The organism is Amycolatopsis sp. NPDC003861 (assembly GCF_053605405.1).
Window position 1 is genome coordinate 1 of the sequence record NZ_JBSGJD010000023.1, and the last position, 51,916, is coordinate 51,916.

Annotated in this window: 71 protein-coding genes and 1 pseudogene; 50 read left to right on the forward strand and 22 right to left on the reverse strand. The window is 69.4% G+C overall.

The features are described 5' to 3' along the window. Window positions 1–84: 84 nt before the first annotated feature. A complete protein-coding gene (locus ACWEVN_RS08870; RefSeq protein ID WP_452050798.1) occupies window positions 85–1,494 on the reverse strand; it encodes a bis-aminopropyl spermidine synthase family protein in 1,410 nt (469 codons plus the stop codon). A 92-nt stretch (window positions 1,495–1,586) separates the two neighbouring features. On the opposite strand from ACWEVN_RS08870, the gene ACWEVN_RS08875 reads away from it, so the two are divergent. From ACWEVN_RS08875 to ACWEVN_RS08890, 4 genes are read left to right on the forward strand one after another with little or no spacing between them, the layout of a single operon-like run. Further along, the gene (locus ACWEVN_RS08875; RefSeq protein ID WP_449686548.1) at window positions 1,587–2,672 is read left to right on the forward strand and encodes an ABC transporter ATP-binding protein; all 1,086 of its coding nucleotides are present in this window, start codon (window positions 1,587–1,589) and stop codon (window positions 2,670–2,672) included. Then, a complete protein-coding gene (locus ACWEVN_RS08880) occupies window positions 2,669–3,337 on the forward strand; it encodes an ABC transporter permease (protein WP_449686547.1) in 669 nt (222 codons plus the stop codon). Before ACWEVN_RS08875 ends, ACWEVN_RS08880 begins: the two co-directional genes overlap by 4 nt. Then, entirely contained in the window at window positions 3,334–4,017 is a 684-nt protein-coding gene (locus tag ACWEVN_RS08885; protein ID WP_452050799.1) for an ABC transporter permease, read from the forward strand. Before ACWEVN_RS08880 ends, ACWEVN_RS08885 begins: the two co-directional genes overlap by 4 nt. Beyond that, a complete protein-coding gene (locus ACWEVN_RS08890; RefSeq protein WP_449686545.1) occupies window positions 4,014–4,889 on the forward strand; it encodes an ABC transporter substrate-binding protein in 876 nt (291 codons plus the stop codon). Before ACWEVN_RS08885 ends, ACWEVN_RS08890 begins: the two co-directional genes overlap by 4 nt. Here ACWEVN_RS08890 and ACWEVN_RS08895 read toward each other — a convergent pair. Beyond that, window positions 4,886–5,503 carry a hypothetical protein gene (locus ACWEVN_RS08895; RefSeq protein ID WP_452050800.1) on the reverse strand — a complete coding sequence of 206 codons (618 nt, stop codon included), beginning with the start codon at window positions 5,501–5,503 and terminating at the stop codon, window positions 4,886–4,888. The two genes, ACWEVN_RS08890 and ACWEVN_RS08895, sit on opposite strands and share 4 nt — an antisense overlap. Before the next feature lie 3 nt (window positions 5,504–5,506). Further along, window positions 5,507–6,136, reverse strand: coding sequence for an SDR family oxidoreductase (locus ACWEVN_RS08900; protein ID WP_452050801.1), 630 nt, complete (start codon window positions 6,134–6,136; stop codon window positions 5,507–5,509). Between the two features lie 73 nt (window positions 6,137–6,209). Here ACWEVN_RS08900 and ACWEVN_RS08905 point away from each other — a divergent pair, with 73 nt between their 5' ends. Then, window positions 6,210–6,755: a TetR/AcrR family transcriptional regulator gene (locus ACWEVN_RS08905; protein WP_452050802.1), complete on the forward strand. Its 546-nt coding sequence runs from the start codon at window positions 6,210–6,212 to the stop codon at window positions 6,753–6,755. Here ACWEVN_RS08905 and ACWEVN_RS08910 read toward each other — a convergent pair. Further along, a complete protein-coding gene (locus tag ACWEVN_RS08910; RefSeq protein WP_449686541.1) occupies window positions 6,752–7,357 on the reverse strand; it encodes a LysE family translocator in 606 nt (201 codons plus the stop codon). The genes ACWEVN_RS08905 and ACWEVN_RS08910 overlap by 4 nt on opposite strands. Window positions 7,358–7,463: 106 nt before the next feature. On the opposite strand from ACWEVN_RS08910, the gene ACWEVN_RS08915 reads away from it, so the two are divergent. The 3 genes from ACWEVN_RS08915 to ACWEVN_RS08925 all read left to right on the forward strand — a co-directional run bounded on the left by ACWEVN_RS08915 (window position 7,464) and on the right by ACWEVN_RS08925 (window position 9,732). Next, window positions 7,464–7,982 (forward strand): GNAT family N-acetyltransferase, encoded by a 519-nt coding sequence (locus ACWEVN_RS08915; protein WP_449686540.1) that lies wholly within the window; start codon window positions 7,464–7,466, stop codon window positions 7,980–7,982. 13 nt (window positions 7,983–7,995) lie between these two features. Next, a complete protein-coding gene (locus tag ACWEVN_RS08920) occupies window positions 7,996–8,955 on the forward strand; it encodes an LLM class flavin-dependent oxidoreductase (protein ID WP_452050803.1) in 960 nt (319 codons plus the stop codon). A gap of 72 nt (window positions 8,956–9,027) precedes the next feature. Beyond that, the gene (locus ACWEVN_RS08925; RefSeq protein ID WP_452050804.1) at window positions 9,028–9,732 is read left to right on the forward strand and encodes a hypothetical protein; all 705 of its coding nucleotides are present in this window, start codon (window positions 9,028–9,030) and stop codon (window positions 9,730–9,732) included. Between the two features lie 51 nt (window positions 9,733–9,783). Here ACWEVN_RS08925 and ACWEVN_RS08930 read toward each other — a convergent pair whose 3' ends face one another. Next, window positions 9,784–13,479, reverse strand: a complete 3,696-nt coding sequence (locus tag ACWEVN_RS08930) for a multifunctional oxoglutarate decarboxylase/oxoglutarate dehydrogenase thiamine pyrophosphate-binding subunit/dihydrolipoyllysine-residue succinyltransferase subunit (protein WP_452050805.1) — start codon at window positions 13,477–13,479, stop codon at window positions 9,784–9,786. A gap of 364 nt (window positions 13,480–13,843) precedes the next feature. Here ACWEVN_RS08930 and ACWEVN_RS08935 point away from each other — a divergent pair, with 364 nt between their 5' ends. Next, a complete protein-coding gene (locus tag ACWEVN_RS08935) occupies window positions 13,844–15,064 on the forward strand; it encodes a tyrosine-type recombinase/integrase (RefSeq protein ID WP_452050806.1) in 1,221 nt (406 codons plus the stop codon). On the opposite strand, the gene ACWEVN_RS08940 is transcribed toward ACWEVN_RS08935, so the two are convergent. After that, window positions 15,061–15,417 carry a hypothetical protein gene (locus ACWEVN_RS08940; RefSeq protein WP_452050807.1) on the reverse strand — a complete coding sequence of 119 codons (357 nt, stop codon included), beginning with the start codon at window positions 15,415–15,417 and terminating at the stop codon, window positions 15,061–15,063. The two genes, ACWEVN_RS08935 and ACWEVN_RS08940, sit on opposite strands and share 4 nt — an antisense overlap. Before the next feature lie 132 nt (window positions 15,418–15,549). Further along, window positions 15,550–15,894 (reverse strand): hypothetical protein, encoded by a 345-nt coding sequence (locus tag ACWEVN_RS08945; protein WP_452050808.1) that lies wholly within the window; start codon window positions 15,892–15,894, stop codon window positions 15,550–15,552. Window positions 15,895–16,246: 352 nt separating this feature from the next. On the opposite strand from ACWEVN_RS08945, the gene ACWEVN_RS08950 reads away from it, so the two are divergent. From ACWEVN_RS08950 to ACWEVN_RS09005, 12 genes and pseudogenes are all read left to right on the forward strand, one after another. Continuing rightward, window positions 16,247–16,486 carry a helix-turn-helix domain-containing protein gene (locus ACWEVN_RS08950; RefSeq protein ID WP_452050809.1) on the forward strand — a complete coding sequence of 80 codons (240 nt, stop codon included), beginning with the start codon at window positions 16,247–16,249 and terminating at the stop codon, window positions 16,484–16,486. An 83-nt stretch (window positions 16,487–16,569) separates the two neighbouring features. Then, the gene (locus ACWEVN_RS08955; protein WP_452050810.1) at window positions 16,570–16,764 is read left to right on the forward strand and encodes a hypothetical protein; all 195 of its coding nucleotides are present in this window, start codon (window positions 16,570–16,572) and stop codon (window positions 16,762–16,764) included. Next, on the forward strand, window positions 16,761–16,961 hold the full coding sequence (locus tag ACWEVN_RS08960; protein WP_452050811.1) for a hypothetical protein: 201 nt from the start codon (window positions 16,761–16,763) through the stop codon (window positions 16,959–16,961). Before ACWEVN_RS08955 ends, ACWEVN_RS08960 begins: the two co-directional genes overlap by 4 nt. A 224-nt stretch (window positions 16,962–17,185) precedes the next feature. Continuing rightward, window positions 17,186–17,575, forward strand: coding sequence for a hypothetical protein (locus ACWEVN_RS08965; RefSeq protein WP_452050812.1), 390 nt, complete (start codon window positions 17,186–17,188; stop codon window positions 17,573–17,575). Further along, window positions 17,572–18,567 (forward strand): YqaJ viral recombinase family nuclease, encoded by a 996-nt coding sequence (locus tag ACWEVN_RS08970; RefSeq protein WP_452050813.1) that lies wholly within the window; start codon window positions 17,572–17,574, stop codon window positions 18,565–18,567. The genes ACWEVN_RS08965 and ACWEVN_RS08970 overlap by 4 nt, the downstream gene beginning before the upstream one ends. A 26-nt stretch (window positions 18,568–18,593) precedes the next feature. Beyond that, window positions 18,594–19,406 (forward strand): annotated as a pseudogene (locus tag ACWEVN_RS08975) (recombinase RecT); the annotation flags it as partial. Next, a complete protein-coding gene (locus ACWEVN_RS08980; protein WP_452050814.1) occupies window positions 19,403–19,543 on the forward strand; it encodes a hypothetical protein in 141 nt (46 codons plus the stop codon). The pseudogene ACWEVN_RS08975 and the gene ACWEVN_RS08980, both read left to right, overlap by 4 nt. Next, on the forward strand, window positions 19,540–19,872 hold the full coding sequence (locus ACWEVN_RS08985) for a hypothetical protein (RefSeq protein ID WP_452050815.1): 333 nt from the start codon (window positions 19,540–19,542) through the stop codon (window positions 19,870–19,872). Before ACWEVN_RS08980 ends, ACWEVN_RS08985 begins: the two co-directional genes overlap by 4 nt. An 8-nt stretch (window positions 19,873–19,880) precedes the next feature. Next, window positions 19,881–20,738, forward strand: coding sequence for a YfdQ family protein (locus ACWEVN_RS08990; protein ID WP_452050816.1), 858 nt, complete (start codon window positions 19,881–19,883; stop codon window positions 20,736–20,738). A 27-nt stretch (window positions 20,739–20,765) separates the two neighbouring features. After that, window positions 20,766–21,623 (forward strand): hypothetical protein, encoded by an 858-nt coding sequence (locus ACWEVN_RS08995; protein WP_452050817.1) that lies wholly within the window; start codon window positions 20,766–20,768, stop codon window positions 21,621–21,623. 275 nt (window positions 21,624–21,898) lie between these two features. Then, window positions 21,899–22,129 carry a hypothetical protein gene (locus ACWEVN_RS09000; RefSeq protein ID WP_452050818.1) on the forward strand — a complete coding sequence of 77 codons (231 nt, stop codon included), beginning with the start codon at window positions 21,899–21,901 and terminating at the stop codon, window positions 22,127–22,129. A 97-nt stretch (window positions 22,130–22,226) separates the two neighbouring features. After that, entirely contained in the window at window positions 22,227–23,048 is an 822-nt protein-coding gene (locus ACWEVN_RS09005) for a hypothetical protein (RefSeq protein ID WP_452050819.1), read from the forward strand. 39 nt (window positions 23,049–23,087) lie between these two features. Here the strand turns inward: ACWEVN_RS09005 and ACWEVN_RS09010 are convergent, their stop codons facing one another. The 10 genes from ACWEVN_RS09010 to ACWEVN_RS09055 form a co-directional block, all read right to left on the reverse strand. Continuing rightward, window positions 23,088–23,504, reverse strand: coding sequence for a hypothetical protein (locus ACWEVN_RS09010; protein WP_452050820.1), 417 nt, complete (start codon window positions 23,502–23,504; stop codon window positions 23,088–23,090). After that, complete coding sequence (locus ACWEVN_RS09015) at window positions 23,504–23,908, reverse strand: helix-turn-helix domain-containing protein (protein WP_452050821.1); 405 nt, start codon at window positions 23,906–23,908, stop codon at window positions 23,504–23,506. The genes ACWEVN_RS09010 and ACWEVN_RS09015 overlap by 1 nt, the downstream gene beginning before the upstream one ends. A 100-nt stretch (window positions 23,909–24,008) precedes the next feature. Beyond that, window positions 24,009–24,383 carry a hypothetical protein gene (locus ACWEVN_RS09020; protein WP_452050822.1) on the reverse strand — a complete coding sequence of 125 codons (375 nt, stop codon included), beginning with the start codon at window positions 24,381–24,383 and terminating at the stop codon, window positions 24,009–24,011. A gap of 9 nt (window positions 24,384–24,392) precedes the next feature. Continuing rightward, a complete protein-coding gene (locus ACWEVN_RS09025) occupies window positions 24,393–24,800 on the reverse strand; it encodes a hypothetical protein (protein WP_452050823.1) in 408 nt (135 codons plus the stop codon). Then, complete coding sequence (locus ACWEVN_RS09030) at window positions 24,797–25,165, reverse strand: DUF3846 domain-containing protein (protein ID WP_452050824.1); 369 nt, start codon at window positions 25,163–25,165, stop codon at window positions 24,797–24,799. Before ACWEVN_RS09030 ends, ACWEVN_RS09025 begins: the two co-directional genes overlap by 4 nt. Continuing rightward, the gene (locus ACWEVN_RS09035) at window positions 25,162–25,335 is read right to left on the reverse strand and encodes a hypothetical protein (protein ID WP_452050825.1); all 174 of its coding nucleotides are present in this window, start codon (window positions 25,333–25,335) and stop codon (window positions 25,162–25,164) included. Before ACWEVN_RS09035 ends, ACWEVN_RS09030 begins: the two co-directional genes overlap by 4 nt. Then, on the reverse strand, window positions 25,328–25,822 hold the full coding sequence (locus tag ACWEVN_RS09040; RefSeq protein WP_452050826.1) for a type IV toxin-antitoxin system YeeU family antitoxin: 495 nt from the start codon (window positions 25,820–25,822) through the stop codon (window positions 25,328–25,330). The genes ACWEVN_RS09035 and ACWEVN_RS09040 overlap by 8 nt, the downstream gene beginning before the upstream one ends. Further along, a complete protein-coding gene (locus tag ACWEVN_RS09045; RefSeq protein ID WP_452050871.1) occupies window positions 25,741–25,947 on the reverse strand; it encodes a hypothetical protein in 207 nt (68 codons plus the stop codon). Before ACWEVN_RS09045 ends, ACWEVN_RS09040 begins: the two co-directional genes overlap by 82 nt. After that, the gene (locus ACWEVN_RS09050) at window positions 25,944–26,099 is read right to left on the reverse strand and encodes a hypothetical protein (protein ID WP_452050827.1); all 156 of its coding nucleotides are present in this window, start codon (window positions 26,097–26,099) and stop codon (window positions 25,944–25,946) included. Before ACWEVN_RS09050 ends, ACWEVN_RS09045 begins: the two co-directional genes overlap by 4 nt. Next, a complete protein-coding gene (locus ACWEVN_RS09055; protein ID WP_452050828.1) occupies window positions 26,096–26,305 on the reverse strand; it encodes a hypothetical protein in 210 nt (69 codons plus the stop codon). The genes ACWEVN_RS09050 and ACWEVN_RS09055 overlap by 4 nt, the downstream gene beginning before the upstream one ends. Before the next feature lie 155 nt (window positions 26,306–26,460). Here ACWEVN_RS09055 and ACWEVN_RS09060 point away from each other — a divergent pair, with 155 nt between their 5' ends. From ACWEVN_RS09060 to ACWEVN_RS09080, 5 genes are all read left to right on the forward strand, one after another. After that, window positions 26,461–27,681, forward strand: coding sequence for a DUF932 domain-containing protein (locus tag ACWEVN_RS09060; RefSeq protein ID WP_452050829.1), 1,221 nt, complete (start codon window positions 26,461–26,463; stop codon window positions 27,679–27,681). A gap of 711 nt (window positions 27,682–28,392) precedes the next feature. Continuing rightward, a complete protein-coding gene (locus tag ACWEVN_RS09065; RefSeq protein ID WP_452050830.1) occupies window positions 28,393–29,130 on the forward strand; it encodes a hypothetical protein in 738 nt (245 codons plus the stop codon). Further along, window positions 29,117–29,506 (forward strand): hypothetical protein, encoded by a 390-nt coding sequence (locus ACWEVN_RS09070; RefSeq protein WP_452050831.1) that lies wholly within the window; start codon window positions 29,117–29,119, stop codon window positions 29,504–29,506. Before ACWEVN_RS09065 ends, ACWEVN_RS09070 begins: the two co-directional genes overlap by 14 nt. 450 nt (window positions 29,507–29,956) lie before the next feature. Beyond that, complete coding sequence (locus ACWEVN_RS09075) at window positions 29,957–30,415, forward strand: phage terminase small subunit P27 family (RefSeq protein WP_452050832.1); 459 nt, start codon at window positions 29,957–29,959, stop codon at window positions 30,413–30,415. After that, window positions 30,375–32,066 carry a terminase large subunit gene (locus tag ACWEVN_RS09080; protein WP_452050833.1) on the forward strand — a complete coding sequence of 564 codons (1,692 nt, stop codon included), beginning with the start codon at window positions 30,375–30,377 and terminating at the stop codon, window positions 32,064–32,066. The genes ACWEVN_RS09075 and ACWEVN_RS09080 overlap by 41 nt, the downstream gene beginning before the upstream one ends. On the opposite strand, the gene ACWEVN_RS09085 is transcribed toward ACWEVN_RS09080, so the two are convergent. Further along, window positions 32,059–32,286 carry a hypothetical protein gene (locus ACWEVN_RS09085; RefSeq protein WP_452050834.1) on the reverse strand — a complete coding sequence of 76 codons (228 nt, stop codon included), beginning with the start codon at window positions 32,284–32,286 and terminating at the stop codon, window positions 32,059–32,061. The two genes, ACWEVN_RS09080 and ACWEVN_RS09085, sit on opposite strands and share 8 nt — an antisense overlap. A gap of 94 nt (window positions 32,287–32,380) precedes the next feature. On the opposite strand from ACWEVN_RS09085, the gene ACWEVN_RS09090 reads away from it, so the two are divergent. The 9 genes from ACWEVN_RS09090 (at window position 32,381) to ACWEVN_RS09130 (ending at window position 38,269) form a co-directional block, all read left to right on the forward strand. After that, a complete protein-coding gene (locus ACWEVN_RS09090) occupies window positions 32,381–33,829 on the forward strand; it encodes a phage portal protein (RefSeq protein ID WP_452050835.1) in 1,449 nt (482 codons plus the stop codon). Further along, window positions 33,826–34,806, forward strand: a complete 981-nt coding sequence (locus tag ACWEVN_RS09095) for a VG15 protein (protein ID WP_452050836.1) — start codon at window positions 33,826–33,828, stop codon at window positions 34,804–34,806. Before ACWEVN_RS09090 ends, ACWEVN_RS09095 begins: the two co-directional genes overlap by 4 nt. 86 nt (window positions 34,807–34,892) lie before the next feature. Next, window positions 34,893–35,537 carry a hypothetical protein gene (locus tag ACWEVN_RS09100; RefSeq protein ID WP_452050837.1) on the forward strand — a complete coding sequence of 215 codons (645 nt, stop codon included), beginning with the start codon at window positions 34,893–34,895 and terminating at the stop codon, window positions 35,535–35,537. Between the two features lie 46 nt (window positions 35,538–35,583). Beyond that, complete coding sequence (locus tag ACWEVN_RS09105; protein ID WP_452050838.1) at window positions 35,584–36,573, forward strand: SU10 major capsid protein; 990 nt, start codon at window positions 35,584–35,586, stop codon at window positions 36,571–36,573. Window positions 36,574–36,688: 115 nt separating this feature from the next. Continuing rightward, window positions 36,689–36,865, forward strand: coding sequence for a hypothetical protein (locus ACWEVN_RS09110; protein ID WP_452050839.1), 177 nt, complete (start codon window positions 36,689–36,691; stop codon window positions 36,863–36,865). A 4-nt stretch (window positions 36,866–36,869) separates the two neighbouring features. Next, a complete protein-coding gene (locus tag ACWEVN_RS09115) occupies window positions 36,870–37,232 on the forward strand; it encodes a hypothetical protein (protein WP_452050840.1) in 363 nt (120 codons plus the stop codon). After that, window positions 37,229–37,561: a hypothetical protein gene (locus tag ACWEVN_RS09120; RefSeq protein WP_452050841.1), complete on the forward strand. Its 333-nt coding sequence runs from the start codon at window positions 37,229–37,231 to the stop codon at window positions 37,559–37,561. The genes ACWEVN_RS09115 and ACWEVN_RS09120 overlap by 4 nt, the downstream gene beginning before the upstream one ends. Then, entirely contained in the window at window positions 37,561–37,878 is a 318-nt protein-coding gene (locus ACWEVN_RS09125; RefSeq protein WP_452050842.1) for a hypothetical protein, read from the forward strand. The genes ACWEVN_RS09120 and ACWEVN_RS09125 overlap by 1 nt, the downstream gene beginning before the upstream one ends. A gap of 1 nt (window position 37,879) precedes the next feature. Continuing rightward, complete coding sequence (locus tag ACWEVN_RS09130) at window positions 37,880–38,269, forward strand: phage tail termination protein (RefSeq protein ID WP_452050843.1); 390 nt, start codon at window positions 37,880–37,882, stop codon at window positions 38,267–38,269. Here ACWEVN_RS09130 and ACWEVN_RS09135 read toward each other — a convergent pair. Further along, window positions 38,266–38,772, reverse strand: coding sequence for a hypothetical protein (locus tag ACWEVN_RS09135; protein ID WP_452050844.1), 507 nt, complete (start codon window positions 38,770–38,772; stop codon window positions 38,266–38,268). The two genes, ACWEVN_RS09130 and ACWEVN_RS09135, sit on opposite strands and share 4 nt — an antisense overlap. 127 nt (window positions 38,773–38,899) lie before the next feature. Between ACWEVN_RS09135 and ACWEVN_RS09140 the strand changes: the two genes are divergently transcribed. From ACWEVN_RS09140 to ACWEVN_RS09210, 15 genes are all read left to right on the forward strand, one after another. Further along, window positions 38,900–39,532 carry a phage tail tube protein gene (locus ACWEVN_RS09140; RefSeq protein WP_452050870.1) on the forward strand — a complete coding sequence of 211 codons (633 nt, stop codon included), beginning with the start codon at window positions 38,900–38,902 and terminating at the stop codon, window positions 39,530–39,532. Between the two features lie 105 nt (window positions 39,533–39,637). After that, on the forward strand, window positions 39,638–39,853 hold the full coding sequence (locus ACWEVN_RS09145) for a hypothetical protein (RefSeq protein ID WP_452050845.1): 216 nt from the start codon (window positions 39,638–39,640) through the stop codon (window positions 39,851–39,853). A 110-nt stretch (window positions 39,854–39,963) separates the two neighbouring features. Next, window positions 39,964–40,155, forward strand: coding sequence for a hypothetical protein (locus ACWEVN_RS09150; RefSeq protein ID WP_452050846.1), 192 nt, complete (start codon window positions 39,964–39,966; stop codon window positions 40,153–40,155). Window positions 40,156–40,331: 176 nt separating this feature from the next. Then, window positions 40,332–40,598 (forward strand): hypothetical protein, encoded by a 267-nt coding sequence (locus ACWEVN_RS09155; protein ID WP_452050847.1) that lies wholly within the window; start codon window positions 40,332–40,334, stop codon window positions 40,596–40,598. Window positions 40,599–40,751: 153 nt separating this feature from the next. Further along, a complete protein-coding gene (locus ACWEVN_RS09160) occupies window positions 40,752–44,315 on the forward strand; it encodes a tape measure protein (protein ID WP_452050848.1) in 3,564 nt (1,187 codons plus the stop codon). Window positions 44,316–44,324: 9 nt separating this feature from the next. Next, window positions 44,325–45,272: a hypothetical protein gene (locus tag ACWEVN_RS09165; protein WP_452050849.1), complete on the forward strand. Its 948-nt coding sequence runs from the start codon at window positions 44,325–44,327 to the stop codon at window positions 45,270–45,272. A gap of 32 nt (window positions 45,273–45,304) precedes the next feature. Then, a complete protein-coding gene (locus tag ACWEVN_RS09170) occupies window positions 45,305–45,637 on the forward strand; it encodes a hypothetical protein (protein ID WP_452050850.1) in 333 nt (110 codons plus the stop codon). 3 nt (window positions 45,638–45,640) lie between these two features. Then, a complete protein-coding gene (locus ACWEVN_RS09175) occupies window positions 45,641–46,840 on the forward strand; it encodes a hypothetical protein (RefSeq protein ID WP_452050851.1) in 1,200 nt (399 codons plus the stop codon). Further along, window positions 46,840–47,979 carry a hypothetical protein gene (locus ACWEVN_RS09180; protein WP_452050852.1) on the forward strand — a complete coding sequence of 380 codons (1,140 nt, stop codon included), beginning with the start codon at window positions 46,840–46,842 and terminating at the stop codon, window positions 47,977–47,979. The genes ACWEVN_RS09175 and ACWEVN_RS09180 overlap by 1 nt, the downstream gene beginning before the upstream one ends. Further along, entirely contained in the window at window positions 47,979–48,518 is a 540-nt protein-coding gene (locus ACWEVN_RS09185) for a hypothetical protein (RefSeq protein ID WP_452050853.1), read from the forward strand. The genes ACWEVN_RS09180 and ACWEVN_RS09185 overlap by 1 nt, the downstream gene beginning before the upstream one ends. 18 nt (window positions 48,519–48,536) lie before the next feature. Continuing rightward, window positions 48,537–48,797, forward strand: coding sequence for a hypothetical protein (locus ACWEVN_RS09190; RefSeq protein ID WP_452050854.1), 261 nt, complete (start codon window positions 48,537–48,539; stop codon window positions 48,795–48,797). After that, on the forward strand, window positions 48,790–49,305 hold the full coding sequence (locus tag ACWEVN_RS09195) for a hypothetical protein (protein WP_452050855.1): 516 nt from the start codon (window positions 48,790–48,792) through the stop codon (window positions 49,303–49,305). Before ACWEVN_RS09190 ends, ACWEVN_RS09195 begins: the two co-directional genes overlap by 8 nt. 13 nt (window positions 49,306–49,318) lie before the next feature. Next, window positions 49,319–49,465 carry a hypothetical protein gene (locus ACWEVN_RS09200; RefSeq protein WP_452050856.1) on the forward strand — a complete coding sequence of 49 codons (147 nt, stop codon included), beginning with the start codon at window positions 49,319–49,321 and terminating at the stop codon, window positions 49,463–49,465. 27 nt (window positions 49,466–49,492) lie between these two features. After that, window positions 49,493–50,128 carry a peptidoglycan-binding domain-containing protein gene (locus tag ACWEVN_RS09205; RefSeq protein WP_452050857.1) on the forward strand — a complete coding sequence of 212 codons (636 nt, stop codon included), beginning with the start codon at window positions 49,493–49,495 and terminating at the stop codon, window positions 50,126–50,128. Then, the gene (locus ACWEVN_RS09210; protein WP_452050858.1) at window positions 50,128–50,433 is read left to right on the forward strand and encodes a hypothetical protein; all 306 of its coding nucleotides are present in this window, start codon (window positions 50,128–50,130) and stop codon (window positions 50,431–50,433) included. The genes ACWEVN_RS09205 and ACWEVN_RS09210 overlap by 1 nt, the downstream gene beginning before the upstream one ends. Window positions 50,434–50,531: 98 nt before the next feature. Here the strand turns inward: ACWEVN_RS09210 and ACWEVN_RS09215 are convergent, their stop codons facing one another. The 3 genes from ACWEVN_RS09215 to ACWEVN_RS09225 are packed head-to-tail and all read right to left on the reverse strand — an operon-like array spanning window position 50,532 to window position 51,837. Then, the gene (locus ACWEVN_RS09215; protein WP_452050859.1) at window positions 50,532–50,819 is read right to left on the reverse strand and encodes a hypothetical protein; all 288 of its coding nucleotides are present in this window, start codon (window positions 50,817–50,819) and stop codon (window positions 50,532–50,534) included. Further along, window positions 50,816–51,298, reverse strand: coding sequence for an Lsr2 dimerization domain-containing protein (locus tag ACWEVN_RS09220; RefSeq protein ID WP_452050860.1), 483 nt, complete (start codon window positions 51,296–51,298; stop codon window positions 50,816–50,818). The genes ACWEVN_RS09215 and ACWEVN_RS09220 overlap by 4 nt, the downstream gene beginning before the upstream one ends. Window positions 51,299–51,309: 11 nt before the next feature. Continuing rightward, complete coding sequence (locus ACWEVN_RS09225; RefSeq protein ID WP_452050861.1) at window positions 51,310–51,837, reverse strand: hypothetical protein; 528 nt, start codon at window positions 51,835–51,837, stop codon at window positions 51,310–51,312. Window positions 51,838–51,916 lie beyond the last annotated feature (79 nt).

A 51,916-nucleotide genomic window follows, 5' to 3' on the forward strand; every position in this document is an offset into this window, starting at 1 on the left:
CCCCAATGTGGCGTTGGTTGCGTCCAACGCACCGAACGCCACATTGGGTGCGTTGGACGCACCGAACGCCACATTGGGGCGCTTTCAGCCGAGGAGTTCGGCCAGGCGGTGGCGGGGGACGTCGACCAGGCGCAGGTCGGTGAGGTCGGCCGGGACGTCGAGGGAGACGTTCGCCAGCCGGGCGTGGGCGCGGGTGAGGACCTCGTCCTGGTGCGCCACCGCCTCCGCGACCACCACCGCGTGGCGGTTGTCCGGCGTGCTCCGCAGGTACCGCAGCGCGTACTTCCCCCGCACGAGCGACGCCAGGGCTTCCTGGGACGCCTGGTCCGCCAGGTCCGGGTGGGCGTTCGGCAGCAGCAGGGCCAGGCGCCGGGCGTTGGTGCCCAGCAGTGTCCGCAGCAGCCACGGGCCCGGGTCGGCCGAGAGGTCCATCGCGACCTCGTCGCCCTCGGGGCCGGAGATCGACCAGTCCACCGGCCGCGACTCCAGCGCGAGGCCGCCCGCGCCGGCGATCTCCCTCAGCTTCTCCAGCAGCGCCGGTTTCGTCCCGGCCGCCTCCACCGACTGCGGCCCGTGCGTGTAGATCGCCTTGCTGCTGCGCATCTTCTTGGCCTTCGCCGTCGGCTGGCAGACGTACAGGTCCGCCGCGCTGCCGATCGCCTGAGCGCCGAAGTAGCGGTTGAAGCCCGGCAGGATCGCCTCGAACGTCAGCCCGAGCGTCGCCAGCGAGCGCTGCACCTGCGCACCCAGCGCCGGGTGCCGCGGGCTGTAGCCGTACGCCAGGAGCAGCCGTCCCTCGCTCGGCTCGCGCAGCGCCTGCACCCCGCGCGCCGCGAACAGCCCCATGCCTTCGGGCGTGTACGGCGGGTCGCTGAACACGAGGTCGAAGCCGCTGCTCAACGCGGGTGGCAGCCCGACGCGCAGGTCCGCGTGCACGGTCCGGATCTCGCGGCCGCCGCGGTCGTCGAGGTAGGCGAGCACGCGCTCGTCGAGGTCGGCGACGGTCAGGGCCGCCGACGGGCAGATCGCCCGCACGGCCAGCGACGTCAGGTCGTGGTCGCCGAGGAACAGCAGGCGGGTGGCGGTGAGGTCGTACTGCGCGTCCAGCCAGAGCGCGCGGCGCAGCACGGTCTCCGGTGTGGCCTGCACGTGGTCGAGCGCGGCCAGCGGCGCCGGCACCTCGGCCACCCACTCGGCGACCTTCGGCAGCAGCTCGTGCGCCGCGACGGCCTCGTCGAGCGGGTCGGCGTAGCGCGGCGCGCGGTACTGCAGGTACGACGCCGCGACGCCGGGGGCGATCCGCAGGCGGTCGCCGCTGCGGTCCAGGTCGTCGCCGAGCGCGGCGAGGACGGCTTCCACGCTGCGCCGCGGGGCGGTGCTCAGCCGGACCAGCTCGCCGAGGTCGTGGTCGCCGGTGCGCAGCAGGTCGAGGACGCGGTACAGCGGGCGGACGCCGACGCCGTGCGCGGCGAGGACGTCGTCGAGGGCCTTCACGGACTCTGAGCCTAGTAGCCACCCTGCGGAACAGCGTGCCAACCACCGCGGACTCGGCTACGGTCGAATCCACCGGGACATGGGGAGTGGCAGTGACCATCGAATTCCGCGACGTGACCAAGCAGTATCCGGATGGGACGGTCGCCGTCGACAAGCTGAACCTCACGGTCGAAGACGGCACGATCACCGTGTTCGTCGGCCCGTCCGGCTGCGGCAAGACGACGTCGCTGCGGATGATCAACCGGATGGTCGAGCCGACCGGCGGCCAGGTGCTGCTGGACGGCAAGGACGTCGCCGAGGGCGACCCGGCCCTGCTGCGCCGCGGCATCGGCTACGTCATCCAGCACGCCGGCCTCTTTCCACATCGGACGGTCCTGGACAACATCGCCACCGTGCCGCTGCTTTCGGGCTGGGACAAGGCGAAGGCGCGCAAGCGGGCCGCCGAGCTGCTGGAGATCATCGGCCTGCCGGTCGAGCTCGGCAAGCGGTACCCGGCCCAGCTCTCCGGCGGCCAGCAGCAGCGCGTCGGCGTCGCCCGCGCGCTCGCCGCGGACTCGCCGGTGCTGCTGATGGACGAGCCGTTCTCCGCGGTCGACCCCATCGTGCGCGAGGACCTCCAGAACGAGCTGCTGCGGCTGCAGTCGCAGCTGGGCAAGACGATCGTGTTCGTCACGCACGACATCGACGAGGCCGTCCGGCTCGGCGACAAGGTCGCGGTGATGCGGGTCGGCGGCAAGCTGGCCCAGTACGGCACGCCCGCCGACGTCCTCCGGCACCCGGTGGACGACTTCGTCGCGTCCTTCGTCGGCCGCGACCGCGGCTACCGCGGCCTGTCGTTCCTCTCCGCCGAAGGAGTCGAGGTCAAGGAGCTGGAGCTGATCGAGGTCGGCGCCACCGTCGCGGCGAGCGACGGCTGGCGGCTGGCAGTCAACACCGAGAAGCAGCCCCGCGGCTGGCTGCCGCCGAACTCCACTGTGGACGGCGCACTGTCCGAAGACGACCTCGTGGCCGGCGGATCGCTGTGGGTGCGGGGCACCCCGATCCGCGGTGCGCTCGACGCGGCGCTGTCGTCGCCGGCCAGCCTCGGTGTGGTCGTCGACGAAGAACACCGCGTGCTCGGCGCCGTGGTCGCGCGGCAGGTCCTGGACGTCATCGAGGGCACGCCCCAGGCGTCATGAGCTTCTTCGACGAGCTCGGGCGGTACCTGAGCAGCGCGAACAACCGCGGCCAGATCCTCGGCGACCTGGGCGACCACGTCTACCTGGCGCTGCTCCCGCTGGTGCTCGGCATCGTGCTGGCGATCGCGGCGGGCTGGCTCGGCCACCGCTGGCGGCCCGCGCGGCAGGTGCTGATGGTCGTGGCGAACCTGCTCTACACGATCCCCTCGCTCGCGCTGTTCGTCGTCATCCCCGGCCTGATCGGGTCGAAGATCCTGGACAGCGTCAACGTCGTCGTCGCGCTGACCATCTACACCACGGCGCTGCTGGTCCGGCCGGTGCTCGACGCCCTCGACGCGGTGCCGCCGCCGGTGGTCGCCGCCGCGACCGCGGTCGGCTACAAGCCGGTGCGGTGCTTCTTCGCCGTCGAACTGCCGCTGTCGGTGCCGGTGCTGGCTGCCGGCGTGCGGGTCGCGTCGGTCAGCAACATCAGCCTGGTCAGCGTCGGCGCGCTGATCGGCACCGGCGGCCTCGGCGTGCTGTTCACCGACGGCTTCCAGCGCGAGTACTTCTCGCCGATCGTGGTCGGCATCGTGCTGACGCTGCTGCTGGCACTGGTCGTCGACCTCGTGCTGGTGGGCGCGCGAAACCTGCTGACGCCGTGGACCCGGGTGGGAGCCGCATGATCACCGACCTCTTCCGCTGGTTCGGCGACCCGGCGCACTGGTCCGGGCCCGACGGCGTCCCGCAGCGGCTGCTGGAACACCTCGGCTACACCGGGCTGTCGCTGGTGATCGCGCTGGTCATCGCGGTGCCGCTGGGGTTGTTCGTCGGCCACACCGGCCGCGGCGGCGTCGCGCTGGTGAGCGTCGGCAACGCCATCCGCGCCCTGCCGACGCTGGGCCTGGTGACGTTCCTGTTCCTGCTCTTCACCGAGAGCGTCACCTCGACGATCATCGGGCTCGTCGTGCTGGCCGTGCCGCCGATCCTGGCCGGCACGTACGCGGGGCTGCAGGCGACCGACCACGGCGTGGTCGACGCCGCCGAAGGCGTCGGGATGACCGGCTGGCAGCGGCTGTGGAAGGTCGAGGTGCCGATCTCGCTGCCGCTCGTGCTCGGCGGCATCCGCAACGCCGTGCTCCAGCTCGTGGCGACCGCCGCGGTGGCCGCGTACGTCGGACTCGGTGGCCTGGGCCGGTTCCTGCTCGACGGACTGGCCATTTTGGACTACTCCGAGGTCATCGCGGGCGCCCTGCTGACGACGCTGCTGGCCATCGTCCTCGACCTGCTCTTTTCCTTGCTGAACCGCGCTTTGGTGCCGCGGGGCGTCCGGCTCGCGGCGGCCGCGAAGAAGGTGACGGCGTGAAGCGGCTGGTTTCCCTCGTGGCGGTCTTGGTCCTGGCCGCCGGTTGCGGCAACCCGCTGGCCGGTGGCGGCGAGGGCGGCACGTCCGGCGACATCATCATCGGGGCGTCCGACGTCGGGGAAAGCCTGTTGCTGGCCCAGATCTACGCCGGGGCGCTGCGGCAGGCGGGTGCTTCGAACGTGACCGTGCGGCCGCCGGTGGGCAGCCGCGAGGTCGTCGTCAAGGCACTGCAGGACAAGTCGCTGTCGGTGGTCCCGGACTACAGCGGGAACCTGTTGCGGTACTTCGACAAGGACACCACGGCGACGACGTCCCAGGACGTCTACGCCCAGCTGAAGCAGAAGATCCCGGCCGGCTTCGAGGTCCTGGACCAGGCTCCGGCCGAAGACAAGGACCTACTCGTCGTCGGGCCGCAGCTGGCGGCGTCGGGCGTCAAAACGTTCTCCGACCTGGGGAAGCGCTGCGGCGAGCTGGTGTTCGGCGGGCCGGGCCAGTGGAGCAGCCGCTGGAAGGACAAGATCAAGTCGCTGTACGGCTGCGAGTTCAAAGAAATCCGCACGACGGACACGGGCGGCCCGGTGACGGTGGCGGCGCTGAAGTCGGGCGACGTCCAGGTGGCGGACCTGTTCAGCACGTCGTCGACGATCGCGGCGAACGGGTTCGTGCCGCTGGTCGACGACAAGAACATGTTCCCGGCGCAGAACATCGTGCCCCTGGTGGCGAAGGGAACGCTGTCGCCCGCCGAAGTGGCGGCGCTGAACCGCGTCTCGGCGGCGCTGACCACCGAACAGCTGACGCGGCTGAACGTCGAGTTCACCGAGGAGAAGCGGAATCCCCTGGACATCGCGGAGGACTTCCTCGCGCGGGCCTAGCCTGCGCCTCCGCGGGGAGCGTCCAGCAAGGCGCACAGCCGGTCCAGCGCGGTGGCCCACGGTCGCGCGGTGAGGACCGGGATCCCGAGTTCGCCGGCCCGCGCGGCCAGCCAGTCGCCGTAGCGGGCGCTGACCTGTGCCCGGCTGCGCTGCTCGCCCTCGTCCGGTTCCCGCTCCAAGTAGTTGGCCACCAGCCGGCCGGGGTCGGGTTCGTGCAGGAATACCGCGCGGACCCGGCCGCCGGCCGCCTGGCCGGCGAACGAGTCCTGCGCGGCCAGCGCGGGCAGCAGGTAGTCGCCCTCGATGACGACCGGGGTGCCGGTCTCCAGGTGGTTGCCGATCACCGCCTCCAGCGCCGGCTGCAGCGCCTCGGCCACCGCGATCTGCAGCTCCAGGACCCGCGGCACCGGCAGGCTGCCGGCGTCCGGATGGGTGTCCCAGTAGTGCACCAGCGGCTGCTGCGCCGGGGTGGTCATCCGCTGCACGGCGAGAACGAGGTCGTCCACCTCGACGATCGGCACCTCGTACCGCCGGGCCAGCGGGTAGCTGAGCCGGCTCTTGCCGGTGCCGGACGCGCCGCCCAGCAGCAGCACCCGCCAGTCGCGCTCGCCCACCGCTCAGCCTTGCCGGGTGGGGCGGATGGTGAGGTCGCCGATCTCGACGTGGTCGACCAGCTCGGTGCGCACGTACCCGGGCGAGATCGACGTCGTGCGCAGGACGCCGTCGGTCGACTCCTGGCGCAGCGCCTCCAGCAGCGTGCGCACGGCGTTCTTGGTGCCCGCGTAGACGGCCTGGGTCGGGACGATCTTCAGCCCCGACGTCGAGACGGTCGTCACGAAGTGCCCGCGGCCCTGCGCGCGGAACACCGGCAGCGCGGCGGCGATGCCGTGCAGCACACCACGGAGGTTGACGTCGATCATCGCGTCCCAGTCTTCGACGTCGAGGGCGCTCATCGGTGCGATCCGGGCGACGCCGGCGTTGGCCACCAGGACGTCGAGGCGGCCGAAGCGCTCGACGGCGAGGGCGACGAGCCGCTCGAGATCGGCCCGGCGGGTCACGTCGACGTCCAGCAGTTCCGCGCGGCCGCCGTCGGCGCGGATCTTCTGCACGAGCACTTCCAGCCTTTCGGTGCGCCGGGCGCCCAGCACGACAGCCGCGCCACGGCTCGCCAGCCCGACGGCCGTCGCCTCACCGATTCCGCTGCTCGCGCCCGTGATGGCGACGACCTTGTCCAGTCCGTTCGACATGGCACCTCCCGCTAAACTGACAACTGTCCGCTTAAGCTTACCGGACAGTTGTCCGCTTATCCGAGGAGCCGTCTTGCCGCGTTCGGACGCCGTCGCCAACCGCGACCGGATCGTCGAGGCCGCCCGGGCCGAGCTGAGCGAGTCCAACGGCGCGGCCGAGGAGCTGAAGCTGCACCGGGTCGCCAAGGCCGCGGGCGTCGGGCAGGGCACGCTCTACCGGCACTTCCCGACGCGCGAGCACCTGCTGGCGGAGGTCTACCGGGCCGAGCTGACGCAGCTCGTCGGCACGGTGGCCCCGCTGTTGGCCGAGCACTCCCCGCTGGACGCGCTGGCCCGCTGGCTGGACCGGCTGGTCGAGTACGCGCGCGTCAAACGCGGCGTCATGGCGGCGATCGAGGTGCCGGCGTGGCAGGACCTCTACGACGGTCAGCACCACCGGCTCGACCAGGCGCTCGAAACGCTGCTGGACCGGGGGCAGGCTGCGGGGGAGATCCGCGCCGGTGTCGACGCCGCCGACGTCATCCTGCTGCTCGGGGCGTTGTCCCGGATCCCGGAAGCGGAGTGGGATGCGCGCGCGCCCCGGATCGTCGCGGTGATCGTCGACGGCCTGCGCGCTTAGGCGTCGGCGGCCAGTTTGAGGCCGAGGCCGATGAAGATCCCGCCGGTGGCGACCTCGATCCGCCGCTGGTTCTTCTTCTTGCGGACCCACCCGCCGAGCCGGCCGGCGAGCACGCCGACGGTGCCGTCGACGAGGAACTCGAACGCGATCATGATCGCCCCGAGGACGGCGAACTGCAGCCAGAGGTGGCCGCGGGCGGGGTCGATGAACTGCGGCAGGAAGGCGATGGTGAAGGTGACCATCTTGGGGTTGAGCAGGTTGGTGAGCAGGCCGGAAAGGTAGGCGCGGTCGCTCTTCCGCTCCACGAGCGGCTTGCGGTTCCGGATGGCCTGGACGCCCAGGTAGATGAGGTACGCGGCCCCGGCGATCCGGACGACGGTGAAGGCCACGGGAACGGCGGCGAAGAGCGCGGCCAGCCCGGCCGCGGCGACGGCGACGTGGATGGCCTCGCTGGTGGCGACCCCCGCGGTGGCGAGCAGCCCGGCTTTCGGGCCGCCGCGCATGCCGCAGCCGAGGATGAAGAGCATGTCCGGGCCGGGCGTCACCATGGCGATCGCGGTGGTGACGAGAAAGGCCAGCAGGAGGTGCGGGTCGACCGGCATGCCTCGATCCTGACACGCCGGCCGTGGTGCGCGAACTGCTTTCCGCGCCCGGCCGGGAGCCGAAACCCGATTGCCGTCCGCGGCCGGCGCGGGCAAGGTGGCGACCATGCTGATCCGCCGCGAGACGCTCGCCGATCAGGCGGCGATCCACGCCGTCCACAGCGAAGCGTTCCGGCGCGAACCCGGCGTCACCCCGATCGAGGCGCCCCTCGTCGACGAACTCCGCGCCGACGGCGACCTGATCGACGCCCTCTCGCTGGTGGCCGTCCGCGGCAACACCGTCGTCGGGCACGTCTGCTGCAGCCGGGCTCGCCTCGGCGAAGACGCCGAAGCCGCCGTCGGGCTCGGGCCGCTCGGCGTGCTGCCCGCGCACCAAGCCGCCGGTGTCGGCTCCGCGCTGATGCACGCCGTCGTCGGCGCGGCGGACGCCCTCGGCCACGGCCTGGTCGTCCTGCTCGGCAACCCGGCCTACTACTCGCGGTTCGGCTTCGTCACGGCGTCGGACCTGTCGATCACCGCCCCGGATCCGCAGTGGGGCGAGCACTTCCAGGCGCGGACGCTGGCCGCGTACGAACCCACCCAGGCGGGCGCCTTCGAGTACGCGCCCGCGTTCTCCCGGATCTGAACAGGAGCCACGCGTGTACGCACCCACGAGGTCGGTCGGCGTCCGGATCAACCGCGAGCAGCCACCGGCCAAGCTGCGCGACCTCGCGCGTCAGGCCGAGGACGCCGGTCTCGACGAGCTTTGGCTGGTCGAGGACTGCTTCTGGGCGGCCGGCGTCGCTACGGTCGCGACGGCGCTGGCGGTGACGTCGACGATCAAGGTGGGCATCGGCGTGCTGCCGGCGGTGGCGCGCAACCCGGCGATCGCGGCGATGGAGATCGCGGCGCTGGCCGAGCTGCACCCGGACCGCCTGATCGCCGGGTTCGGCCACGGCGTCGCGTCGTGGATGCGGCAGATCGGCGCGTACCCGGAGTCGCCCCTGGCGGCGCTGGAGGAGACGCTGGTGGCGGTCCGGCGGCTGCTGGCGGGCGAGCGCGTCTCGATGGACGGCCGGCACGTCCACCTCGACGAAGTCGAGCTGGTGTTCCCGCCGGCCTCGCCGCCCCCGCTGGTGGCGGGCGTGCGCCGCCCGAAGTCCCTGGCGATCGCGGGCACGGCGGCGGACGGCACGATCCTGGCCGAGCCGGCCCCGCCGGAGTACGTCCGGACGGCGCTGGCGGGCATCGCGGCGACGGGCCCGCACGCCCTGGTGACGTACAACTGGCTGGCCCTGGGCGACCGCGAGCGGGCCCGTAAGACGGTCGCGGAGTCCCTGACGCCGGGCTCGCGGGTGCAGGTCGAGGGCTTGCCGTTCGCGGCCGAGCTGCTGGCGCTGCTGGACTCGACGTCCACAGTGGACGAACTGGCCGCGGGCCTGCGCCCGGAGTGGATCGACCGCTTGGCGATCTGCGGCGACCTGGACACCTGCGCGGCCTCGGTCCGGGCCCTGCACGACGCGGGCAGCGGCTCGGTGGTGCTGCTGCCGCTGCCCGAGGAGTCCCCGGAGCAGGCCATCGAGGACGCGGCCCGGGTGGCGGCGGCCGTGCGCGGCTGAGGACCGGCCGGGCACTGACGATTTCGGGTGAACGGCCTGCTCGCCCCGCGCGGATGGCCTAGTGTCCGATTCGTGCAGCAAGGACCTCAATACCCGTATCCGCAGTACCAGCCCTACCAGTCACAGCCGCCCGGCTACCCGCCGCCCAAGTCCGGGGGGAAGACCGCGCTGATCGTCGCGCTGGTGGTCGTCGGCGTGCTCGTGCTGGCCGGGGCGGGGATCGGGGCCTTCTTCCTGCTCACCGCCGACCAGAAGCCGTCCGCGGCCGCGCCGTCCTCGACCGCTTCGGCCGGCGAACCCGACAAGTACCGCTCGCTGCCCCGGTGCAGCGAGGTCGGGAGCCGGATGGACAACCTGCCGCCGTTGAGCAGTGACAGCCCGGCCGAGCCCGCCAGTACCTCGGACGACAAGATCCAGCTCTCGCAGCTCAGCTGCTCGTGGACGAAGTCCGGGTCGTCGTCCGGCACACTCTCGATGTTCCTGGCCAAGTCGACCCAGCCCGGCTCCGGGGAAGGCCCCGGGTACGCGAAGGCGGGCTACGAGATCGAAGTGGACCGCGGCGCCAAGCCGATCACCGAGAAGATCGGGAAGGCGACCAAAGCGGCCGACGTCGACTACGACCAAAGCGGGCCCCTGCAGTGCGGCGTGCGGTTCTACCAGGGCAACGTCGACGTGACCGTGGTCGTCACCGCCGCCGACACCAGCGACCGGAACGTCGAACGGTGCCGCCGCAACGCGCACAACCTGGCCAAGGCCGCTTCCGAGTCCCTCGAATAGAAAAACGGGCCTCCTCACGGCGAACCGTGAGGAGGCCCGTTCTCGGAAACCTCAGTCGAACGCCTTCGCGATCAGCGCCTTCTGCTCGACCTCGTGCACCTTCGACGAACCCGCCGACGGCGCCGCCATCGGACGGCGCGACACGACCTGCAGGCCCGAGAGGACCTCCGGGAACTTCCGGGGCAGGTTCAGGCCGAAGAACGGCCACGCACCCTGGTTCTCCGGCTCCTCCTGGACCCACGCGACCTGCGTCGCGTTCGTGTACCGCTCCAGCGCCGCCAGCAGCTTCTTCTTCGGCAGCGGGTAGTACTGCTCGATCCGCACGATCGCGACGTCGTCGGCCTCGCGCTTCGCCCGCTCCGCCACCAGCTCCCAGTACAGCTTCCCGGAGGTCAGCAGCACCTTGCGGATCTTCGACGGGTCCGGCGTGACGTCGTCGATGACGGACATGAAGCGGCTTTCGCCGGTGAAGTCCCCGACCGCCGACGTCGCGGCCTTGTTGCGCAGCATCGACTTCGGCGTGAAGACGACCAGCGGGCGCTGGATGCCGTCGAGGGCGTGGCGGCGCAGCAGGTGGAAGTAGTTCGCCGGGGTGGACGGGACCGCCACCGTCATCGAGCCCTCCGCGCACAGCGAGAGGAAGCGCTCGATGCGGCCGGACGTGTGGTCCGGGCCCTGGCCCTCGTGGCCGTGCGGCAGCAGCAGCACGACGTCCGAGCGCTGGCCCCACTTGGCCTCGCCCGAGGAGATGTACTCGTCGATGACGGTCTGCGCGCCGTTGACGAAGTCACCGAACTGCGCTTCCCACATCACCAGCGCCTCGGAGTTCGCCACCGAGTAGCCGTACTCGAAGCCGACGGCCGCGTACTCCGACAGCGCCGAGTCGTAGATCATCACGCGGCCCTGGCCGTCGGCCAGGTTCTGCAGCGGTGCGTACTCCTGGCCGGTCTTGCGGTCGATGAAGACCGAGTGCCGCTGGGTGAACGTGCCGCGGCGGGAGTCCTGGCCGGACAGCCGGACCAGCCGGCCCTCCATCGCCAGCGACCCGAACGCCAGCAGCTCGCCGAACGCCCAGTCGATGTCGCCCTCGCGGGACATCTTGTGGCGGCGCTCCATCACCGGCTTGACGCGCGGGTGCGGCGTGAAGCCCTCGGGCACCTGGACGAACGCGTCGCCGATGCGCTCGATGACCTCGTTCGCGACCGACGTCTTGACCTTGGCCGGCACCTGCTGCTCCTCCTCGACGGAGGGGCTGGCCTTCGCGGGGTGCTTCTCCAGCTCGCGGACCTCGTTGAAGACGTGCTCCAGCTGGCTCGAGAAGTCGCGCAGCGCGGCCTCGGCCTCCTCGACGGAGATGTCGCCGCGGCCGATCAGCGACTCGGTGTAGGTCTTCCGGACCGAGCGCTTGGTGTCGATGATGTCGTACATCGCCGGCTGCGTCATCGACGGGTCGTCACCCTCGTTGTGCCCACGGCGGCGGTAGCAGATGAGGTCGATGACGACGTCCTTGTGGAACGCCTGCCGGTACTCGACGGCCAGCTTGGCCACCCAGTGCGCGGCTTCGGGGTCGTCGCCGTTCACGTGGAAGATCGGCGAGCCGATCATCTTCGCGACGTCGGTGGCGTACTGGCTCGAGCGGGAGTGCTCCGGCGCGGTCGTGAAGCCGACCTGGTTGTTGACGATGACGTGCACGGTGCCGCCGGTGCGGTACCCGCGCAGCAGCGCCAGGTTCAGCGTCTCGGCCACCACGCCCTGGCCCGCGAAGGCCGCGTCGCCGTGCATCAGGACCGGCAGGACGGTGTAGCCCTCGCCGCCCTTGTCGAGGATGTCCTGCTTCGCGCGGACGATGCCCTCGAGGACCGGGTCGACCGTCTCCAGGTGGGACGGGTTCGCGGTCAGCGACACCTTCGTCTCGCCGTCGCCGAACATCCGGAAGTACTTGCCCTCGGCGCCGAGGTGGTACTTCACGTCACCGGAGCCGTGCGCCTGGCCCGGGTCGAGGTTGCCCTCGAACTCCTGGAAGATCTGGCTGATCGGCTTGCCGACGATGTTGGCCAGCACGTTCAGCCGGCCGCGGTGCGGCATGCCGATGACGACCTCGTCGAGCTCGTGCTCGGCGGCCTTGTCCAGCAGCGTGTCCAGCAGCGGGATCGCCGTCTCGCCGCCTTCGAGGGAGAACCGCTTCTGGCCGACGTACTTGGTCTGCAGGAACGTCTCGAACGCCTCGGCGGCGTTCAGCTTCGAGAGCACGTACTTCTGGACCGCGGGGTCCGGCTTCTCGTGCGGGATCTCGACGCGCTCCTGGATCCAGCGGCGCTCCTCGGGGTCGAGGATGTGGGTGTACTCGATGCCGACCGTGCGGCAGTACGAGTTGCGCAGCACGCCCAGGATGTCGCGCAGCTTCATCCGCTCCTGGCCGGCGAAGCCGCCGACCGGGAACTCGCGGTCGAGGTCCCACAGGGTCAGGTTGTGGGAAAGGACGTCCAGGTCGGCGTGGCTGCGCTGGCGGTAGTTCAGCGGGTCGGTGTCGGCCATCAGGTGGCCGCGCATCCGGAACGCGTCGATCAGCTCGATCACGCGGGCGGTCTTGTCGACCGGGCCGTCCGGGATGTCGGCGACCCAGCGGATCGGCTCGTACGGCAGGCGCAGGCTGGTGAAGACGTCGTCGTAGAAGCCGTCTTCGCCGAGCAGCAGCTGGTGGATGCGCTTGAGGAACTCGCCCGACTCCGCGCCCTGGATGATGCGGTGGTCGTAGGTCGAGGTCAGCGTCATGATCTTGCTGATGCCGAGGTCGACCAGGGTCTTCTCGCTGGTGCCCTCGAAGGCGGCCGGGTACTGCATGGCGCCGACGCCGATGATGGCGCCCTGGCCGGCCTGCAGGCGCGGCACCGAGTGGTTGGTGCCGATGCCGCCCGGGTTGGTCAGCGAGATGGTGGTGCCGGAGAAGTCGTCGGCCGTCAGCTTGTTGTTGCGGGCCTTCTTGACGATCTCCTCGTACGCCTGCCAGAACTGCAGGAACGTCATGTCCTCGCAGCCCTTGATCGAGGCCACGACGAGCGTGCGGGAGCCGTCCTTGCCCTTCATGTCGATGGCGAGCCCGAAGTTGACGTGCTCCGGCGTGATCGCGAACGGCTTGCCGTCGATCAGCTGGTAGTGCCGGTTCATGTTCGGGTAGGCCTTCAGCGCCCGCACCATGGCGTAGCCGATGAGGTGCGTGAAGGAGATCTTGCCGCCGCGCGTGCGCTTGAGGTGGTTGTTGATGACGATGCGGTTGTCCGCCATCAGCTTGGCCGGGACCGCGCGCACGCTGGTCGCGGTGGGGACGCTCAGCGAGGCGTCCATGTTCTTGGCGATGGCCGCCGCGGCGCCGCGCAGCTGCTTCGACTCCGGCTCTTCCTTCTTCGCCTCGGCCTTGGGCTCGGCCTTCGCGGCCGCCGGCTTCGGCGCCGCCTTCGGCTCGGCCTTCGGGGCCGGCTTGGTCGGCGCGGCTTGCTTGGCCGCCGACTCCGCGTTCTGCACGGCCTTGGGCGACGGCTGGGCGGCCTGGCCGTTGGTGGCGGGCTTGGCGTCGGCCTGCTGCCGGGCGGTGTCCGCCTTGGCCTGCGCGCTCTGCGTCGGCTTGAAGTCCGCGAAGAAGTCGTGCCATGCGGCATCGACTGAGGAAGGGTCGGCGAGGAACTGGTCGTACATCTCTTCGACCAGCCACTCGTTGGGGCCGAACTGTGACGCAGGGCTGCTGCTGGACACGGCTGGGGCTCGCCTCTATCCGTCTCGATCTCGATCTTGAATCCGCTGATGCGCCTACCAGGCTAACCCCCTCGGTGACCGCGATGTGATGGAACCGGCCTGTGTGAGGCGTGGCGCACTAGGGTATCGGTCACTGACTCGATCAAGATGTGCTAAGGGAACTTGAGGGAGCCCGAGCAGATGGCAGGAAGATGATCAAGCATCGCCGCAGGTCAGAGGCCCGTAAGTGGATCTCTAAACGACCTTCGTCGTGGGTGTGGGCATGGACTTCGCCCACACCGCTTGATCAGCTCCTTGTCGTAGGGTTACCGTCACACCCAGCAGGGATCGCCGCGCGTGCGCACGGCGAAAGGCAGATCCCTCGATGGCGGCAAGGACACGGAAGCCCAGGCGCGGTCTGGGGTACAGCGTTGAGGAAATTCAACGGGCGTCCGGTACGCGGTACCGGGCCTACGTCTGGAACGCGGTAGCTCAAAAGAAGCAGAGCGTCACTGCTCCGGATGGCTCCAAGACGTTCCACTTCTACGAGCAGGCCGAGGCCGCAGCGAAGGTCATGCTCCAGCGGATCGACGGCACCTACGTCGACGCGGGCATCCCGGTACAGCGACAGTCGAGGCGGTTCTCGTTCGAGGAGTACGCGCAGCTTTGGCTTCCCGCGCAGGGTGGCACCGTCCGCACCCGCAGGCAGCGGCGATACGGCGTCAATACCCTGTGTCGTGAGTTCGGCAAGCAGATGATGGACGAGCTGACCGAGACCGACTTCAGAGCTTGGGACGCGCGTGAAGAGGCTCGCGGCATGTCGACATCCACCCGCCAGGCGCGTATGTGGGTCCTCCGGGGGATCATGAAGCAGGCCCAGAAGGATGGCGTGCGACCGGACAACCCGGCGGCCGACATCTGGGTCAAGGCGCATCGGAACCGGCAGCCGCGCTACCTCACTGAGCAGGAGCTGTACGTCCTGCTCGTTTTCGCTCCGACGTGGTTCTGGCCAGCGCTCTTGCTCGGCTACTTCGTCGGGCTCCGCGCCGGAGAGGTCGCCGGCCTCCGTTGGGAGCGGCTCGATCTCGACGGCAGCAACCCGCACGTCTTGGTCTCGGACGTGATGGACCCGGGGCGGACGCTGCGAACGTTCCCGAAGGGCACCGTAGCTGAGCCGGTGGCGCTTCCCCCGGTGGTTGTCACCGCATTGAAGGTGCTGCGGAAGTGGCGCGGCACTGTCGGGCCGGAGGACTTCGTCTTCATCAACACGCGGGGCAAGCCCATTGAGTCGTACGAGCCGAACAAGCTGCTCAAGAAGACGTGGGAGCGGTCTGGCTTGCCAGGCGCGCGTCCAGTGTTCCATCACCTGCGGCACAACTGCGGGAACAACCTCGCGGAGGCCGATGCCCCAGCTCCAGTGATCATGGCCGTACTGCGCCACAAGAACCTGTCGACCTCCCAGAAGTACATCAAGGCCGTTGACACGAAACGACAGCGCGACTGGATGGCGCGCGCCCAGCAAGCCCAGGCAGGCCAGCCCGCCGAGGTGATCCAGTTTCCGCCCCGGGAACAGGAGCCGGGGAACACGGAGGCGACCGCTAGCTAGCAGGCCCGGGGTGGCTCCTCACGTCCGTCCGCGACCTCGGCAGTGAACCTGTTGAGCAGTTCGATCATGCCGGACGTGGGGGGCTGCCCGTTCCGCCAGTGGATGAGCATGTGGCCGTCCCGGTCCTCCACCTCGATGGCCCGTGCCTGCCCCTCGGGGCCGCTGGCCCACTCGATCCGCCCCCAGGATCGCTCCCCATGCTCGTTGGTGAGCCTGTTGAGGAGCTGAAACATGCCAAGCGTCGGAGGCTGCCCAGCGCGCCAGCTGATCAGCATCCGGCCGTCGTGGTCGTTGAACTCAATCGGCTGCGCCTGGTCGTCAGGCCCCAACACCCACACGATCCCGTCCAGCACTGAGCGTCACTCCCTCGTCGAGTGCTCGGCTGAGACCCCCTCGACCGAATGGCACACGTCTGGCCTGCATATAGCCCTATCGCGGCTACGACTAAACATGAATATCACACGTGTGCTACTGAGCGTAAGCCGTTAAGGACACTCCCCGAGCGTGCGCAGGACTGCGCGGGCGACACGTTGATCCCTCCTGGATAACGCTCTGTATTCGGTCAGCATCTCTTGTTCGTCGCGTTCGGCTTCGGACTCCAGGTCGATGCCGTCGTCGGCAGCCATCGCCTGCACGACCTCGTTGACCTCGACCCTGAGCATCTTCGCGACTGCGCGGACCATCTCCCACTTCGGCAACCGGTCGGGGCGCTCAGGGCGGAACAGGTAGTTGATCTGATGGAGTGCGATGCCGGCTTCCTCGGCGAGCTGCTCCCGAGGCACCCCCGGCCTCGCGCGAGCGAAGAGGGCTTCGAGGTGCTCAGCTGGCATGCGCGTTGATCCTTCAACTGGAGGTGCTTGGGTGGCCATATGGTCTCGCGTTCCGCAAGTGCGAACGGTAGGCCATTCGGGTGGAAGCGATCTTGTCAAGCTTCTGTCTAGTTCCATGCCGTGACCCCGCTCTAACACTCGATCGGCGTAGCTGTCGTCTCACGACGCCACCAGATTGGGCGCGCGTCGTCTCACATTCGCTAGAAAAGTTGGCAATTCCGCAAGCGGGGTGGCAACGTCGAGGACGCTCCGCTCGGCGCCAACGAACCTCGTATCTCAAAGCGCACGCGCGGTTTTACCTGCTGTTATGTGTCGGGCGGAGCTATGGGACAGCGAAGGAAGGGGGCGAGTGGTGCAGATCCCAGCTGACGAGGAAGCGTATCCACTTGACGAAGTTCTACAACGACTGAACATCACGAAGCCGACCTTCTACCGGTACCGGCGGAGGGGTTGGATCGCGACGTTCCAGCACGGGGGCCGGACCTACGTCAAGGAGTCCTGGATCAGGGACTACTTCGCCCGGCGTGCCGAGGAAGGCGCCAAGAACCGGTCCAAGGCCGAGCGCGCCGAGCGCTCTCGCAAGAGCGCCTGACGACATCACCTTAGTGCGGGGCGGCACGCCCCTACCCCGATGCGGGGCCGTGCCGCGCCTTTGACCACCGATGGGGAGGCGGGATGGGAGCCCGACTGATGTTCGACGTTCCGACCGGCAGGCACGCACGGCTCAGCCACATCGACCGCGGCGTGGCCTCGCTGCGCCGGGCGGCGTCGGCGATTCGCGCCGCACCACGGCTCGTGGCCGCGCTGGTGGTCACCACGACCAGCCTCGGCTTCGCCGTCGGCTTCACGATTGGAGGGGTGCTGCTGTGACAGGGAACCAGACCGACCACGAGACGACACTGGCCGCCGCCTTCGAGAGCCGCGATCAGGAGACCCCCGTGTTCAACGAAACGATGGACGCCCTGCGCGACCAGCTGCCATCGCTGCTCGCCCACGGGTCGCCGGCCGCGACCGAGGAGGCCAGCAACCAGAACGCCGACGACAGCGGCGACGGTGATCAGGGCTGAAGGCAGCACGCAACCGAACCCACGACTGCCCCGGGCGTTGCGGACGACAGGTCCGATCCCCATTCTTCGCGTGCCGAGGTTGCTGGCTGCGGCTGCCGCAGTCGCATCGCGAGGCGATCAGCGCCTCGAACAAGCGCAACACCACCGCGCACTCGGTCGCCATGTACGACGCACACGAGTGGTTCCGCGCCCATCCCGTCAACGTTCGGGCCGGTGGTCAGTGATTGCCGAAGCCCAGGGCGTACTACCACTACACCTGTGAACACCGTGCTCGCGGCATCGAGCAGTCCGGCGTTCTTCGCCTGAACAGGCACCCGCTGCTCGGCGCGAGGCTGGTCTGGCTGACCGATCTCGCCATGCCGGACCGATGGGCACTCGGACTGACGTCGAACTGGATCACCTGCGATCGAACGCTGATCCGGGTGTCCGTTCAGTCGACGGCCACCATCGTGTCCTGGCGCGGGTGGGCGCTCGTGCACAAGGTGCCCCGCGCCTTGATCGACGTGCTGGAGGAGAACACCCGGCCCGAGCGCTGGTGGGTCTCGGAGGCCCCGCTGCGGATCGGTGACATCTCACAAACAGCACCGCGCCGTGCGCCGAGGTGCGCATCATGACCGCCGGGCACCTGGACGTGCCGGTCGTTCTCCCGGCCGACGCACCCCACGACGACTGGCTGTTCGCCCGGACCTTCGGGCTCGGCGGTTCCGACGTAGCAGCAGCGTGCGGGCTCAATCCGTGGAAGACGCCCTTCCAGTTGTGGTTGGAGAAGACCCGACGGGTCGAAGCCGAGTTCGACCAGGCAGCCACCGAGCGGATGCACTGGGGCAACCTGCTGGAACCGGTGCTACTGCGGGAGTGGGACGACCGGCACCCCGAGTACGTGCTCACCGGCGGCGAAGGCGTCTACGCCGACCGCGAGCACGCCTGGAAGCTCGCCAACGTCGATGGCCTGGCGTGGGAGTACTCCGGCGAGCTGGCAGGAATCGTCGAAGCCAAGACCGGCGGGCACCGCTCGGTCGCCGACTGGGCCGACGACGGCGTACCGATCCACTACGTCTGCCAGGTGCAGTGGTACATGAGCCTGCTCGGCGCACCCCGGACGTTCCTCGTCGCGCTCCTGGACACGAACACCTACCTCGAACGGGTCATCGAGCGCGACGACGACCTGATCGGCGACCTGGTGGACGGCGCGACCGAGTTCTGGGGTTTCGTCCAGCGCGACGAACCGCCGCCCGCCGACGCCTCCGACCTGACGCGGCGCGCGTTGTCGCGCTGGCCGTCGAAGCCCGGCGAAGTCGTCGACCTCGATCCCCTGTGGCACAAGCACCTTGCGCGCCGCCACGAGCTGAGCGAGCAGATCAAGTTGCTGGAGTCCGAGCGGACCGGCATCGACAACCAGCTACGCGCCGAGATGGGGGAAGCCGAGGAAGCGCATCTCGACGGAGCCAAGGTCGCCAGCCACAAGGCCCCGGCGACGCCCTCGCGTTCGGTCGACCACGCGGCGTTCGCCGCCGAGGAACCGGACCTGTACGCCACCTTCGTCACCGAGCGGCCCGCAAGCCGCCGGCTGACCTACTCCACGACAGCCAGGAGGGATCAGCAGTAAGCACCGCGAACACCAACACCAAGGCCGCGCTCGCCCAGCGCAAGACCGCCGGGGCGGCCGGAGGTGGCGGAGACATCCGCACGCTGATCGAGCGGCAGAAGCCGGAGATCGCGCGAGCGCTGACCGGCACGGCCCTCGATCCGGAGCGCTTCACCCGCGTGGCGCTCACCGTGATCAAGCAGAACCGCGACCTGATGCGCTGTCGCCCGGAATCCCTGCTCGGCGCGTTGATGACGTCGGCTCAGCTCGGGCTGGAGCCCGGTCCTCTCGGCGAGGCGTACCTGGTTCCCTTCGGTGATCAGGTCACGTTCATCCCCGGATATCGCGGACTGATCAAGCTGGCGTGGAACTCCGGCCAGCTGCGGAACATCTCCGCCCGCGTCGTGCACGAAGCCGACGAGTTCGAGTACTCCTACGGCCTGCACCCAGACCTCGTCCACCGCCCCGCGCGCGGGGACCGCGGGGGCATCACCGACGTCTACGCCGCCGCGACGCTGACCGACGGCGGCGTCGAGTTCGAGGTGCTGGACGTCGGAGCCGTCGAGGCCATCCGGGGCCGCTCCCGCGCGAGCAAGAAGGGACCGTGGGTCACCGACTGGGAGGCGATGGCCCGCAAGACCGCCGTGCGCCAGCTCGCCAAGTGGCTGCCGATGGCCACAGTCATGAACCGCGCGATCGCGGCCGAAGGCACGGTCCGCACCGACCTCGACGCCGAAGCGCTCGACGACCTCACCCCCGACATCGACGGGGAGGTGATCGACGCCGAGCCCGCCGACGGCCCCAGCCAGCTGGAACCACCGCCCGACGAAACACCGACCGAGGAGCCCGCCACCCCATGAAGCGCGCCACCGACGCCATCCGCCTGCTGACCGCCGCGCTGCTCGGGATCAGCGCCGGGATCGGCCTGGTCCACAACGTCCGCCGGCTCGTCCGCGAGGAAGCCGCCGCGATGCGAGAAGAGAAGGAACGCCCGTGACCCACCCCGAAGCCCACGCCGACCAGAAGGCCGAACCGCGCGACTTCGCCGCGTTCCTGATGGAACACCGCCGAGGCAAGAGCCACGCCGAGCTGTCCGAGGCGCTGCGCGACCTCGTGGTGGCGGTGGAGGAAACCCGCAAGGCCGGGACGCTCACCTACACGCTGAAGATCAAGCCGCAGGAGCGCACGCCCGGCGCGGTCATGGTCGCCGACCAGATCAAGTGCAGCCTGCCGGAGCACGAGCGCTCCGAGTCGATCTTCTTCGCCACCGAGTCCGGCGAACTCATCCGCAATGACCCGCGTCAGACCGCGCTGTTCAACGACTAGGAGACCTCGTGCCCACCACCAACGACCAGACGGCCGCCGTGGTCGCCGACATCCAGCGCCGCGCCGACGAGGCCAGCCCGCCGCAGCCGTTCGACCTGGTCCCGGAGAAGTCCGTGGTCGTCCGCACGCTGCGCAACGACGAGCGCGTGGACACGACCGACCTCGAGAACCTGCTCGACCAGCCGCGCCGACCGCGAGGAACCGCACTGCTCACCGAGCCGAACGACTTCGCCGCCTACGTCGCCCGGCTGGCAACCGCATCGACCACCGTGTGGGCCGACCAGGACGGCGCGAAGATCACCGCCACGTTCAACGACCACGCCAACGGCTACACCGCCGGATGGCGCGATCACCAGGCCGTCCTGATGCTGAAGCACGACGACGACTGGAAGGCATGGCTTCGGCGCGACGGCTCCCTGATGAGCCAGGAGGACTTCGCCGAGCACCTGGAAGACCGCGCGCACACGATCGTCAGCCCGGACACCGCGACGATGCTGGAGATCGCCCTGACCTTCCAGAGTCGGCGCAACGCCTCGTTCTCCCGGGGTGCCCGGCTGGATTCCGGCGACGTACAGCTCGCCTGGAGCGAGGAGACCACCGCCAAGGCCGGAGCGAGTGGCCGGCTGGAGGTGCCCGCGGAGTTCACCATCGCGATCGCCCCGTTCGTCGGGCTGCCCGCGACCGAGGTCACCGCCCGGCTGCGCTGGCGTATTCGCGAAGGCCAGCTCGGCATCGGCTACCGGCTCGACCGGCCGGACCTGGTCCACCGCCAGGCGTTCGCGGACGTCCGCCAGATGCTCGCCGACGCCCTCAGCGCGCCGGTGCTGCTGGGCGCCGCGCCGGTGCTGCACCACCTCGACCTCTGACCAACCACCAACGGGGAAAGGCCCGCTGTGCCCCGTATCCGCACGATCAAGCCGAGCTTCTTCCGGTCCGAGGACGTGGCGGCGCTGCCATTGCGTGCGCGCCTGACATGGATCGGTCTCTGGACGCATTGTGACGACCAGGGCCGCACCAAGGACAACGCGAGGCTGATCAAGGGCGACATCTGGCCGCTGGATGACGTGTCGCTGGCCGACATCGAAGAGGATCTGGAGACGCTGGCCGCCCACGAGCGCATTGTGCGCTACATCGTGGGCGGTCGGCGGTACCTGGCGATCGTGAATTGGCACGACCACCAGAGCATCCAGAAGCCCACGCCGTCGAAGCTGCCGCCCGTTGAAGACGGCACACCGCTGCCCGCCCGGTCCTCGGCAGAGAGGACTACCGGAGACCTACCGGAGGAAACGGCCGGTTATCCCCAATTCGCAGGTGGCGAGCCTCCGGCCCGGCTACAGGAGAGCTCCGGTAGCCCTACCACGGGGAAAGGAAAGGAAGGGAAGGGAAAGGAAGGGAGCGCGCGCGGGCGCGAGACCGGTGGAGACGTCCCGCCGTCGCGATGTTCGGTTCACCGCCTCGACGAGAACCCGCCGCCATGCCGAGCCTGCGCCGAAGCACGCCAGGCCCGGCAGCGCTGGGACACCGCCACCGCCGCACGCATTGCCGCCCGGCGAACCGACAGCCAGCGATCAAGGGCCGCCGACCGGGCACGGGCCATCGCAGACTGCGGCATGTGCGACGAGAACGGCTACGTCGAGACCGTCCTGTGCAACCACGACCCCGGCGCTCGGGACCGCGCAGCGCGCGGCATGGAGCTCGTACGCGCCGCACTGAAGACCAAGACCACGACAGCCAGGAGTGATCAGCAGTAGCCAGGGCCACTACGCCCCGCAGCCGGGCCGAGATCGGCCGAGCCAACCGGGACAAGGGCGTCCGCGCCGAGCGCGACGTCAGCCGGTACCTCCGTGTCCACGGCTGGCCGGCCGCCGAGCGCAAGTCCGACAACGGCTGGCGCAGCGCCGACCGAACCAGCGCCGACCAAGGCGACATCCGAGGCACCGACCGGCTGGTCTGGCAGGTCAAGGCACGCAGCAGCCTCTCCACGCTGGACATCGCGAACATCATCCGCGAGACAAACGACCAGGCCGTGTCCGCCGGAGCTGACTTCGGCATCGTCGTGCAGCGTCGAGACGGCAAGAGCGATCCGGGCGCCTGGTGGGCCTGGCTGCCCGCCGGGGACCTCGCCGCGCTCATCGAGTTCGCACGCGATCCCGACGCCGTACACGCTCCGGACGCTCGGCACGCCGTGCCCGTGCGGCTGGAGCTGGCCGATCTGGTGCCGCTGCTGCACGCGGCGGGCTACGTGGAGGGGATGTGAACCACCGCCCGCCCCCGTCGTCCTGGCCCGAGCTGATCTTCATTGCGGCCTGCCTGCTCTGCTTCGTGGTCGTCGCGGTGCTCTGGGCGGTGCTCGGATGATGGCCGAACGCTCCTGCGGCACCGGCTGCGGACGCCCGACCCACGACATGCTCTGCGGCGGCTGCCTCGCCGAACTGCTCGGCGCGCTGCGCGAACTCGTCACCCGCGATGGCGAGCACGGCCTGATCGCCGAGCTGGGAATCACGCTGTCCCGGCAGCACGCGATGGCTGCCAGCAGCGACGCCACCGCGGCCTCGGCGAGCCAGCCGATGCCGTTCCACGAAGCCGCCAGCGAAATCGGCTGGGTCCTGGCGAACACGATCTCGACCTGGGCGCGCGAGGTGCACGAGTGCAACCCCCACCTGCGCCCGCCGACCGGGTCAACCGCGGGCGCGGTCAGATGGCTGATCGGACTGCCCGGACTGCTCGCACTGCACCCGGCCGCCGACGAGCTGCACGACGAGATCACCCACGTCGTCGCTCGGGTCCGCCGGGTCATCGATCGCCCACCGGACCGGATCTACGCCGGACCGTGTGACGCGCTGGTCGACGGTGAGAGGTGCCCCGATCACCTCTACGCCCGACCCGGTCAGCGCCGGGTGCGGTGCGGCAGTTGCACCACCGAACACGATGTCGAAGAGCGGCGGAACTGGATGATCCGGTACGCGGTCGACCTGCGGGTCACCCCGACCGTAGCCCTCGGTTGGGCACGGCTGCTGCTGGACAAGACCATCCCGCGCGGCACCTGGGATTCCTGGGTGAGCCGGGGCCGGATCGTTGCGCACGGCATCGACGCCCGGGGCCGCCCGGTCTTCCGGTTCGGCGACGTTCGGGACCTGGCGCTCGCGCACGTCAGTAAGCCACGCCACGTCGGATGAACTTGCAAATGCCCTGACCTGCGTGCAAGATCGCAAGTATCACCGTCCGGAAGTGTCGCTCGACCCCGGACCCCTCCCGTAAGTCCCGTCCACAAGGCTGCTGACCTTCCGCAGCAAGGTCGGCACGTCGCCGTACCGGAGATCCACCATCCGGGCTGGTTGCCAACCCTCGTCCTCCCGGGTGCCGTGAGCCAACGCCGGGATGTGCAGCCGTGCTTGACCGGCGTGCAGGGTGATCGCACACGGACCGGAGGGGCGACCCGAGGCTGCGCGGTAGCGGTCGCTCTCTTCAACACGCGTGAGCAGGGTGATCAGGTCCTGCAGCGCCTCTTCGGGGCACGAGAACCCGACACCCGGATAGGCCCCCAGGTCGTCAGCGGGTCGGCGGAGGCGAACGCTTCGTTCGCCGAGCGCGAACTGCCAGCCGCCGACCGCCGTCGTGTCCTCGGCCGCCATCAGCTCGCCGCTGCGGCGGCGTCGACGGTCTTGACCGCGAGCGTCTTGCCCTGATTGTCGAGCAGCTCCACTCGGTACGAACGGCCGGCTGCGGCGCCGATGTCCTCGCCACGGAGCTTGTCGGGCATCTCGTAGTCCGGAGTGACTGCCTGGCGGTGGCTTTCCACCCAACGGTCGGCTTCCTCGTCGTAGGCATGGACCACGAGGGCAGCGGGAAAGCCGAACCTTTCGCCTGCGGCGTATCGGCGCACGGTGGACTCCGCGAGCACGATTGTGCTTCCTGACCAGGCCGCAGGGAGATGCCCTTCGGTCACGAGTTGATGGACTCGCGACCGGCTGTGACCCAGGATTTCGGCGGCTTCTGGTACCGAAACCAGCCGGGGGATCGATGGGTCTCGTATCATCCGGGTGTCTCCCTGCCTTGCTGACTCTTGACAGGAAGACACGATAGCCCCGGCCGCCACGCGACCGGGGCTGTCGCTTGTCACAGCGGGTTCACCTCACTCATCGGTGGAAGCCCGGGGCGTTCCCGTGGTACCCCTGGCCTGACTGGATATTGAGGCAGGACGAACAGGTCACCGGATCGGACGTCTGCTCGACCCAGCCGTCCCGGGAGCGCGCCGAGCACAGCGGGTGGTCGGGCTTCCCGAGGTACGGAGCATGGACCTTCGCCGTCGATTGCGGCGCGATCCGGACGTTCGGGCCGGTCGGGTCCAGCTGCCTGCGGGAAACCACCCGCATCGTGGACGTCGACATGCCGAACTCGAAGTAGCCCAGGTTGACTACTCCCAGCGCGGCGTCCGAAGCCTTGGCCGGATCGTCCACGTCGACGTGCACGGTGTGGCGCGTCTCCTCGATCACGAGGACTTCGTACTTCACAGGTTCCCCCTATAGCGGAATGCGGATGGCCAGCTCGGCCGTCGGGTTGAGCAGGTAGGCGGGCAAGGTCTCGCGTCCCTCGACGAGCGCCCGGTAGATCCGATGCCAGCCGTCGATCGGCATCAGGCCCAGCGACTCGCCCGACGACCCGCTCAGCGGAGCGATGATGATCGGCTTCGCCAGGTCGGTTTCGGTCATGGCGTACTCGACGTCCACCTTCACCTCGATCAGCTTCATGTGCCCTTCCTGCGCGGGTCTGATCGGCAGGAACTGGTCGAGGCCGGTGATCAGCGCGTGCTCGTGCAGCTCGGCTACGGACTCGTGCACCTCCAGCAGCTCGTGCGCTCGGGTGATGCACCACCGCCAGACGGCGAAGTGGAAAACCTGGCACCCCTCGTGCGTCGGCGAGTGCTTCACGGCAGGTCTCCCGACATGATCTCGCTGAGGGCGCTGTGGATCACGGCGCGCTGGTCGTCGGTGAGGCAGGTTGTGTTGCCCTCGGTGTCGAACCCGGCGAACAGGGCGTTGCCGAAGTAGTACTGCGGCGGCGCTCCCAGGAGGACGGCAACGAAGGTCGCGAACGGGTTGGGGATCGAGCCGTTCAGCACACCTTCGTCATCGACCCACATGTCGAAGCCGCCTTTGAGGCTGACCACGCTCACCGTCTGGCATTCGATGAGCCGGTACATGCCGCTGAGCGTGCTTCCGTCCTCCTCGGTGCCGATCACCTCGTCGGTGATGTCCCCGAGTGGCGTGATCAGCAGAACCGGAATTCCAGTCACGACCACCCCTCCTCGTCGGCAATCTCGAACAGGAGGGCCAGGCGGTCGCCCCGGCCGCTGTTGTGGTCGGCCACGAGGTCGCCGACCGGCGTGTTCGCCAGCTCGACGACCTCGGGAGCCGAGTAGTCCACACGGGACGCGGGATTGGTCCTCCGGACGGGCTCAGTCATCACCGCCCCCGTCCAGCCGCAGCAGGCTGCGCAACGCGGGGAAGTCCCGGGAATCGTCGCTCGTGCGGGCCGCCGGCTGCGCCTTGAAGTAGGCGCAGATGTAGAGGAAGCCGTGGCTCCGCTGCGGGTTGGCCTTGACCACAGCGCGGTCGTCGTCGAAGAGAACGACCTCGCGATCCTCTTTCGTCGTCAGCTCCCCGCTGACGAACAACCGTTCCGCCTCCACCAAGCATGAACCGTGCCGCTCGAAGAGGACGTACTCGACCAGCGACTTCCAGTCGCCGAATCCGGACTCGCGATCAACCGGGTAGTCGACCTGGCCCTGCTGAACGACCGCGCGGCAACCCCACGCCGTTGCCACGTCAGCCGGGAGTCCTCTGTTGTAACCGAACTTGAGCCGTGCGCTCACTGAGGATCTTCCTTTTCGTTGGCCACGGCGGTGAACGCTGTGGCAAGGGCGTTGAGAACGGCTTCCGCGTCGTGCCACTGCTCGGCAGTGGCTCCGTACTGCAGGAAGCCGCCGGGGAAAATCCGGACCAGATGGGTCCGGCCGTCGGCGAAGACGACCGTCCCATCGATCCGGACCGGGTTGGTCCTGTCCACGGCGGTCAACCGCCGTAGCCAGCGAGCTGGCCGCCGATCATCGCGATCACGAACATGATCACGAGACCGGTTGCGCCTACGCGCCAGTTCCGGGTCCAGATCCAGCCGAGAAGCCCGCCGCCGAGCGACACGGCGGCCAGGATCGCGAGGAGGCCGTTCACCGGGCACTCCTCTCGACGATCGCGAGACCACGGATCGCGGCGTCTTCGGTGAGCACGACGGCGGCGATGCCGATGTAGTACTCACGGCGAGCGTCGGTGAGCGTTTCCCAGGGAATGACTCCGCCTTTGCCGTCGGCACAGTCGGTACCGCCGTAGTAGGCCGCCCGACCGACCCGGTCCGCTTCCCCGAGACTGAGCTGTTCCACCGTCTGAGGGGCCGTTCGGGGTGGCCGTGGGATGTCGTGCTGTGGCCGGATGTTCCGGCCTCTCCGGAGCCTCACAGGTTGTCTCCCTTGCTGGTGTGTTGCCTTGCTGACCTCCCCAGAATGCAAGAAATTTGGACTATCGTCCACTTGGTGTGATGTGGTTCACAGTGAGTGGACATGGGTCCAACTGTGGATGCATTGTTGTGGTGTCAGCAAGGCAGCCACAAACATCAGGGAGACACCAAGTGGCACATGAGCTTGAACAGTTGGCCGATGGCAGCACCGCTTTCGCCGCCGCCCGAGAGCCGGGCTGGCACCAGCTCGGCACCGTGGCACCCGGTCCGATGACCGCACAGGAAGTGCTCGACCTGGCGCACCTGTCGAACTGGAACGTCCGCAAGTCCCTCGGGGTCGTCGGCCTGGTCCCGTCCGGCAAGTGCCAGGAGTGCAACCGCAAGGTCGGGGCCAAGCACACCCAGAAGTGCCCCGTTCCCCAGGAACCGGACCGCGAGTCCGACAACCTGATCGTGTCCGAAATGGACACCGTTCAGCCAATGGAAATCCCCGGGTGGGTTAACACCTACCGGACCGTCCCGGTCTCCGGCGAACTGGCGCCGCTCGGCATCGTCTCGGGTGAGTACCCGATCATCCAGCCCGAGGAGTTCGCCGACTTCATGCAGGCGATCGTCGACACCTCCGGTGCCGTGTTCGACACCGGCGGATCGCTGCGCGAGGGCAGGGACATCTTCCTCACTATGCAGCTCCCGCAGGCCGTGACCATCGGCGGAGTCGACGAAATCGGCCTGTACCTCGCCGGGTTCAACAACTACTCCGGTCAGGGCAAGCTCAAGGTGGTCACCACCCCGGTCCGGGTCGTGTGCGCCAACACCGAGCGGGCCGCTCTCCGCAACTTCCGCAGTGAGTACACCTTCCGGCACTCGTCCGGACTGGCCGGGAAGCTCCAGGAAGCCCGCGAGGCCCTGCGGATCAACTTCGAGTGGACCGAAGTGTTCCAGGCCGAAGCCGAAAGCATGATCAACACCAAGATGAACAACGACCAGTTCGGCGAGCTGATCAAGGCCGTGTGGCCGGATAAGTTCAAGGAACCGGCGGAGAAGTGGAAGAAGCCGCAGGAGGACCACTGGGAGTCCTTGCAGTCGCTGTTCAAGTCGGCCGACACCCAGGAGAACATCCGGGGGACCGCGTGGGCCGGGTACAACTCGATCACCGAGTACCTGGACTGGGAGATCCCCGTTCCGGGCACCATCCCCGAGGAGGCCGCGATCGCCCGCGCGAACCGGGCCTTCGTCGGTGGTCAGGACAAGCTCAAGCACCTGGCGTTCGCCAAGACGCTCGACTTCGTGGCCGCCCGGTGACCTACCCGTCCGCTCAGTGCCCCTCTGCCCGGCAGGCAGGGGGGCACTGCCCGTTGTCCGTCCGCCGTCCCGCTGGTGTAATTCCGCCCGCTGAGAGGGCCGTACAGGCTCCACAGTGGGCCGCCGGGTCACCGGTCCCGCTGGTGTATTTCCGTTTCCCAGCAAGGCAGGCAGGGGGCAACCCGTGCCGTACCGTGCCGCCGCCGTTTGCACCGTGCCCGGGTGTGGTGAGCCCGCTCCCCATCGGGGCCGCTGTGCCGAGCATGCCCAGCAGGCAGCAGGCCGCCGCCGGGCCGATCCCGCACAGCAGGGGTACCGCACCGCAGGACACCGCCGGTTCCGTACCGCCGTGCTCGATCGTGACCCCGTGTGCCGATGCACTGAACCCGAGTGCCCCCGGCATCCGGGCCGCCCGTGTGACCAGCCGTCCACAGTGGCCGATCACTGGCCGCTCACCCGCCGGGCACTCGTCCGGCAAGGGATGGACCCGGACCGGCCCGAGCATGGCCGTGGCCTGTGCCAGCCGTGCCACAACCGGCACACCGCGCTGGACCCCGCGACCCGGGGAGGCAGCCGGTGACCTTGGCCGCGCCGGTCGACACCCCCAGGGGGGCACCCCTCCCCACCCCCGGCAAGCCGAATCGTCAGCCAGGCCCGTCGGTGTGCCGACAAGTTTCGGGCAACCGGTCGGCACGGGAGAGGTGAGCCCGGATGCCGCTTGACCCGACAGCCGACCAGACCGCGCCGGTGGTCATCGACGGCGTGGTGCCCTCGGTCGACATCCGCGCCGAGTTCGCCCGTCGAGGCCGGCCGGTGCTGCTGGCGTTCAGCCGAGGGAAGGACTCCCTGGCCGCCTGGCTCGCCCTACGGGACGCCGGCGTGGAGGTCCGGCCGTTCCACCTGTACCTCGTCCCCGGGCTAGAGTTCGTGGACGAGTCGCTGGCGGACTACGAGAAGTTCTTCGGGGTCACGATCCCGCAGCTCCCGCACCCATCGCTGTTCCGGTGGCTGAACAACCTGACGTTCCAGGTGCCCGAGCGACGGCTGATCATCGAGGCCGCGCAGCTGCCCGAGCCCGACTACGTCGAGATCTCCCGGGCGCTGTGCACGGAGTACTACGACCTGGACCCGGCGGTGACGTTCACCGCGGACGGCATCCGGGCCGCGGACTCCCCGAATCGCCGCACGGCGATCAAGGGCCACGGCCCGGTCCGCGAGCACGTCATGAAGGTCTCGCCGGTCTGGGACTGGCGCGTGCGCCACGTCCGGGCGGCACTGGCCGACAACCGGTGCCCGCTGCCGATCGACTACGAGTGGTTCAACCGCAGCTTCGACGGGCTGGACTTCCGTTTCCTCGACCCGATCAGGCGCAACGCCCCCGCCGACTACGCCCGCATCCTGGACTGGTTCCCGCTGGCGGACCTGGAGATGTTCCGTGCCGAACTCTGACAACGACGACCTGCTGGCCCAGCTGTCGGCACAGGCCGCGCCCGCCGGGGCGCAGTCGAACGAGGACGTCCTCGCGCAGCTCAAGGCGGAACCAGAGCCGGACCCGCTGGCCGACGTCGAGTACACCGGAGACCTCCCGGAGGACTCCCGTAGGGAACTGACCGCACTACAGCAGGGCTTCCGCGACCGAGCACGCCGGGAAGCGGAGCGGTTCCGGCTGGCGACGGACTCCGAATACTGGATCGCCGTCTGCTTCAAGACCCGCGAGGACAAGGAGAAGTTCCTCCGCAACGCGGGACTGCTCGCCATCGGCGACAAGTACATGGACGGCTACGCCGTGGCCCGGGTGCTCGGCGTGCCGATGGAAGACGAGTAACGGGAAGGAGAGGACATCATGCGTCGCACGTTCAGCCGTATCGGCGGAGCCCTGCGAGGCGCCGCGCGTCGGCTCAGCATCCGCGCGTCGGGCGCGGCCGGTGGCCGCAGCTCCGGTACCTAGGCCCGATCAAACGACTGCGGAGCCCCCGGCGGGGGAGGTACCGGGGGCACCGCAGTCGCACCCCCAGCCCACAGGAACGCCTCGCGAAGCCGCGCGATCAGCCGCTCATCGTCGGCGTAGGACGCCTCGATGCCCTGTGGCAGCCAGACCTCAGCGACCACGCGATCGCCTTGGCAATACGTGAGTGACACGCCGTCGTAAACCAGCGCCTCCCGGCCCAGCCGGACGACACGACCAGCGCGTGTCAGCGCCGCCCAACGACCGTTCATGCAGGTTAAGTCGCCAGACCAAGCGGTCTGTTACGCGTCGCCGGGGAGGTGCAGACCAATGGGGGCTCGTGGGACGAAGCCGAAGCCGACCGCACTGAAGGTTCTCCACGGCGACCGACCGGACCGGATCAACCACGAGGAGCCGCTTCCTCCCGAGGACGAAGTCAGCCCGCCGGCCGAGCTGTCCGACGATGCCCGCGCCGTCTGGGACCGGCTCGCGCCGGGCCTGATCGCGGTCGGCGTCCTCACTGCCTGGGACATCGACGCCTTCGTCATCGTCTGCGAAGCCCTCGCGCGCTACCGGCAGGCGACCAAGCTCGTCAACGGCTCCGCGCTGCTGGTGCAGGGGCCGAACGGGTTCGTGAAGAACCCGGCGCTGGTCGTCCAGCGCGAAGCCGAGACGACGTTCGCGCAGTACGGCGCGAGGTTCGGGCTCACCCCGTCCGACCGCACGCAGCTGAAGGTTGACGCTCCGGGTGCCCACAAGGGACCGGGCGCCGAACGGCTCCTCTCGTAAGCCACGCCTGCCCGAGTGCGGGTTCACCCTCGACGGGCGAACCTGCCGGAAGCGGGGCGACCACTTCTGCCGACCGCGTGCGGCGCACGCCGTGGCGTTCTGCCACGAGCTGTGCGTGCACACGAAGGACAAGTGGGCGCGACGGCCGTTCCACTTGGCCGACTGGCAGCGGCGGGACATCATCGAGCCGCTGTTCGGCGAGGTCACCTGGGACCCGGAGTGGGAGAGCTACGTCCGCCGGTACCAGGTCGGCTGGATCGAGCTGGCGCGCAAGAACGGCAAGTCCGAGCTGCTGGCGTTCATCGCGCTCTACCTGCTGGTCGGTGACGGCGTCGAGGGCGCCGAGATCTACGGCTGCGCGAAGGACCGGGGCCAGGCCGCCAAGGTCTTCGACGTCGCCGCCCGAATGGTCAAGCTGTCCCCGGTGCTGTCGGCCCGGCTGGTCGTCAAGGACCACATCAAGCGGATCATCGACGAGCGGACCGGCAGCTACTACGAGGTCGTCGCCGCCGACGCGGCGGGCAACCTCGGCCACAACCCCTCCGGCGTGGTGTTCGACGAGGTCTTGACCCAGCCGAACGCGAGCCTGTGGGACGCGATGCGCACCGGCATGGGCACCCGCGCCCAGCCGATGATGATCGCCGCCACCACGGCGGGCGACGACCCGGCCAGCTTCGCCCGGTCCGAGCACGACGAGTGCGTCCGGATCGTCGACGACCCCGAGCGGGCGCGGCACCGCTTCGCCTACATCCGCAACGTCCCCGAGGACGCCGACCCCTGGGACGAGAAGAACTGGCCGCTCGCGAACCCGGCCCTCGGCGACTTCCTCTCGATCCGGTCGCTGCGCCAGGAAGCTGCCGAGGCGCAGAACGACCCGAGCAAGGAGAACAGCTTCCGGCAGTACCGGCTCAACCAGTGGGTGCAGCAGGCGCACCGCTGGATGCCGATGCACCTCTACCGCCAGTGCGCGGGCACCGTCGCCCCGGCTCCGGACTGGCTGCGCGCCGAGCTGGCCGGCCGCCGCGCCTACGGCGGCCTCGACCTCGCCGCGAAGCTGGACATGACCGCGTGGTCGCTGCTGGTGCCCGACGGGTTGGACGGCGTGCCGTCGATGCTGTGGCGGTTCTGGCTGCCCGAGGCCGCCGTGAAGTTCCTCGACGGCCGGACCAACGGCCGGGTATCCCAGTGGGCCGACGGCGGCTGGATCACCGTCACGCCCGGAGACGTCATCGACTACGACGTCATCTACGCCGACATCGCGGCCGACTGCGCCACGTTCAAGGTCATGGCCGCCGGGTACGACGAGTGGTCCGGCGAACCCGTCCGGCAGGCGATCCAGAAGAAGACCCGCCTCGACCTCACGCCGATCCCGCAGACCTACCGCGGCCTCACCTACGGCATGACCGAGCTGATGGCCCTGACGAAGTCCCGCGCCTGGAGCCACCACGCCAACCCCGTCGCCGAGTGGTGCTTCGACGCCGTCGAGGTCCGGCACCCCGCTGGGGACGCCGACCAGCTGCGACCCGACAAGCCCGACCGTCAGGCCGTCGGCAAGCGCATCGATGCCGTGCCGACGGCCGCGATGGCGATTACCCGGTGGCGCGAGCTAGCGCAGAAGCACGCCCGCTCGGGCCGAATGGTCGTCAGGTAAGCACGTCGCTGGCCTCTTCATCGACCTGGTCGAGCGCGGCAATCGCTGTCGCAAGCAACTGAGCCAACTCCGACGACGACTCCAGGTCGAGCAGTCCGGAAAGAGCACGGATGGCCGGCGCGAGACCGAGCTGGTTCCGCAAGACACGAAACGAGACCTCAAGGTCAGTTACCACGGTCCAGCGCTCCGCCACGGCGTCGTCAGTCAGCGTTCTGCTCATGCTCCGAAGGATGGCTGTCACATCCGATGGACGGGAATCCCAAATCGGATGAACTTGCCTACGATCCGCCGCACCGCACGGCCGGGGGTGATCGATGGCCACCGGCGACTTGCCTGCTCCGATCGACCAGCAGTGGATCAACCGCCTGATCCTCGCGCACAACTACGAGCTGCCGGAGCTGTGGCGGCTGCTGGAGTACTACGAAGGCCGTCAGCGGCTGTCGTACATGCACCCGGAGCTGCAAGCCACGCTCGATGAGCGCGTGCGGCAGGTCGTGATCAACTGGCCGCGTCTGGTCGTCGACGCCCTCGAAGAGCGCATCGACTTGCAGGGCTTCCGGCTCGGCGGCCAGCCGGCCAACGACACCGAGCTGGACCACGTCGCCCAGTACAACGACCTGGACGCGGGTTACCAGCAGGCGCACGTCACCGCGATGGTGATGAAGCGGGCCTACGCGATCGTCGGCGCGAACCCGCGCCCCGGTGAGGCGAAGTACCCGCTGGTGACGATCGAGTCGCCGCTTGAGGTGCACGTCGAGCTGGACCCGGCGACCAAGCGGGTCGTGGCCGCGATCAAGCGGTGGCACGACAAGACCCCGGACGGGCAGATCCGGCACTACCTGACGCTGTACCTGCCGGATTACACCGTCACCTTCGTGACCGCGCCCGAAGCCGGTGGCTACATCGAGGTGTCCCGCGATGACCACGGCCTCGGCGAGGTCCTGGTGGTGCCGATCGTGAACCGGCCGCAGCTGTGGGCGCCACTGGGCACGAGCGAGCTGGCCGACGTCATCCCGCTCTCGGACGCCGCCTGCAAGATCGCCACGGACATGATGATCAGCGCCGAGTTCCACGCGATGCCGCGGCGGTGGGCGCTGGGCTTCGACGAGGAGGACTTCACCGACGCGGACGGCAAGAAGGTCTCGGTCTGGCAGACCATCGCGGGCAAGATCTGGTCCACCTCGAAGACGAAGAAGGACGACGGCGCGGAGGTCGGCCAGTTCAACGAGGCCGACCTGACGAACTTCCACAACACCCTGCGAGCGCTGGCCGTGCAGGTGTCCACGGTGTCCGGGATGGCGCTGCACCACCTCGGCTACTCCAGCGACAACCCCGCCAGCGCCGACGGCATCCGCGCGGCGGAAGCCCGGCACGTCAAGCGCGCCGAGCGCCGGATCAAGGGCTTCGAGACCGCGTGGGAACGGGTCATGCGGCTGGTCCTGCTGGTGCGGGACGGCTCGGTGCCCGACTCCGCGCGGTGGATGGAAACCGTGTGGGCGGACGCCGCGACGCCGACGTTCGCGCAGAAGTCCGACGCCGTGGTGAAGCTCTACCAGGCCGACAAGCTGGTGCCGCGCCGGATGGCCCGCCGGACGCTGAACTTCACCCAGGCCCAGATCCTCGACATGGAACGCGAGGACCGCGAGGACGTCACCCGGGCCGTCTACGACCCGGCCAGCGAGTACGGCGTCAAGCCGACGCCCGAGCCCCCGCCGGCCACCCCCGCCCGCGCTCCGGTGCCCGCGGGCGCCGGGCAACGATGACGACGGCCCTCGCCCCGACGCGGGGGATCGATCACCTCGACGCCACCCAGGTGATCGTCCGGCGACAGGTCGAGCAGGTGCAGCGCGCCTGGCGCGGCCTGGACCCGGGCGGCCTGCGGGCCAGCTTCGCCGCCGGGGTCGCCCCGGTGCTGATCTCCGCGATCAGCACCGGGCAGATCGACGCCGCCGCCCTGGCCACGCCCTACGTCGCCGACGTCCTGGCCGACGAGCACGCCTCCACCCAGCCGCCCGCCGTCGTGCCGTCCGCGTTCGCCGGGGTGACAACGACCGGGCTGCCGCTGGCGGCACTGGCCGACCTGCTGTTCGTCCGGCTGCTCGCCGACATCGGCGCGGGCATGTCCACCACCGACGCCCTGCTGACCGGGCTGCGGCGGGCGCTGACCTACACCGCCACCGAGATCACCGACGCCGGGCGCACCGCGACCCAAACCCAGCTCATCGCCGACACACGGGTGGCCGGCTACGAGCGCGTGGTGAAGCTCCCGGCGTGCGACCGCTGCATCATCCTGACCGGACGCCTCTACCGGTACTCCCAAGGCTTCCGGCGGCATCCCCGGTGCGACTGCACGATGACGCCGGTCACCCGCCAGCAGTGGCGCGACGCGAACCTCGACAACCACCCGCGCGCGCTCTTCGACTCGATGACCGCGCGCGAGCAGAACTCGAGATTCGGGGCTGGGAACGCCGCGGCGATCCGGGCCGGGGCCGACCTGTCCCAGGTCGTCAACGCCCGCAAGGGCGCGATGCCCGTCGCCGGACGCTGGATCACCACGCAGGGCACCAGCTCACGCGGCCTCGCCGGAACCCGCCTGGGCCAGCTGCGCGCTCAGCCCGGCCACCGCTACCGGATGTCCCAGCTCTCCCGGCCCACGGCCGGGCAGGTCATCACCGACTTCTCCGGCGCCTCGCGCCCGGAGCTGATCGCAGCACTGCGCCGCTACGGCTACCTGCTGTGAACCCGCGCCGCCAGGCGCACACCACCCCACCACCTGCCGGGCAGGCGCACGCCACCGCCCGGTGATCCCGCACGGGAGGAACACCCATGTCCGACACCACCACCGACGCACCCGCCGACGGCGGGACCACCGACACCACGCAGACCGACAGCACCGAGCAGCAGCGGGAGCGGCCCGCCGGCCAGTCCACGGACACCACGTCCCAGTCGGACGTGAAGGACTACCAGAAGCTCTACGAGCAGGCGGTAGCTCAGTCCCGCAAGTGGGAGTCCCGCGCCAAGGAGAACACCTCCAAGGCCAAGAAGTGGGACGAGGCCGAGGAAGCCAACCGCACCGAGGCCGAGAAGAGCGCGGCCCGCGCCGAGCAGGCCGAGGCCCGCGCCAAGACGGCGCTGACCGCCGCGGTCAACGCCGAGATCCGGGCCGCCGCGCACGGCTGGGCCACGCCCGGCGACGCGCCGCGCTACCTCGACGACAAGGACCGCTACGTCGGCGAGGACGGCGAGATCGACGTCAAGGCCATCGCCGCCGACGTCGCGGCCGTGCTCAAGGAGCGCCCGCACCTGGCGGCGTCCACCGGTCGCCGAGGCCCCAACCCCGACGCGGGCCAGGGCGCGCGGGGCGGCGTCTCGGTCGCCGACCAGATCAGCGAGGCCGAGCGCAAGGGCGACACCCGCGAGGCGCTGCGGCTCAAGACGCAGCAGCTGCTCGCGCAGAAGGCCCCGCGCTGACTCGTGCTCGTGGTGTTCGGCGTCGTAGCCGAACAGGAGAGACCTCATGCCCGGCATCACCGGCATGCTCAACACGTTCAACAGCCCCAACTACGTCGGCGAGCTGTTCGGGATCACCCCGACCGACACGCCGCTGCTGTCCTCGATCGGCGGCCTGACCGGCGGGCAGTCCACCGACTCCACGATCTTCACGTGGCAGTCCTACGACCTGCGCGCCGCCGACGCCACCCGGCAGCGGCTCGAAGGCGCCGACGCCCCGGCGCCCGAGGCCCGGACCCGCACCAACAGCTACAACGTCGTCGAGATCCACCAGGAAGCCCTCTCCATCAGCTACACCCGCGAGGCCGCGACCGGCCAGTTCGCGGCCACCGGCTCGGCCGTGCCGACCTCGGCGGCGGTGACCGGCACCAACCCGGTCGGCGACGAACTGGTGTGGCAGACCCAGCGCCACCTGGAGCAGATCGCTCGCGACATCGAACTGTCCTTCATCACGGGCACGTTCGCTCAGCCGACGGACAACACCCAGCCCCGCAAGACGCGCGGGCTTCTGCAGGCGATCCAGACCAACGTGATCACCAACGCCACCGCGAAGGCGCTCACCAAGGACATGGTCATCGACCTGCTTCAGACGACGTGGCAGAACGGCGGGATCACGGTCAGCGAGACCGCGACCCTGATCTGCAACGCCTTCCAGAAGCGGCAGCTGACCAAGGCGTTCATCGAGGACCGCGACTACCGCGAGCAGACCCGCAACGTCGGCGGCGTCTCGCTCCAGACGATCGAGACGGACTTCGGGCGGCTGAACATCATGCTCAACCGCTACATGCCCGCCGACACCGTCGTGGTGGCGAGCCTCGACGAGCTGGCCCCGGTGTTCCTGCGCATCCCGGGGCGCGGCTTCCTGTTCACCGAGCCGCTGGCCAAGACCGGTGCGTCCGACCGGTACCAGATCTACGGCGAGGTCGGTCTGCGCTACGGCAACGAGCGCAGCCACGGCAAGATCACCAACCTCACGACGACCCCCGCGGCTGCGTGATCGAGATGGGCGGAACGCCGAGCAAGGGCACCCCGGCCGACAAGCGAATCGCAGGGCGCGGGCAGAAGCCCGGCCCGAAGCGGGGCAGCCACAACACCAAGAAGAAGGGGACGTCGTGAAGTTCACCTGCGAGCAGCACCCGGGCCTGATCGTGCACGACCTCGGCGTGACGTTCGTCGACGGCGAAGCCGAAGTCGACGCCAAGACCGCCGCCGCGCTGCGCACGCTCCCGGCCGAACTCGGCGTGCGCGAGGTCGGCAAGCCCGAGGGCCGCCGGGCGCAGCCGGAGTAGATCGTTGCCCGAGCTGTTCACCGCCGCGACGCTCGCCGCGTTGTCCGGCCGCCCGGTCTCGGCCGAGACCGCCGCCGCGATCCTGACGTGGGTCCTGGCGGAGATCTCGGCCGAGATCGGGCCGGTCCCGGACGTCCCGCCGGCCGGAGTTACGGCCGTCGCGCTGGAGCTGGGCACGGCGGCCGTGCCGACGCCGGGCGGCGCGACCTCGACCACCATCGGCCCGTACTCGGCGACCTACGCGGCCAGCGGAACGTCCGGCCACGCTCTCACCCACGACCAGCGGACGCGGCTGCGCCGGGCCGCCGGGCGAGGGAAGGCGTTCAGCATCGACACCGTCGTACCCGTCCCACGGATCGGCCCATGACCCCCGAAGGGCTGATCGGGCAACAGCTCACGGTCTCCCGCTCGGCGGGCACCAACCGCTACGGCGACCCGCTGCCCGCCGCCGAGCATCCCCTCGAAGACTGCGTGGTCGCTCCCGGCGGATCGAGTGAGACGACCGACCGCGAGGACCGGGCGACCACCCGGATGACCGTCTACACAGGACTTCACGCCGACGTGCTGGCGACCGACCGCGTGATCTTTCCCGACGGCACCGGGTGGCAGGTCGTCGGCGAACCCCAGCGCTTCCCGAGCCCGTTCACCGCGGACTACGGCGTGTGCGTGATCAACCTGGAGAGGATCACCGGCTGATGGCCGACATCGAGTTCGTGCCCGACCACCAGGGCCTCGCGCAGCTGCTGCGCGGAGCCGAGGTGCACGACCTGGTGATGGACCGCGCCCGGGACGGCGCGCAGTTCGCCCAGACCATCGCCCCGCGCCGGACCGGGGAGTACGCGGCCGGAATCCAGGCGGAGGACGGCGGCTTGGGCGGGCCGCGCCACGACCGGCCCGTAGGGCTCATCGTGGCGACCGCGCCGCACTCGGCGGCCGTGGAGTGGGGCAACGATCACCAGCACCACCCACACCACGTCCTCGCCCGCACGATCGACATCGTGGAGGCGGGCTGAGGTGGGCATTGTGCTGCCGCCGTTCCCTGACGCCGAGACCGTGGTGATGACGCTGCTCGAACCGGTCGCGCCCACCGTCACCGCCACCCCGGCCACGCTCACCCCGCCGCTGATCCGGGTACAGCGTGTCGGCGGGTCCGACGACCAGATCACCGATCACCCGCGCATGGAGATCGCCTGCTACGGCACCGACCGTGCGGATGCCTGGCGGCTCGCCGAGGAGTGCCGACAGCTGATCCTCGGCAGCATCCGGACACGGGTGGCCGGCGTGCTTATCGACGCCGCGCGTACCGACAACCCGCCCACGCAGGTGCCGTACGCAACGACCGAAGACGTCCGGCGCGTCCTGGCTTACTACCGTTTGGCCTGGCGACGGCCGCGACAAGCTTAGAACTCCCCGAACACATCCTTTGGCAGTTTATACTGCGGGATTGCGTTGGAACGGACCGTTCTTCCGTTCCCCAAGTCAATTTCAGCATAGAAGCTGTTAACGTCCTTTGAGGAGTGGATTTCCGGCAGCCAACTTGTCACATGCGAATGACATACATCGTCGAGGGTAATGGAGAACCGGGCCTCAGAGCCAACTTCCAGGCGCACTTTCTCGCCTTCGACTGGAATCCCAGTCCATAAACCGGCGCGTCCGGGCCGACAGTTCAAAACTATTCCAGGGTTGAATACATCCACCGGAAGTCTGCCGACGTTGTGGACTGAAACGTCGAATCTAACCTCCTGCTCGAACCGCTCAACTCCCCGCATTCCATCGTAGCTCGCAGAAAACTTTACAGAAACCGCTACGCCTGCTTTGTGGAACGAGAGGATGTTCCAGGCGAGCGTGCCGCATGCGACCAAAAGGGAGCAGACCGCTACTGCTAGCGCCCACCACGCGACGGACATCCTGACTCCCCTGCGCCATGTGCAACCCGAACCTTAAGCAACTTTAACGAATAGGCAGGTCGAGTACGAACTGACGGCACCAACCACGACAACGTACGACCAGCTGAAGAAGAAGCAGGCCGACCTCATCCGCAAGGCGCTCGAAGGCAGCATCTTCATCGCTGACCACTCCGCGGACCTGCCCACGGCGCTCACCTCCGGCGCTGGCGGGGACCTGCTCGCCCTGCCGCCCGGGTACGAGGACATCGGCTGGGTGGATAAGGGCGACGGGGCGACCTGGAGCCGGTCGGTCGACACCTCGGAGGTCAACTCCTGGGGCGCGGTCGAGCCGACCCGGACCGACATCACCAAGCAGACCGACGGCCTGAAGTTCACCGCGCAGGAGACCAAGCGCAAGACCCTGGAGCTGTACGAGGGGCTGGACCTGTCGGGCGTGGTGCCGGACGCGACCAGCGGCGAGGTGCGCTTCGACCGCCCGTCCCGGCCGTCGACGCGCTACTTCCGCGCCTTCGGCCTGTTCGTCGACGGCGTCGGCGCGGACGCGATCTACGTCGCCAAGCTCGCGCCGAAGGCGACGGTCACCGACACCGGCGACTCCAAGTGGTCCGACGGCGACGACCCGGTCGGCTACGACGTCACGCTGACCGCGAAGTACGACGAGGACGCCAAGACCGCCATGCGGTTCTTCTTCGGCGGCCCCGGCTGGAAGGCGCTGCTGGCGGACATGGGCTTCACCGCGGCCCCGCCCGCTGGCAGCTGACCGGCCACCTGGACATGGCGCGGCGCTCACGGTCGGGGTGGCCGTGGCGTCGCGTCATCCCCTTCACACCCCGCAGCGCACCACCCCAACCGGAGGAGATCTGCCATGCCGACGCTCCGTACGCCTGACGGCAGGCGCTATCAGACCGACGACGCCGCCGAGGTCACCAACCTGACTCTCGGCCACGGCTACACCCTCGACCGCGAGGACGCCGACGACGCGGAGCAGCCGCCCGCCCGTCCCCGGTCCCGACGCACCACCTCGCCGGCCACCGCCGAGCACGCCGACACCCCGACCGTTGCAGGAGAGACCACCGACTGAGCAAGACCTACAAGTTCAACCGCTACGTCGCCGAGGCCAAGGCCGACCCGTTCGTCCTGGAGCTGGACGACGACCAGCAGATCAGCATCACGGCACCGGACGCCGACACCGTGATGGACATCGAGGAGTCCCGCAGCTCGCGCCGAACGCTCGAGTTGCTGACCGGCGAGCACGCCGAGCAGATCTACGAGCTGGTGCGCCACCAGCCCGCGAGCGTGCTCAACGGCCTGGTCGCTGACCTGGTGGATCACTTCGGGCTGTCGGCGGCCCCGCCGGGGGGTACGCGGGCCTCGTCGCGCTGATCGAGGACTACGGCGAGGCAATCGAGTACGACCTCCAAGCCGAACTCGGCCTGGACCTCCTCACCTTCTTTCGCGCCGAGCGCCCGTGGCCGCAGCTGCTGCGCCTGGTCGAGCGGCTGCCCGACCACAGCCACTACAAGGTCGCGATCCACGACAACGACGAGCTGGCCCAGCGCTTGCACGACGTCGAGGACGCGAGCGGGCGGCGCCCGTCCGAGCGCCGGACGGTGGACGCGCACACCTGGACGCCCGAGCGCGCGGCCCTCACCGACGTGGCGGACATCCTGCTGAGCATCCGGTCCTCGCTGGAGGCGCAGCGCACCGGCAAGAACCAGAAGGTCACCCCGATGCCCCGGCCCCGGCTCGCGCGGGACCGGATCGAGACGGCCGCCAGCCAGCAGCGTCACCGTGAGCGCGTTCGCCTGATGCTCGGCAGGGGGTGACCCCTCCTGCCGTACTCCGCCGGAACCGCCTACGTCCAGATCCTCCCGTCGCTGCGCGGGTTCGGCACCTCGGCGCAGACCCAGATCAGCTCGGCGCTGGCGGGCGTCGGCGGCCAGGCCGGGCAGCGGGTCGGGCGGCAGCTCGGCGGCGGAGTGGACACCGGCCTGTCCGGGACGCTCGGCCGGCTGCGGAGTCGCTTCGACGAGCTGGGCCGCTCCGGCTCGGACTCGATGTCCGCGCTCGCCCGGGGCACCGCGCCCGTGCTCGACCAGCTGGCGAAGGTCAGCCCGGTCCTGGGCCGGGTCCGCGACGGCTTCACCTCCAGCCAGACCGCCGCCTCGGCGTTCTCCGGCGCGGCCGGGACCGTCGGCGGGCAGCTGCGCACGGTCGCGGACGCGACCGGCCGTGTCGGTGCGGGCTTCGGCTCGATGGCCACGCTCAGCGAAGCCGCGATGAGCCGGACGGGTTCGGCGATCGGGCGTGGCCTGACCGCGCCGATCCGGGGCGCGAGCTCGATCCTGGCGGGCTACGGCATCACGGCCGGGACCGTGTTCACCGGGGCTGGCGTCGCCGCGGTGGGCCTTGGCGTGAAGTTCGCGGCCAGCCAGGAGCAGGCGCAGGTCGCGTTCACCACGATGCTCGGCAGCGCCCAGAAGGCGCAGCAGTTCGTGGCGCAGCTCCAGGACTTCGCAGCGAAGACCCCGTTCGACCTGCCCTCGGTGACGACCGGCGCGCAGCGGCTCATGGCGTTCGGGTTCGCGGCCAAGGACGTGCTGCCGACGCTGACCTCGATCGGCGACGCCGTGGCGGGCATGGGCGGCTCGGCGGAGCAGATCAATCAGGTCGTGCTCGCGATCGGGCAGATGTCGGCCAAGGGCAAGGTCCAGGGCGACGAGATCCTGCAGCTGACCGAGGCCGGCATCCCGGCCCTGCGCATCCTCGCGAACCAGTACGGCGTCACGACGGCCGCGATGCAGGACATGATCACCAAGGGGCTGGTGCCCAGCTCCGAGGCGATCCCCAAGCTGATGGCGGGCATCGAGCAGGGCACGCGCGGTGCGGCCGGGGAGACCCAGGCGTTCGCCGGGATGATGGCGAACCAGGCCACGACCCTGACCGGGATCTGGTCGAACTTCACCGACAACTTCAACCGGGCGATGGGCCAGCTCGTCGGCCCTGCCCTGCCGCTGATCAAGTCCGCGCTCGGCCAGCTGACGACCGGGCTCGGCGCGCTGCCGGACCTGATCACCCGCTTCCAGGACACGGCCCGCCCGGTCGGCGCGGTCGTGGGCGCGACGTTCCGCGACGTCGCCGCGTTCGTGACCGGCTCGGTGATCCCGGCGCTGCGCACCCTGTGGACGGCGGTCCAGCCCGTCGCGGTGATCGTCGGCGGCGCGTTGCTGGCCGCCCTGCGGGCCGCCGGCCAGCTGCTGCGCGAGGTCGTCGGCCCAGCGCTGGTCACGATCTCCGGCTGGCTGCGCCCGCTGATGCCGGTCATCGTCGGCGTCGCCGCTGCTTTCGTTGCCTGGTACGCCATCGCGGCGGCCGTGACGGCGGTGACCCAGGCGATCGCCCTGGTGCGCGGAGCCATCCTCGCCGTGCGGATCGCCTGGACGCTGCTGAGCCTGGCCTTCACCGCCTCGCCGCTCGGCTTGGTGATCGCGCTGGTCGCCGGGCTCGTCGCGGGGATCATCTACGCCTGGACGCACTTCGAGGGCTTCCGCGCCGTCGTGCTGGCCGTGTGGCGGGCGATCCAGACGGCCGCGGTGTGGGCGTGGGAGAACGCCCTCAAGCCCGCGTTCGACGGCATCGTGACCGCCGTGCGCGCTGTCGGCGCGTTCTTCGGCTGGCTCTGGCAGTCGGCGATCAGCCCGGCCCTGACGGGGATCGCCACCGCCGCGACCTGGCTGTGGGTCAACGTGCTGTCGCCGGTGTTCAGCTTCATCGGCCTGGCCGCGCGCGTGCTCGCCGCGATCATCGTCACCGTCGTCGTCACGCCGATCGTGCTGGCTTTCCGGCTCTTCGCCGCAGTCGCGACCTGGCTGTGGTCCAACGTCCTCTCGCCGATCTTCGGCTGGATCGGCGCAGCCGCGATGTGGTTGTGGACCAACATGATCCGCCCGGCGATCGACTTCGTCGTGGGCTACTACCGGATGTGGGCCGAGGTCGCGCTGTGGTTGTGGAACAACGCGCTCAAGCCCGCGATCGAGGGCATCGCGTGGCTGGCGATGTGGCTGTGGACCAACGCGATCAAGCCGACGGTCGACTTCATCGTCTGGGGCTTCCAGCAGATCGGCGCGGCCGCCAGCTGGCTGTGGCACAACCTGGTCGAGCCCGCCTGGCGCGGCATCGGCGCCGCCGTCCAGTTCGTCTACACGAACCTGCTGCTGCCCGCGTTCGAGGGCCTGAAGACCGGGCTAGGTGCCGTTGGCGACGCCTTCACCTGGGTCTACCAGCACTTGATCAAGCCCGCCTGGGACGCGGCAGGAACGGCCGTCCGCGTCGTCTACGACAACGTCATCCGCCCCGCGTTCGACGCCGCCAAGTCCGCCGTGCACTCGGTGGGCCAGGCGTTCTCCGAAGCCGTCGACTTCATCGAGCGGGTCTGGGGGCGGGTGAAGGCGGTCGCGGCCGTGCCGGTGAACTTCGTGATCAACGAGGTCTACAACCACGGCATCCGCGCGGTGTGGAACTGGATCGCGGACTTCCTCGGCCTGGGCAAGCTCGCCGAGGCCAAGCCGATTGCCTTTGCGGGCGGCGGCATCCTGCCCGGCTACGCCCCCGGCCGTGACGTCGTGCCCGCCCTGCTCTCGCCGGGTGAATCCGTGCTCACGCCGGAGGCGACGCGGCTCGTCGGCCCCGGGACCGTGCTGGCTCTCAATGCCGCCGCGTCCGGCCGGCCAGCGACCGTCGTCGGCGGAGGCGTCGCGCGCTTCGCGGGCGGCGGCGTCGTCGGCTCGCTGCTGTCCTTTGTGGATGGAATCGGCGAGAACGTCGTCGACCTGTTCACCGATCCGGTGGGCTGGATCAAGGGACACATCGGCTTCGGCGATTCCCCGTGGATCACCATGCTGGCCAAGGCACCGGCCAAGCTCATCGGCGACGCCGTGGACTGGCTGTGGGACAAGATCAACCCGTTCTCCACCAGTGGTGGCGGGGCGACGTCCGGCGGCAACCTCGACGCCTGGATCAACGCCGCGATGGCGTTCACCGGCGTGCCCGCGAGCTGGTCCGGCCCGCTGCACACGCTGATCATGCGCGAGTCCGGCGGAAACCCCCGAGCCCAAAACAACTGGGACAGCAATGCCAAGCGCGGCGACCCGAGCCGGGGCCTCATGCAGACCATCGGCGCGACGTTCAACGCCTACCGGGACCGGCGGCTGTCGGCGGACATCTTCGACCCGGTCGCGAACATCGTCGCGGGGATCAACTACATCAAGGCCCGGTACGGCTCGATCTTCAACGTGCAGCAGGCGGTCGGGTCGACCCCGCGCGGCTACGACGCCGGAGGCTGGCTCCCACCCGGACTGTCCACTGTGTACAACGGGACGGGCAAGCCGGAGGCGGTCTTCACGGCTGAGCAGTTCGACATGATCGGCCGCGCAGCGGAGCGGCCCACCCAGCCGCAGATCACCGTCTACGCCCGCACGGACGCCGACCCGGAGCACATCGCGCACTCAGTCGACCGGCACCTGGCCCTCGGCGCGCGGCTGTAGGAGGTGGCGATGCCTGAAGGCGCGCACGTCTGGACGCTCGACTGGCTGACGATGCAGCCCGACGGGGACGTGCGGGACTCGGCAGGTGTGCAGTGGATTTTGACGCAGGAGAAGGGGTTCTGGGGCTCGCCTGGCACCAACGCGGAGTTCTCCGCCCGGCTCGCCCGCCACGGTGCCTACCGGTCGCCGGGGTGGAAGCGCCAGCGCACCATCTCGTTGACCGGCCGCGCCTACGCCGAGGACTTCACCGTGTTGCGCCAGGCCGAGGCGAACCTCCTGGGCTTGCTGTCGGACCCGAGGACACCGCGGCCGCTAACGTGCCTGTCCGAACTCGGGGCGCTCACGTGCGACGTGTTCCTCGACGACGAGATCCTGTGCACGCCGCTGCCCGTGGTGAGCGAGCCGGGGTTCGAGTTCAGCCTTCAAGTCGTCGCGCCGGACCCGGCGAAGTACTCGATCGAGCGGCAGACGATGTCCTCGGGCCTGGCCCGTGATGCCGCAGACGGGCTCGACTTCAGCCAGGTGGTGCAGCCCGACGCCAACCAGGGGTTGTTCTTCGGCATGGGGGCCGATGACGACGGCCTGAGCTTCGGCACCTCGAACGCCACGGGCTTCATGCGCCTGACCAACCGGGGCAGTGCGCCGACGACGCCCGTCTACACCCTCTACGGCCCGCTCACCAGCCCGATGCTCACGGCCGGGTCCTCGACGATGCGCTACAACGCCACACTGGCGGCCGGGGAGTTCGTGGTCATCGACCCGAACGCCCCGAGCGTGCTGCTCGGCGGCACGGCCGTGCGCCGCCAGCTGCTCAACCCCGCCCAGTTCGGCGGCTTCGCCATCCCGCCGGCCAGCCGCACCGGCGGACCCGGCGTCCTGTCGGTCGGCCTCACCCACAGCGGCCCGGCCACCGACGCCGGATACGTCACGGCGGTCTTCCGCTCCGCGTGGTTCTGACCCGTTTCCCCTCTGTACAAAGGAGATTCAGCATGGGCGTGTACTCCGACGAGCCCGACCCGCCGGTCTACTACCAGTCCGTCGAGGCTACCGACTGCGTCCGGTACACCGACGTGAGCCAGGCGAAGTGGTTCATGGACCGGATCAACTACGCCTTCGGCGGCCAGGGTTCGACCAACGTCCGGTTCGCCGACGACGGCGTCACGATCCGCTGGTTCGGCTACTACTGGTTGCGCTTGGGTGACTGGCTCTACAAGGGCAACACCGCGATCAGCGACGAGGTGCTGCGCGCGTCCGGGCTGCGGCCCATCACCACGGAATGGCCCGCGCCCGCGCCGCCGAGCGACCCGGAGCCGGAGGCGTAGCCGATGGTGTCGCTTGGCGCATCGGCGGTCTCGGCGTTCGACCCGTGGGCGGTCCAGTCGCGGATCGGGCTCACCGACGCCCGGCTCGCGCTGGCGAGCATGCTCATGCCGCGCCCGAACCTGTCGGTCATCGACTACCGCAGCGGCGTCATGGCCTCCGGCGACACCGCCGGGGTCGGCGGCAGCTCGCACATGGCGATGCGGGTCAAGCCCGCCAGCTCGGGCCTTGCGGTCACGGTCGAGATGGGCAACGCCGTGATCAACACCCCGTCGATGGGCGCGTACATGTGCGCCCTCGATTCGGTGAAGTCGTTGAACCTGGCGGCGTCCAGCTCGACCACCAACCGTGTGGATCTGGTGATCGCGCGGGTGTACGACGACCTCAACCCGGCCATCGCCTCGGCGTCGGGTGTGCGGAAGTTCGTCGTCGAGGTCTGGCAGGGCGACCCGGCGACGGGCACGCCGAGCATCCCGGTCCCGACGCCCGCAGCCGGGTGGACGCCGCTCGCGGCCGTCACCGTCGCCAAGGGCGCGACCGCGCTCACCGCGGCCGACATCCGGGACCTGCGCGGCCCCGGGCTGACCGCGCGCGGCGGCCTGCGCGCGCTCTACGGCGAGGACGCCCGCACGACCTCGCCCGCGTTCCTGGAGCCAGGTGCCTATCCCGGCGATCAGCGCTGGGTGCAGGCCCCCGGCTTCCAGCACCAGGTGTGGTACGGCGGCGGCTCCGACGCCTCGAACTCCGGCTGGCGCGGGGTCTACAACTGCATTCGCTACTACGCCGCCGCGCCGCGGGGCGACTACATCTTCACGTCCGGTTTCGGCGCGGCCCGGGAGATCTGCCGGGTCAACATCGCCGACCCGGGCGTGCCGTACTTCGTCTACCCGACCGGCCGCGCCTTACTGACCCTGTCGGCGAACTCCGCGGCGGACCTGCGCATCAATATGGGCTCGCTCAACGGCACCGACATCAACTGGACGCGGTTCTCCTCCTACGGCACGAACGGCGACAAGGTGTTCGTCCCCAACGTCGCGCCGATGCACTACGGCCCGCTGACCGGCCCGCAGACGATCGTGCTGAGCGCGGGTATGCGCGACAGCGCCAGCCAGTATTCCGGTTTCGGGTTCCGGGGTGACGACGTGAACCAGAACGTGCTCAGCGCGCTGGTGTACCCCTCGACCGTGCAGCCGCCGCCGGTCTGATGAGTCCTGAGTGGCGGGTGATGGTCGCGGAGACGACAACCGGCACGCTGCTCGCCGACGTGACGCCGCGCGACTTGCCGTCGTTCTCGCGCAAGCTCACCGACCGGGGCCAGTGGACGGTCACCGTCGTGCCGGACGACGCGGCGAACGCGAGCCTGGACTTCCACGCGCTGACCGACGCCGGGCGGTTCACTTGGGTCATCCTGTGCGGCTCGGTGGTCGCGCAGGCCGGGCCGACGTTCAGCTACTCCTACGATGAGGGTTCCCGGGCGCTGTCGGTGTCGGGCACCGGGCTGGCCGGCCTGTTCGACCGGCGGGTGCTGCGCAGCTCCGGGACGTACACGTCCATCGCGAACCCCAGCGAAGACGTGACGATCTCCAACCGCAGCCTCCGGGGGATCGCGCGGGAGATCGTGGCCACCAACCTCGCGCAGACCGGCTACAACCTGCCGATCGACCTGCCCGCCCCGGAGAGCGGCACGAACACCAGGACCTACTACGGCTACGACCTGGCGACGGTCTGGGGGCGCCTGCAAGATCTCTCCGGCGTGATCGGCGGCCCGGAGCTGGACTTCTGGCCCTACCTCGTGCCGGGCGAGAACAAGCTGCGCTGGCAGTTGCTGATCGGCAACCCGCTGCTGGGCGACCAGCAGTCGACGGCCGTCTGGGACTACACCGGCGCGCTCTCGGCCATCGACGTGGACGTCAACGGCTCGGCCTCACCCGCCACGCGCGTGTGGGTGAAGGGCTCCGGCACCGAGCGCAGCCTGCTCACCGGCTACGCCGAGGACCCGACCCTGATCGGTCTCGGGTTCCCGCCGACCGACTACGTCGACGGAGACCACACGTCGGTCACCGAGCGCAACACCCTGCAGGGCTACGCCGCCGCGGACCTCGCGGCGTTCCGGACACCGACCGAGACGTGGAAGTGCTCTATCCGGATCGACGGAGCGACCGGCGCGGGCATCGAGGTCTCGCCCGCGCTCGGCGGCTGGAGCCTGGGAGACGCCCCGATCTTCGGCGTGAGCGGTCACCCCTGGATTCCCGACGGCCAGTACCGACGGCGAATCCTCGCCTACAGCAGTAAGGACGAAGCCTCGGTGCAGCTCGACCTCCAGCCGACTCCGGCGGCGCTGTAATGCCGCAGCCACCCGGCAGCGGCACGCTGGCCGACCAGATCCGCGCGCTGGAGAACCGGATCGACGAGCTGAGCCGCGCGAAGCCGGCGCCCTCGGCCTGCGTCGTGCGGCTTCTCGGCGACGCGAGCCTGCCCGCCGGAGCCGACACGTTCGCCCAGACCGGCTGGGGCGCCACCTACGACCCGCTGTCCCAGTTCGTCGGCGGCGCGACGGGCAACCCGTCCTACATTCTCGTGGCCCGAGCCGGGTACTACCGCGTCCACTTCCACAGCGCCACCACCGGAGCGAACGCGGTCGCCGGGGCGAAGGTCACGGCCAACAACGCCAGCAGCGTCGGCAACTCCCTGGCGACCGACAGCGGACAGATCCCCCAGCAGGGTTCTGACGGGGCCGTGCTCGATGCGCTGCGCTCACGGGTTTATCTCGACGTCGGTGACAAGATCTACTGGTCGAACTGGTGCGCCGCGACCGCGACGCTGAAGGCGTCGCTGTTCGGTGTCCCGACCGAGATCACGCTCCAGTACGTGGGTTCCCAGTGACGGCGGGGGGACGCTGACGTGCTACCCCGGCCGCTGGTCACCGCGCTGACGATCCTGATCACCATCGCCTGGGCGGGCAACGTCGTCGTCGGCTTCGTCTCGCCCGAACGGCACGACCCCACCATCAACGCCATCTTCGCGGTCGTCGTCGGAGCCGTCTACGCCCTGGGTCATCGCAGCACGGCCAAGGTCAAGAAGGCCCGCCGACGGCTGGCCGAGCTGATCGCCGGAGACGCCGAGGAAGCCAAGCCCGACGAAGAGGACAGCCCCGATGAGTGAGCTGTGGACCTACGCCACGGAATCGGCCGGGTGGGCGGTACTCGGGTTCGTCGTCGGCTACCTCGTCGGCCGCGCCGCCCGCGACGTCCACCGAGTCGCCACCGCCATCACCACGGAGGACACCGTGCCCGAGCCACAGCCAGCCACGCCCCGCCGGCGCGTCCCGACCGGGCAGTTCGTCCTCGGCGTCGTCGTGGTCCTGCTCGGCGTCATCACCGTGGTGCAGGGCATCGTCACCAGCAACACCACGCGCCGGATCACCGAGTGCCAGTCCGCGTACAGCAACGGGTTCGCCGACGCCCTCGACGCCCGCTCCAGCGCGGCAGCCGACGCGCAGAACGCGCTCGACGAGCTGATGAAGACGCTGAGCGGCTACCTCGCCGACTCGCCAGTCCCGCCGGACAAGGTCCGCGCCGCCATCGGGGACTACCTCGCCAAGCGCGCGAAGTCGGAGACCGAGCGGCAGCAGCACCCCTACCCGCCACCCCCGCGTGACCTGTGCAAATGAAGGAGAGGAACGGATGACCGAACCAGGATCGCCCACCGACGAGCCGACGGCCGCCACCGCCGCCGAGGAGTCCCACGAGACCATCGCCCACTTCGTCGGCGACGAAGCCGACGCGCCCGCCGACACCGGGCGTCCGGCCGACAAGGACGGTGACGCCTGATTGGCATGGCGTCTGGCTCTTGCGCTGATGGACCTGCGCACCGAGATCAACACCCGATGGCCGAACCGGGACAAGACCAGCGACGGCACGATCGGCGACGCCGCCCACGCCACCCGCGTCAGCGACCACAACCCCTGGGTCAAGGACGCCACCGGCACCGGGGTCGTCCGCGCGCTCGACACCGACGTGGACGGCATCGACGCGGCCTGGCTCGCCGAGTACCTGCGCCAGCGCGGCCAAGGCGGCGACCGCCGACTCACAGGCGGTGGGTACGTCATCTACAACCGGCGGATCACCAACAACGACTTCTCCGGCTGGCACGCCTACACCGGCTCGAACCCGCACACCAAGCACATTCACGTGTCCTTCTCGCTCACCCACTACGACGACCGCGGCTCGTGGGGCATCGTGGGCGGTGGGGGAGCAACCCCGGCTCCGCCGACGTCTGGCCGGCCGACGCTGAAGGAAGGCTCCACCGGGCAGGCCGTGCGTGACCTCCAAGCGTTTCTCAACCGGGCGTACCCCGCGTACTCGAAGCTCGCCGTCGACGGCGCGTTCGGACCTAAGACCACGGCCGTGGTGAAGGAGTTCCAGCGCCGATCCGGCCTCGCGGTCGACGGGATCGTGGGCGCGCAGACCTGGGCGAAGCTGGGGTTCCGCTGATGACCAACCCCAACACCCGGCCACGACCGATTCTCGAGGCGATCCGTGGCGGGGCGTGGAAGACGCTCCTCGGCACGCTCATCGCGGCGGCCGTCTCGTTCGGCCTGCTCAACAGCGAGCAGGCGACGCTGCTCGACAACATCGTGGCCGCGCTCGCCACGCTGATCACGCTGGTGACTTCGTTCGTCGCGCAGCTGCACGTGCTCGGCCGGGCCGAACCGCAGGTGACGCCCGTGGCTGACCCGCGCGACGACACCGGCCTCCCGCTCGTCTCGGCGGTGGCTCCGCCACCTACCGAGTCGTAGCTCCTCGAATCACGGGGAACCGGAAGCCAGCCGGCCAGCCGATCCGACGAAAAGGCCCCCGTCTCTCCTCGCGGAGAGGCGGGGGTCCTTTCGTCGTTTCAGCTGGCGCTGACCAGCGGCGAGGGCAGGAAGTGCACCGTCACCCCCTTGCCGATCAGGCTGTCGAGCACGTCGCGAGCAGCCTTGACGGACAGCACGAGCAGCATGACGGTGTCACCGTCCTGCACGCGCTCCAGCAGAGCCCGCCATCCTGGCGAGAGTCTCTTCCCCTGGCCCACGTCGGTGATTACGTGCGTACACCCGTACCAACGCAGCCACCACCCCAGCTCCTCCAGCACTCCAGCCGGGGTCTTCGGCGGAACTTTCGCGTAGCCATAGATCGTCATTCCAACCCCACGGCGGCCGGGCCTACCGGCAAGCCCTGGGCGATCCGGTGCTGCTCATAGGCGTCGAACACCTCCTGCGACACCCGAAAGCCCAGCTCGAACCCGTTCGCTTCGCCCCACTCGCGCGCCATGTCGCGATAGCGCTTCTTCGCGGCCTCGATCTTGCTCGGACCGTTGCGGATGCTCCGGTACCAGTGCGGATTGAACGACTCAGCGTTCGGCGTTCGGGTCCGCACGGAGGCAGCTGCCGAGACCGCGCGTGCCGCGCGCTTCGCCCGCCTGCGGCCCACCACCTTCTGCTTGCCCAGCGACCGAGCGACGGCGAGAAACGGCTGAATGGCCTCGCGGAAGGCTGCCGCGTTCTCGCTGGTCAGGTCGCTGCGAAGCGCTTCGTCCTCGAAGACCCACAAGATCGTCTCGTCTGCGGGCTGCTCACCGTCGAAGTCGTCCACAACGAGGGTTTGCGTGATTTCTGCCATCGAGCTTCCCCCTACGCGACCAGCGCGGCTGGCGACTTGCCGCTCCTGCGGGTTGCGATTTTTCGCACTGGCCCTCGCGTCTTACCGGCGTCCAATGCCTGCTGAGCGAGGAACCGGCGGACAACCGTCCGAGGAATTTCGAGTCCAGGCTGGAGATATCCGTCCGCGTAGTCGTACTCGCGCAGGGCAACCCGTTCCAACGTAGCCCGGTCGAAGGTGTCCACTCCACGCGAGAGGCATCGTGAACACTGCAAACGCTCGGTCAGGCAGCCGACGTGCACGCCCTCCTCTTGCACGATGTACCCGTCATGCAGGGGGTCCCAGTCGTGTCCCCTTGCACGACATTTCAGGAACTCGGGCGGCGCACCCTTCAGGTAGTCCAAAACGTCGCGATCGAGCCCCTTCAAGTAGCTGGCAGTCATCCCCAGCTTCGCCTCCCCTTGCGAAAATGTGTCATCTACTGGCACGACAGTGCACGCGTGATAAGGCTTTCGCAACAGATCCGGGCGAACAGGACCACCGATTGGATCATCGTTCACCCGTTTGTCGTAGTGCTCTTGCTGCAAACGAGTGGTATCGGACGAGTGTTGATGTGCAAACCGTCCTGTCGCACCACGG

What these genes read in the sequence shown, in the direction of transcription:
- ACWEVN_RS09175 (WP_452050851.1), top strand. Translation starts at nt 45,641, where the DNA reads ATGGTGTCGCTTGGCGCATCGGCGGTCTCGGCGTTCGACCCGTGGGCG.
- ACWEVN_RS09220 (WP_452050860.1), bottom strand. Translation starts at nt 51,298, where the DNA reads ATGGCAGAAATCACGCAAACCCTCGTTGTGGACGACTTCGACGGTGAG.
- ACWEVN_RS09105 (WP_452050838.1), top strand. Translation starts at nt 35,584, where the DNA reads ATGCCCGGCATCACCGGCATGCTCAACACGTTCAACAGCCCCAACTAC.
- ACWEVN_RS08880 (WP_449686547.1), top strand. Translation starts at nt 2,669, where the DNA reads ATGAGCTTCTTCGACGAGCTCGGGCGGTACCTGAGCAGCGCGAACAAC.
- ACWEVN_RS09065 (WP_452050830.1), top strand. Translation starts at nt 28,393, where the DNA reads ATGCCGCTTGACCCGACAGCCGACCAGACCGCGCCGGTGGTCATCGAC.
- ACWEVN_RS09100 (WP_452050837.1), top strand. Translation starts at nt 34,893, where the DNA reads ATGTCCGACACCACCACCGACGCACCCGCCGACGGCGGGACCACCGAC.
- ACWEVN_RS09205 (WP_452050857.1), top strand. Translation starts at nt 49,493, where the DNA reads ATGGACCTGCGCACCGAGATCAACACCCGATGGCCGAACCGGGACAAG.
- ACWEVN_RS09210 (WP_452050858.1), top strand. Translation starts at nt 50,128, where the DNA reads ATGACCAACCCCAACACCCGGCCACGACCGATTCTCGAGGCGATCCGT.
- ACWEVN_RS09135 (WP_452050844.1), bottom strand. Translation starts at nt 38,772, where the DNA reads ATGTCCGTCGCGTGGTGGGCGCTAGCAGTAGCGGTCTGCTCCCTTTTG.
- ACWEVN_RS08900 (WP_452050801.1), bottom strand. Translation starts at nt 6,136, where the DNA reads ATGTCGAACGGACTGGACAAGGTCGTCGCCATCACGGGCGCGAGCAGC.
- ACWEVN_RS09215 (WP_452050859.1), bottom strand. Translation starts at nt 50,819, where the DNA reads ATGACGATCTATGGCTACGCGAAAGTTCCGCCGAAGACCCCGGCTGGA.
- ACWEVN_RS08980 (WP_452050814.1), top strand. Translation starts at nt 19,403, where the DNA reads ATGAAGCGCGCCACCGACGCCATCCGCCTGCTGACCGCCGCGCTGCTC.
- ACWEVN_RS09015 (WP_452050821.1), bottom strand. Translation starts at nt 23,908, where the DNA reads ATGATACGAGACCCATCGATCCCCCGGCTGGTTTCGGTACCAGAAGCC.
- ACWEVN_RS08970 (WP_452050813.1), top strand. Translation starts at nt 17,572, where the DNA reads ATGACCGCCGGGCACCTGGACGTGCCGGTCGTTCTCCCGGCCGACGCA.
- ACWEVN_RS09170 (WP_452050850.1), top strand. Translation starts at nt 45,305, where the DNA reads ATGGGCGTGTACTCCGACGAGCCCGACCCGCCGGTCTACTACCAGTCC.
- ACWEVN_RS09095 (WP_452050836.1), top strand. Translation starts at nt 33,826, where the DNA reads ATGACGACGGCCCTCGCCCCGACGCGGGGGATCGATCACCTCGACGCC.
- ACWEVN_RS08945 (WP_452050808.1), bottom strand. Translation starts at nt 15,894, where the DNA reads ATGCCAGCTGAGCACCTCGAAGCCCTCTTCGCTCGCGCGAGGCCGGGG.
- ACWEVN_RS09085 (WP_452050834.1), bottom strand. Translation starts at nt 32,286, where the DNA reads ATGAGCAGAACGCTGACTGACGACGCCGTGGCGGAGCGCTGGACCGTG.
- ACWEVN_RS09195 (WP_452050855.1), top strand. Translation starts at nt 48,790, where the DNA reads ATGAGTGAGCTGTGGACCTACGCCACGGAATCGGCCGGGTGGGCGGTA.
- ACWEVN_RS09120 (WP_452050841.1), top strand. Translation starts at nt 37,229, where the DNA reads ATGACCCCCGAAGGGCTGATCGGGCAACAGCTCACGGTCTCCCGCTCG.
- ACWEVN_RS08885 (WP_452050799.1), top strand. Translation starts at nt 3,334, where the DNA reads ATGATCACCGACCTCTTCCGCTGGTTCGGCGACCCGGCGCACTGGTCC.
- ACWEVN_RS09005 (WP_452050819.1), top strand. Translation starts at nt 22,227, where the DNA reads ATGATGGCCGAACGCTCCTGCGGCACCGGCTGCGGACGCCCGACCCAC.
- ACWEVN_RS09090 (WP_452050835.1), top strand. Translation starts at nt 32,381, where the DNA reads ATGGCCACCGGCGACTTGCCTGCTCCGATCGACCAGCAGTGGATCAAC.
- ACWEVN_RS09165 (WP_452050849.1), top strand. Translation starts at nt 44,325, where the DNA reads ATGCCTGAAGGCGCGCACGTCTGGACGCTCGACTGGCTGACGATGCAG.
- ACWEVN_RS09200 (WP_452050856.1), top strand. Translation starts at nt 49,319, where the DNA reads ATGACCGAACCAGGATCGCCCACCGACGAGCCGACGGCCGCCACCGCC.
- ACWEVN_RS09180 (WP_452050852.1), top strand. Translation starts at nt 46,840, where the DNA reads ATGAGTCCTGAGTGGCGGGTGATGGTCGCGGAGACGACAACCGGCACG.
- ACWEVN_RS08910 (WP_449686541.1), bottom strand. Translation starts at nt 7,357, where the DNA reads ATGCCGGTCGACCCGCACCTCCTGCTGGCCTTTCTCGTCACCACCGCG.
- ACWEVN_RS09010 (WP_452050820.1), bottom strand. Translation starts at nt 23,504, where the DNA reads ATGGCGGCCGAGGACACGACGGCGGTCGGCGGCTGGCAGTTCGCGCTC.
- ACWEVN_RS09060 (WP_452050829.1), top strand. Translation starts at nt 26,461, where the DNA reads ATGTGGTTCACAGTGAGTGGACATGGGTCCAACTGTGGATGCATTGTT.
- ACWEVN_RS08915 (WP_449686540.1), top strand. Translation starts at nt 7,464, where the DNA reads ATGCTGATCCGCCGCGAGACGCTCGCCGATCAGGCGGCGATCCACGCC.
- ACWEVN_RS09145 (WP_452050845.1), top strand. Translation starts at nt 39,638, where the DNA reads ATGCCGACGCTCCGTACGCCTGACGGCAGGCGCTATCAGACCGACGAC.
- ACWEVN_RS09075 (WP_452050832.1), top strand. Translation starts at nt 29,957, where the DNA reads ATGGGGGCTCGTGGGACGAAGCCGAAGCCGACCGCACTGAAGGTTCTC.
- ACWEVN_RS09035 (WP_452050825.1), bottom strand. Translation starts at nt 25,335, where the DNA reads ATGACTGAGCCCGTCCGGAGGACCAATCCCGCGTCCCGTGTGGACTAC.
- ACWEVN_RS08955 (WP_452050810.1), top strand. Translation starts at nt 16,570, where the DNA reads ATGGGAGCCCGACTGATGTTCGACGTTCCGACCGGCAGGCACGCACGG.
- ACWEVN_RS09125 (WP_452050842.1), top strand. Translation starts at nt 37,561, where the DNA reads ATGGCCGACATCGAGTTCGTGCCCGACCACCAGGGCCTCGCGCAGCTG.
- ACWEVN_RS08935 (WP_452050806.1), top strand. Translation starts at nt 13,844, where the DNA reads ATGGCGGCAAGGACACGGAAGCCCAGGCGCGGTCTGGGGTACAGCGTT.
- ACWEVN_RS09185 (WP_452050853.1), top strand. Translation starts at nt 47,979, where the DNA reads ATGCCGCAGCCACCCGGCAGCGGCACGCTGGCCGACCAGATCCGCGCG.